The 57671-nt window shown below is 63.6% G+C and carries 43 protein-coding genes and 6 pseudogenes (1 of these 49 running past the window's edge); 23 read left to right on the top strand and 26 right to left on the bottom strand.

Translation table 11 applies throughout. The features are described from left to right. The 5 genes from FJ980_RS01320 to FJ980_RS01300 all read left to right on the top strand — a co-directional run. Nucleotides 1-774, top strand: partial view of a LysR family transcriptional regulator gene (locus FJ980_RS01320; protein ID WP_140541166.1) — the 3' portion only. Its footprint begins 132 nt before the window's first position; 774 of the gene's 906 nt are visible here — the last part of the coding sequence; the start codon falls outside the window, past its left edge; the stop codon is at nt 772-774. A gap of 89 nt (nt 775-863) precedes the next feature. Next, nucleotides 864-2942 (top strand): hydantoinase/oxoprolinase family protein, encoded by a 2079-nt coding sequence (locus FJ980_RS01315; protein WP_140541165.1) that lies wholly within the window; start codon nt 864-866, stop codon nt 2940-2942. Nucleotides 2943-2946: 4 nt separating this feature from the next. Continuing rightward, nucleotides 2947-4932, top strand: coding sequence for a hydantoinase B/oxoprolinase family protein (locus FJ980_RS01310; RefSeq protein ID WP_140541164.1), 1986 nt, complete (start codon nt 2947-2949; stop codon nt 4930-4932). Further along, complete coding sequence (locus FJ980_RS01305; RefSeq protein ID WP_140541163.1) at nt 4929-5231, top strand: (2Fe-2S)-binding protein; 303 nt, start codon at nt 4929-4931, stop codon at nt 5229-5231. The genes FJ980_RS01310 and FJ980_RS01305 overlap by 4 nt, the downstream gene beginning before the upstream one ends. Further along, entirely contained in the window at nt 5228-6595 is a 1368-nt protein-coding gene (locus FJ980_RS01300) for an FAD/NAD(P)-binding oxidoreductase (protein WP_140541162.1), read from the top strand. The genes FJ980_RS01305 and FJ980_RS01300 overlap by 4 nt, the downstream gene beginning before the upstream one ends. Nucleotides 6596-6621: 26 nt before the next feature. On the opposite strand, the gene FJ980_RS01295 is transcribed toward FJ980_RS01300, so the two are convergent. Beyond that, nucleotides 6622-7947, bottom strand: a complete 1326-nt coding sequence (locus tag FJ980_RS01295; protein ID WP_140541161.1) for an FAD-binding oxidoreductase — start codon at nt 7945-7947, stop codon at nt 6622-6624. Between the two features lie 224 nt (nt 7948-8171). Between FJ980_RS01295 and FJ980_RS01290 the strand changes: the two genes are divergently transcribed. Further along, a complete protein-coding gene (locus FJ980_RS01290; RefSeq protein WP_140541160.1) occupies nt 8172-8648 on the top strand; it encodes an Lrp/AsnC family transcriptional regulator in 477 nt (158 codons plus the stop codon). Between the two features lie 41 nt (nt 8649-8689). Here the strand turns inward: FJ980_RS01290 and FJ980_RS01285 are convergent, their stop codons facing one another. Next, nucleotides 8690-9631: a LysR substrate-binding domain-containing protein gene (locus FJ980_RS01285; protein WP_140541159.1), complete on the bottom strand. Its 942-nt coding sequence runs from the start codon at nt 9629-9631 to the stop codon at nt 8690-8692. Nucleotides 9632-9723: 92 nt separating this feature from the next. Here FJ980_RS01285 and FJ980_RS01280 point away from each other — a divergent pair, with 92 nt between their 5' ends. After that, a complete protein-coding gene (locus tag FJ980_RS01280; RefSeq protein WP_140541158.1) occupies nt 9724-11778 on the top strand; it encodes an NADH:flavin oxidoreductase in 2055 nt (684 codons plus the stop codon). A 73-nt stretch (nt 11779-11851) separates the two neighbouring features. Here the strand turns inward: FJ980_RS01280 and FJ980_RS01275 are convergent, their stop codons facing one another. The 8 genes from FJ980_RS01275 to FJ980_RS34565 all read right to left on the bottom strand — a co-directional run bounded on the left by FJ980_RS01275 (nt 11852) and on the right by FJ980_RS34565 (nt 20574). Continuing rightward, a complete protein-coding gene (locus tag FJ980_RS01275; RefSeq protein ID WP_140541157.1) occupies nt 11852-13507 on the bottom strand; it encodes an ABC transporter ATP-binding protein in 1656 nt (551 codons plus the stop codon). Beyond that, nucleotides 13504-14355, bottom strand: coding sequence for an ABC transporter permease (locus FJ980_RS01270; RefSeq protein WP_140541156.1), 852 nt, complete (start codon nt 14353-14355; stop codon nt 13504-13506). Before FJ980_RS01270 ends, FJ980_RS01275 begins: the two co-directional genes overlap by 4 nt. Then, a complete protein-coding gene (locus FJ980_RS01265) occupies nt 14352-15302 on the bottom strand; it encodes an ABC transporter permease (protein WP_140541155.1) in 951 nt (316 codons plus the stop codon). The genes FJ980_RS01270 and FJ980_RS01265 overlap by 4 nt, the downstream gene beginning before the upstream one ends. An 85-nt stretch (nt 15303-15387) precedes the next feature. Further along, entirely contained in the window at nt 15388-16998 is a 1611-nt protein-coding gene (locus tag FJ980_RS01260; RefSeq protein ID WP_140541154.1) for an ABC transporter substrate-binding protein, read from the bottom strand. A 64-nt stretch (nt 16999-17062) separates the two neighbouring features. After that, the gene (locus FJ980_RS01255) at nt 17063-17785 is read right to left on the bottom strand and encodes an HAD-IA family hydrolase (protein ID WP_181181068.1); all 723 of its coding nucleotides are present in this window, start codon (nt 17783-17785) and stop codon (nt 17063-17065) included. 238 nt (nt 17786-18023) lie between these two features. Continuing rightward, nucleotides 18024-19397, bottom strand: coding sequence for an aspartate aminotransferase family protein (locus FJ980_RS01250; RefSeq protein WP_140541152.1), 1374 nt, complete (start codon nt 19395-19397; stop codon nt 18024-18026). A gap of 14 nt (nt 19398-19411) precedes the next feature. After that, nucleotides 19412-20251 carry a GNAT family N-acetyltransferase gene (locus FJ980_RS01245; protein WP_140541151.1) on the bottom strand — a complete coding sequence of 280 codons (840 nt, stop codon included), beginning with the start codon at nt 20249-20251 and terminating at the stop codon, nt 19412-19414. 182 nt (nt 20252-20433) lie between these two features. Then, nucleotides 20434-20574: a hypothetical protein gene (locus FJ980_RS34565; RefSeq protein WP_181175778.1), complete on the bottom strand. Its 141-nt coding sequence runs from the start codon at nt 20572-20574 to the stop codon at nt 20434-20436. Here FJ980_RS34565 and FJ980_RS01240 point away from each other — a divergent pair. Then, nucleotides 20573-21241 (top strand): haloacid dehalogenase type II, encoded by a 669-nt coding sequence (locus FJ980_RS01240; RefSeq protein WP_140541150.1) that lies wholly within the window; start codon nt 20573-20575, stop codon nt 21239-21241. The genes FJ980_RS34565 and FJ980_RS01240 overlap by 2 nt on opposite strands. Nucleotides 21242-21257: 16 nt before the next feature. Then, complete coding sequence (locus FJ980_RS01235; protein ID WP_140541149.1) at nt 21258-22532, top strand: FAD-binding oxidoreductase; 1275 nt, start codon at nt 21258-21260, stop codon at nt 22530-22532. A gap of 12 nt (nt 22533-22544) precedes the next feature. Here the strand turns inward: FJ980_RS01235 and FJ980_RS01230 are convergent, their stop codons facing one another. From FJ980_RS01230 to argE, 6 genes and pseudogenes are all read right to left on the bottom strand, one after another. Further along, on the bottom strand, nt 22545-24002 hold the full coding sequence (locus tag FJ980_RS01230) for an NAD-dependent succinate-semialdehyde dehydrogenase (protein ID WP_140541148.1): 1458 nt from the start codon (nt 24000-24002) through the stop codon (nt 22545-22547). A gap of 17 nt (nt 24003-24019) precedes the next feature. Further along, nucleotides 24020-25063, bottom strand: a complete 1044-nt coding sequence (locus tag FJ980_RS01225; protein WP_140541147.1) for a tartrate dehydrogenase — start codon at nt 25061-25063, stop codon at nt 24020-24022. Nucleotides 25064-25073: 10 nt separating this feature from the next. Further along, nucleotides 25074-26537 (bottom strand): aldehyde dehydrogenase family protein, encoded by a 1464-nt coding sequence (locus tag FJ980_RS01220; protein WP_140541146.1) that lies wholly within the window; start codon nt 26535-26537, stop codon nt 25074-25076. A gap of 150 nt (nt 26538-26687) precedes the next feature. Continuing rightward, nucleotides 26688-27040, bottom strand: a pseudogene (locus FJ980_RS01215) (cupin domain-containing protein). Nucleotides 27041-27064: 24 nt separating this feature from the next. Further along, nucleotides 27065-27988: a glyoxylate/hydroxypyruvate reductase A gene (locus FJ980_RS01210; RefSeq protein ID WP_140541145.1), complete on the bottom strand. Its 924-nt coding sequence runs from the start codon at nt 27986-27988 to the stop codon at nt 27065-27067. Nucleotides 27989-28001: 13 nt separating this feature from the next. Then, nucleotides 28002-29126 carry an acetylornithine deacetylase gene (gene argE, locus FJ980_RS01205; RefSeq protein ID WP_140541144.1) on the bottom strand — a complete coding sequence of 375 codons (1125 nt, stop codon included), beginning with the start codon at nt 29124-29126 and terminating at the stop codon, nt 28002-28004. A 194-nt stretch (nt 29127-29320) separates the two neighbouring features. Here argE and FJ980_RS01200 point away from each other — a divergent pair, with 194 nt between their 5' ends. After that, nucleotides 29321-30253 (top strand): GNAT family N-acetyltransferase, encoded by a 933-nt coding sequence (locus tag FJ980_RS01200; protein WP_140541143.1) that lies wholly within the window; start codon nt 29321-29323, stop codon nt 30251-30253. Nucleotides 30254-30533: 280 nt separating this feature from the next. On the opposite strand, the gene FJ980_RS35220 is transcribed toward FJ980_RS01200, so the two are convergent. Beyond that, a complete protein-coding gene (locus FJ980_RS35220; protein WP_140541229.1) occupies nt 30534-30764 on the bottom strand; it encodes a DUF6074 family protein in 231 nt (76 codons plus the stop codon). A gap of 453 nt (nt 30765-31217) precedes the next feature. Here FJ980_RS35220 and FJ980_RS34560 point away from each other — a divergent pair. The 3 genes and pseudogenes from FJ980_RS34560 to FJ980_RS01185 all read left to right on the top strand — a co-directional run. After that, nucleotides 31218-31490: pseudogene (locus FJ980_RS34560) on the top strand (glycosyltransferase); the annotation flags it as partial. A gap of 63 nt (nt 31491-31553) precedes the next feature. Then, a pseudogene (locus FJ980_RS34555) lies at nt 31554-31853 on the top strand (amylo-alpha-1,6-glucosidase); the annotation flags it as partial. Between the two features lie 197 nt (nt 31854-32050). After that, entirely contained in the window at nt 32051-32347 is a 297-nt protein-coding gene (locus FJ980_RS01185; RefSeq protein ID WP_140541141.1) for a DUF982 domain-containing protein, read from the top strand. A gap of 183 nt (nt 32348-32530) precedes the next feature. Here the strand turns inward: FJ980_RS01185 and FJ980_RS01180 are convergent, their stop codons facing one another. After that, the gene (locus FJ980_RS01180) at nt 32531-32722 is read right to left on the bottom strand and encodes a DUF6494 family protein (RefSeq protein ID WP_140541140.1); all 192 of its coding nucleotides are present in this window, start codon (nt 32720-32722) and stop codon (nt 32531-32533) included. Nucleotides 32723-33828: 1106 nt separating this feature from the next. Between FJ980_RS01180 and FJ980_RS01175 the strand changes: the two genes are divergently transcribed. From FJ980_RS01175 to FJ980_RS01140, 8 genes and pseudogenes are all read left to right on the top strand, one after another. Beyond that, a complete protein-coding gene (locus FJ980_RS01175; protein WP_140541139.1) occupies nt 33829-34875 on the top strand; it encodes a DUF3991 and toprim domain-containing protein in 1047 nt (348 codons plus the stop codon). Nucleotides 34876-34919: 44 nt separating this feature from the next. Continuing rightward, nucleotides 34920-35519: a DUF1419 domain-containing protein gene (locus tag FJ980_RS01170; RefSeq protein WP_140541138.1), complete on the top strand. Its 600-nt coding sequence runs from the start codon at nt 34920-34922 to the stop codon at nt 35517-35519. An 11-nt stretch (nt 35520-35530) separates the two neighbouring features. Beyond that, nucleotides 35531-35929, top strand: a complete 399-nt coding sequence (locus FJ980_RS01165; RefSeq protein ID WP_140541137.1) for a DUF3085 domain-containing protein — start codon at nt 35531-35533, stop codon at nt 35927-35929. Between the two features lie 84 nt (nt 35930-36013). After that, nucleotides 36014-41122 (top strand): annotated as a pseudogene (locus FJ980_RS01160) (N-6 DNA methylase). A 316-nt stretch (nt 41123-41438) separates the two neighbouring features. Continuing rightward, nucleotides 41439-43109, top strand: a complete 1671-nt coding sequence (locus FJ980_RS01155) for a ParB N-terminal domain-containing protein (RefSeq protein WP_140541136.1) — start codon at nt 41439-41441, stop codon at nt 43107-43109. A 507-nt stretch (nt 43110-43616) separates the two neighbouring features. Further along, nucleotides 43617-44204: a hypothetical protein gene (locus FJ980_RS01150; protein WP_140541135.1), complete on the top strand. Its 588-nt coding sequence runs from the start codon at nt 43617-43619 to the stop codon at nt 44202-44204. Nucleotides 44205-44786: 582 nt separating this feature from the next. Further along, nucleotides 44787-44972 carry a hypothetical protein gene (locus FJ980_RS01145; protein ID WP_095769172.1) on the top strand — a complete coding sequence of 62 codons (186 nt, stop codon included), beginning with the start codon at nt 44787-44789 and terminating at the stop codon, nt 44970-44972. 270 nt (nt 44973-45242) lie between these two features. Next, nucleotides 45243-46172: a zincin-like metallopeptidase domain-containing protein gene (locus FJ980_RS01140; protein ID WP_140541134.1), complete on the top strand. Its 930-nt coding sequence runs from the start codon at nt 45243-45245 to the stop codon at nt 46170-46172. 259 nt (nt 46173-46431) lie between these two features. Here the strand turns inward: FJ980_RS01140 and dinB are convergent. Continuing rightward, nucleotides 46432-47310, bottom strand: a pseudogene (gene dinB / locus FJ980_RS01135) (DNA polymerase IV); the annotation flags it as partial. A 105-nt stretch (nt 47311-47415) separates the two neighbouring features. Then, nucleotides 47416-47817 (bottom strand): annotated as a pseudogene (locus tag FJ980_RS35215) (SOS response-associated peptidase). Between the two features lie 347 nt (nt 47818-48164). Between FJ980_RS35215 and FJ980_RS01125 the strand changes: the two are divergent. Then, a complete protein-coding gene (locus tag FJ980_RS01125; protein WP_140541133.1) occupies nt 48165-49727 on the top strand; it encodes a winged helix-turn-helix domain-containing tetratricopeptide repeat protein in 1563 nt (520 codons plus the stop codon). A 95-nt stretch (nt 49728-49822) separates the two neighbouring features. Here FJ980_RS01125 and FJ980_RS01120 read toward each other — a convergent pair whose 3' ends face one another. The 6 genes from FJ980_RS01120 to FJ980_RS01095 form a co-directional block, all read right to left on the bottom strand. Beyond that, entirely contained in the window at nt 49823-51340 is a 1518-nt protein-coding gene (locus FJ980_RS01120; RefSeq protein ID WP_140541132.1) for a winged helix-turn-helix domain-containing protein, read from the bottom strand. A 376-nt stretch (nt 51341-51716) separates the two neighbouring features. Beyond that, entirely contained in the window at nt 51717-52355 is a 639-nt protein-coding gene (locus FJ980_RS01115) for a gamma-glutamylcyclotransferase (RefSeq protein ID WP_140541131.1), read from the bottom strand. A gap of 102 nt (nt 52356-52457) precedes the next feature. Beyond that, nucleotides 52458-53147, bottom strand: coding sequence for a TIGR00730 family Rossman fold protein (locus tag FJ980_RS01110; protein ID WP_181175750.1), 690 nt, complete (start codon nt 53145-53147; stop codon nt 52458-52460). Nucleotides 53148-53188: 41 nt separating this feature from the next. Next, a complete protein-coding gene (locus FJ980_RS01105) occupies nt 53189-54037 on the bottom strand; it encodes a hypothetical protein (protein WP_246676264.1) in 849 nt (282 codons plus the stop codon). A gap of 44 nt (nt 54038-54081) precedes the next feature. Further along, nucleotides 54082-54366 carry a hypothetical protein gene (locus tag FJ980_RS01100; protein ID WP_140541130.1) on the bottom strand — a complete coding sequence of 95 codons (285 nt, stop codon included), beginning with the start codon at nt 54364-54366 and terminating at the stop codon, nt 54082-54084. Between the two features lie 78 nt (nt 54367-54444). Then, nucleotides 54445-55074, bottom strand: coding sequence for a LysE family transporter (locus tag FJ980_RS01095; RefSeq protein WP_140541129.1), 630 nt, complete (start codon nt 55072-55074; stop codon nt 54445-54447). Nucleotides 55075-57471: 2397 nt separating this feature from the next. Between FJ980_RS01095 and FJ980_RS01090 the strand changes: the two genes are divergently transcribed. Continuing rightward, nucleotides 57472-57671: DUF736 family protein (locus FJ980_RS01090; RefSeq protein WP_140541128.1), on the top strand; the 200-nt coding region annotated here is incomplete at its 3' end.

The following is a 57671-nucleotide window of genomic DNA, read 5'->3' as shown; positions in this document are numbered from 1 at the left end:
TTCACCCTGTTCGAACGGGTCAAAGGCCGGCTGCGGCCGACGCCTGAGGCGCTCGAGATCTTCGCCGATGCCGAGCGGCTGTCGGCGGGCCTGGAAGGTTTGCGCCGCAAGACTACCGACCTGCGTCTCGGGCGGACCGGGCTGGTGCGGGTCGCGGCTTCGCCACCGCCGGCCATGGCGATATTGCCGCGCGCCTTCACCGCATTCCGGACGCAGCATCCGGACATTTTGCTGCGTTCCAACAGCGCGCCGATCGCCGCGATCGTCGACATGCTGCGCGCCGGCGATGCCAGCCTCGGCGTAGCCATGGACGACCGGCTGCCTCCCGATATCGAGGCGGAGGTGATCGGTAGCGTCGGCTTCGCCTGCCTGCTGCCTGCCGGGCATTCACTGCAGAAGAAAACGGAGCTGACGCTCGCCGACCTAGCCGGGGAGGAGCTGATATCCTATCGCGGCAATACCCGCCCCGCTGACGAACTGGCCCACGCTGCCCGCGCGCAAGGCGTGGTGCTTTCACCATCGCTAGAGATCGACGTCTCTATTTCCACGATCGGTTTCGTCCAGGCCGGCCTGGGTATCGGCCTGGTCGACGCGCTGCTGCCCTGGCACCAGTTCGCCGGCCTTGCTGTCAGGCCATTGGCGGCCGGACCGGAATTTCCGATCGCGCTGCTCACGTCGCGTGCCCGGGCCCTGTCGCGCGCCGACGAGATGATGCGCGACGAAATCCGTATGGCTTGTTCCGCCGTTCTCGGTGAGCATCGCGCCAAGGCATAAGCAGGACTTATATCCTTCCCCCTCATCCATCTTGGACGTTGATCGTCCGCTCGTGCGAGTTTTGGTCGGCAGACAGGAAGGGACGCATCATGGACGGTGCCATCGCGGCGGACGAGGCGCAGAACGAAGCCGACTGGAAGGTCGGCGTCGATATCGGCGGAACATTCATTGACTTCTGCGCGCTGGAGGCCCGTTCCGGCCGTGTCGCCTCGCTGAAGGTGCTGACGACGCCGGACGATCCGGGCGCCGAGCTGATGGCGGGCCTCGCCCTCCTGGCGGAACGTGAAGGCTTCGATCCCACCCATATGACGCGCTTCGTGCACGGCACGACCGTCGGCATCAATACCATCATCCAGCGCAAGGGCGCCGCGCTCGCGTTGTTCACCAATGCCGGCTTCGAGGACGTGGTCGAGCTCGCGCGGCTGCGAATGCCGGACATGTATTCGCTGTTCTGCGCGCGGCCGGACCCGCTGATCTCGCGCGATATGGTGTTCGGCATTCCGGCCCGCATGCGTGCCGATGGCAGTGAAACTCAGGCACCCGACATCGCCGTCGTCGAACGGGCGGTTGCGGCTGCGAAAGCAGGCGGAGCGCAAGGGATTATCGTTTCCTTCCTCCATGCCTGGCGCAACGCCGCGCAGGAAGCCTCGGTCAAGGCCGCGATCGCCCGTCTGGCACCGGACCTCTTCGTCTTCACCTCTGCCGAAGTGTGGCCGGTCATCCGCGAGTATGAACGCAGCTCGACTGCCATTCTCAATGGCTATGTCCATCCGCGCGTCTCGGGCTATCTGACAGCGCTGGAAGAGCGGCTGAGGAGCTGCGGTGTGCCGGCGCGCCCGATGCTGACGAAATCGAATGGCGGGCTGATGAACGCCGCCGAAGGCAAGCGCGCATGCGTGAACATGCTTTTGTCGGGAACGGCTTCCGGCGTCATCGGCGCCTCGTGGCTGGCGCGTCAAGCCGGCGAAGACAAGATCCTTACCCTCGACATCGGTGGGACGTCGGCCGACTTCGCGCTGATCATAGACGGCGAGGCGCAGTTCGGCACCGGCGAACTGATCGGCGAATTCCCGCTCCACATTCCATCCGTGTCGGTGAGCTCGATCGGCGTGGGCGGCGGCTCGATCGCCAGTATCGATGCGCAAGGCGTGCTGCGAGTCGGGCCGGAATCGGCTGGCTCGGCACCGGGACCGGCATGCTACGGCCGCGGCGGCGAACGGGCGACGGTGACTGACGCCATGGTGGTGTGCGGATGGCTCGGCCACAGCGAGATGGCCTATGGCCAGCTCCGGATCGACACTGGATTGGCGCATCGCGCGGTCGGCGAGCTTGCCGCCCGGCTCGGCCGCACGATCGAGCAGACCGCGCAGGCAATCCTCGATATCGCGGTGTCGGAAATGTTCGTCGAGGTCGAGAAACTCGCCTCGCGCGCTGGTGTCGACCTGCGCGATTTCACGCTGATGCCATTCGGCGGCGGCGGCCCGATGCTCGGCTCTTTCCTCGCCCGCGAACTCGGCATGAAACGAGTGATGGCGCCGCGCCGCCCCGGCGTGGTCTCGGCACTCGGCGGGTTGGTGGCGGATCTGCGCGGCGATTTTATCCGCACCATCTTCAGCCCGCTGTCCTCAGCGTCGCTTCCCGCCATCCGCGAGGCCTTCGAAGCGCTTGCGGGTGAGGGGCGTCATTGGCTCGCAGAGCAGGGGCATGACGCGGCCGCGGAACTCAACCTCTTCTGCGACATGCGCTATGTCGGGCAGAGCTATGAGATCGAAGTCGTCCTTTCGCCGCAATGGCTGGCGGATGGCGATATGGCCGCCATCGTGCAGGCTTTTCACCTCACCCATCAGCAGCTCTACGATTTTCACGATCCAGACGGCGATATCGAGCTTGTGAACATCCGGCTGTCCGCCATAGGCGCAGGGCCAAAGCTTTCCTCCCTGCAAATCGACGAGGTTGATGCCCCAGCCAATCCGGCGCGCCGGCTCCCGGTCTATACGGGCCTCGGCGTCGAGACCGTCGACCTTCACGACCGGCAGACCCTCATGCCTGGCAGCACGTTCCATGGGCCTGCCGTGGTCGTTCAGGAAGACACCACGTTTGCGATCCCCGCGGGGACGCAAGCACGGGTCGACCGCCATCTCAACCTTCTGCTGACGTTCCCGGAGTGACGCCATGTTTGACCGGACAAACCTGCAGGTTCTAGCGAACCATGCCCGCGCGGCGGCCGAGAATATGGCCCACACGCTGCACCGCACCGCGCACTCCGCCTTCGTCAAGGAGACGCAGGATTTCACGGTGATGCTGATGGATAGTGGGGGCGCGACTTTCGCCGTGCCGATGGAACTCGGCGCCACCTGGTATCCGGGGCTTTCGTATCATCGGGCTATCGCGATGGTCGACGACTACCGGCCGGGCGATGTTGCGTTCACCAACGATCCCTATTCCGGCCACGTCGCCACGCATGCGCCCGACACGCATCTGTGGAAGCCCGTCTTCGTCGGCGGCGAGATCGTCGCCTGGACCGGCGGGCACATCCACAACACCGACATGGGCGGGGCGGTGCCGGCCTCGCTCAGCCGGGGGCTGACCGAAATCCATCAGGAAGGCATCCGCTTCCCGCCGATGAAGCTGGTGAGGGAGGGCGTCTTCGACGAGACCATCCTGCGGATCATGAGCACCAATGTGCGCAAGCCCGACCTCAACATCGGCGACATCAAGGCACTGGTCGGCGCGCTCAACACCGGCGAGCGCAAGATCCAGGCGATGGTGCGGAAGTTCGGCAAGGCCGGCTTCGTCGAAGGCGTTTCCGCGCTTCTCGACCATGCGGAGGCGCAAGCGCGCGACGTGCTGCGCGCCATGCCCGACGGCATATGGCAATTCGCCGACTATGCCGACGAGGATTCGGTCGAGGCCAACCCTTGCCGGCTGAAGCTGACGCTGACGATCAGGGGCGACGAGGCGGTGCTCGACTTCACCGGCTCCGATCCGCAGCTCGGCTCCTCGCTCAACGTGCCCTCGGGCGGCGACCCGCGCCACACCATGCTGCTGGTAGGCGTCTACTATGTGCTCTACACGTTGAACCCGAAGATCCTGCTCAACACGGGCCTCACCCGGCCGTTTACCTGCATCACGCCCCTCGGTTCGGTGCTCAATCCGGTCCACCCGGCCGCCGTGGGCATGCGTTCGCTCACATGCGCCCGGCTGCGCTCGGTGATCTTCGGCGCTTTCTCGCAGGCCGTGCCGGAGCGGATGTCCGCTGCGCCGGCCGGCAACAACTGCATCGTCAACGTCATGACGACGGACGAGCGCACGAGCCGCACCGTCATCGCGGCGGTGAACCCGGTGGTGGGTGGCGGCGGGGCGATGCCGCATCGCGATGGGACAAATGGATCGGGGGCGGATGCCGCTTATCTCAAGAACACGCCGATCGAGATCACCGAGACCGAGACGCCGGTCGAATTCGTCAGATATGGCCTCGCCAAGGACAGCGGCGGCGCCGGGCGGTGGCGGGGCGGGCTGGCGACAGAGATGGCCTTCCGCGTCTTCGCGCCCGACTCCCGGATCACGGCACGCAATCGCGACCGCAGCTTCTTCCGACCCTGGGGCGTGCTGGGCGGCAAGGCGGCCGGTCTCTCGGACATGGTCGTCAATCCAGGGACAGAGCACGAGCGGCGGCTGGGCAACATCGACACGGCGGTTCTGCAGCCAGGTGACGTGCTGGAAATCCGCTCGGCGGGGGGCGGCGGGCGCGGCGATCCGCATCAGCGCGAGCCCTGGCGGGTGGCGCTGGACGTTCGGCGCGGCTACATCTCGCAGGCTGCGGCCGAGCGTGACTATGGCGTCGTCTTTCGCGGCACCGCGGTCGACGAGCAAGCGACGGAGCAGCTGCGCGCGCAAAGGGCGCCCGCCATCGGCCATTTCCATTTCGGCCCCGAGCGCGACGGCTACGAAGCGCAGTGGACGCCCGCCGCCTACGACCGGCTCCATGCTCTGCTTGAAGCCTTGCCGATCCACTGGCGATTCTTCGCCAAGACCGAGATCTTCCGCCGCATGAAGGGATGCGCCGGGCCGAAGGGCGTTCAGGCGGCCTTTGATGCGGTCTGCGAGCGTTTCCCCGAACTGCCGCGTCCTCGCGCAGTGCGGGAGGCTGCGGAATGATCACGGGCGGCCGCATCGTCCGGCTGGCGGAGCGGGACCGGGCAGAGGTGCATTTCCTTCTCGACGGTGAGAGGCGCAGCGCGCTCGCGGGCGACACCGTGCTGACCGCCATGCTGGCGTCAGGACACGCCTTGCGGAACTCCGAGTTCGGATCGGAGCCGCGCGCCGGCTTCTGCCTGATGGGAGCCTGCCAGGATTGCTGGGTCTGGCAAGAGGAGGGACCGCGCCTGCGCGCGTGCACGACCCTGATCTCCGAGGGCATGCGGCTGCGCACTCAGCCACCGGAGAACTGGCCGTGAGCGATGTTGCCTCGCCCCGCATCGTGATCGTGGGTGCCGGCCCTGCCGGTATCAGGGCTGCGGCGACGCTAGTCGATGCTGGCTTCCATCCGCTTGTGATTGACGAGGGGCAGCGCGCAGGCGGCCAGATCTATCGCCGCCCGGCTACCGGGTTCACCCGTACGCCGGAAGAGCTCTATGGATCGGAGGCGGCCAAGGCCCGCGCGCTGCATTCGCTCTTCGACCGACTGGCCGAAGAGCGGCGGCTCACCCATTGCGCCGGCACCTCGGTCATCGCCGCGCATGAGGGGCGGCTGCATGTGCTGGGGGAGGGCGGCGTGCAGATGATCGTCTATGACCGCCTGATCCTTGCCACCGGCGCGTCCGACCGCGTCGCCCCCGTTCCAGGCTGGCAGAACGCCGGCGTCTACAGCCTGGGTGCTGCGCAGATCGCGCTCAAGGCGCAGGGCGTGGCGCTCGGGCGACGGATCGTCCTTATGGGATCGGGGCCTTTGCTGACCCTGGTTGGTGCCCAACTCGTCAAGGCTGGCGCGGATGTGGTGGCGGTGCTCGACACCTCCCCCTGGCGCCAGCAACTGCGAGGCCTGTGGGATCTTGCCGCTCGGCCAGCCGTCGCGTTGCGCGGTTTGGTTATGCGGGCGCGGCTTGGTGGTCGCTACCATGCGGGCGTGACGCTGGAACGGATCGAGGCCGACGGGTCGGGCGTGGTGGCGTTTCGCTGGCGCGACGCCGGCGGAAGGGAGCGCGTCACCTCATGCGACATGATCGGCATGGGCTGGCATCTGCGGGCGGAGACGCATCTAGCCGATATCGCCGGATGCGCCTTCACCTATGACGAGCAGTGGCAGCAATGGCTGCCGAAGATCGACGAGATGGGGCGGGCCGGCAACGGCCTCTACCTTGCAGGCGATGGGGCTCGCCTGCTTGGGGCGGACGGCGCGGAAATCGCCGGCAGGCTCGCGGCGGCAGCCTGCCTTGCCGATCTGGGACATCCGATGCCTTCCGTCGGCGCCGACCTGCTCAAGCTTAAGCGGCTCAAGCGCTTTGCGCGCGGTCTGGCCATCGCCTTTCCGTGGCCGGGGGCGATGGCCCGGGCACTCCCCGACGATGCGATCGTCTGCCGCTGCGAGAACGTGACCGCGGGAAGCATACGTGAGAGCGTGGAGCATGGCGGCGGCGAGGCCAACCGAGTGAAATCGCTGTCGCGCGTCGGCATGGGCCGCTGCCAGGGACGCTATTGCCTGCCGGCCGCCGTCGAAGTCATCACGGCGCAGGCCGGATGCGCGCCAAAGGATGTCGGCCGGTTTCGCGGACAGGCGCCTGTGCGGCCCGCGCCTGTCGGCGCTTTTCTCCAGGAGGGCTGATGCGAGCGCGAAAGTCGTGGCGAGCCTTAGAAATCGGCGACCTTACCCCAGGACGAAGCATCGAAGCGCCGCGGATCGTAGGATTTCGGGTCGACAATCGGCTCCGAGCCGGTGACGAGATCGGCCACCAGGTGTCCGGCGCCGGATCCTATGCCGAAGCCGTGTCCCGAAAATCCGGCAGCCAGGAAGAAGCCTGGAACGGCATCAATCTCGCCGATCGCGGGCACGCCGTCCGGCGTGCTGTCGATATAGCCGGCCCAGGCCGCGCTGATCCTTGTCTGGCGCAGCGCCGGCAACAGCTCGAGCGCGCGGGCGTGGGTCAGGCGGATGGTCGCCTTGTCCGGGACCGGATCGAGAATGCGCATGCGCTCCATCGGCGTGGGTTGGTCGAGCCGCCAAAGCTTGAGCGTTTCGTGCCCACAACGCACACCCTGCAGGCCGCCCGGCGCAAGGCTGCGCCACCGCTTCAGGAACATCGGCACGAAGTGCGACGAGAAGCGCAGCTGCTGGGGCGTGACATCGACGCGTCCCCGACCGCTGATGGCGAGTGTGTAGCCGCCATTGTCACGACGCGTGACGGAAATCTTTGCCGTGTGCAGCGCGTCCGGCAGGCCCTCCGCGCCGGGCGAGACGGACAAGATCGAGGAGCGGATAGCTGCCTGCGGAAAGCGGAAGCCGAACTGCCGGCAGAAGGAGGACGCCCAGGCGCCGCCGGCCAGGACAGCCACCTTCGTGCGGATCGTTCCGTTTTCCGTGACAACGGCGCTCAGGCGTCCACCCTCGGTCTCGATACCGCGCGCGGCGCAATTTTGCAGCACCGTGCCGCCCAGCTTCAGGATGGCTCGGGCGACCGAGGGCGCGGCGCGCGACGGATCGGCGGTGCCGTCGCTCGGCGAGAAGACGCCGCCCTTCCATGGTCGGCCTGTTGCGCGGCCCCGCTCACTGGCCTCGGCGCCGTCGAGCATAAGCGTGGTGACGCCGGCCGTTCTGGCGAAGTCGCGCCAGCGCGCCCACCTGGCCAGTTCCGCCTCATCATTGCTGAGGTAGAGTAGGCCGCAGCGGCGAAAGCCGGTGTCCTCCCCGCTGTCCGCCACGAAACGCTCCCACAGATCGAGGCTGCGTGTCGCCATCGGCAGTTCACGGGCGTCGCGGTTCTGCTGGCGGCACCAGCCCCAGTTGCGGCAAGACTGCTCGGCGCCGATGCGCCCCTTTTCTACGAGCACGACCTTCATGCCGCGCCGCGCCAGGTAATAGGCCGCAAAGACGCCGACGATGCCGCCGCCGATGACCACCGCGTCCGCGGATTGCGGCAGTTCGCTCGAAGTCTGAATTTGCTGCAGCGGTGCGCGCATGATTATCTCCGCCTGGGGGCTTCAATCTACCGCGCTGCGCAGGCAGGCGCTGCTGCAGTTGAGAGCGAGGCAGAATTTTATTCCGGCAGTCCGGTTGAATTCGGAAGCCGATGCGCTTCAAAGCGGTGTCCGATCCGATGGACAGGCCGTTGGGCTGTGCTAGTGTCGCTGGGTATTGGCAGCACGGCATTTTGTGCTGTGGCATGCGTTCCGTGGAGACGGCCATGAAGCTGGATCGGATCGACATCAAGATTCTGCACGAACTGCAGAAGAACGGGCGCATCACCAATGTCGAACTGGCCGAGCTGGTGCATCTGTCGCCGAGCCCATGCCTGATGCGGGTGAAAAAGCTCCAGTCGGAAGGCTACATCGAGGGCTATTCCGCCCAGGTCAATATCGGCAAGCTCGGCCAGACGCTGACGGTGTTCACTGAGATCACATTGAAGAACCATCGCCAGGTCGACTTCGCCCGCTTTCTCGCCGTGGTGGAGAAGATCGACCAGGTCATAGAATGCCACCTTGTCTCGGGCGGCTACGATTACCTGATGAAATTCATGACCGCCGGCATCAGCGAGTATCAGACGATCATGGAACGGCTGACCGACATGGATATCGGCATCGACAAGTATTTCAGCTTCGTGGTCCTGAAGTCGCCGATCGTCAAGGCACACATGCCGCTGCCCAGCCTGTTCCCGATGTAGTCGGCTATGGCCGCGCCCTGACTGCAGTTGTCGCAGGTCCCTTACAGTGTGTCCGGCCCCAACAGAGGATGCAGCCTCTCCAGTTCGGCCTGCATCTCGGCAATCATCCAGGCAGCGATGTCGGACACGATCGGTCGCAGCGGTCGTGAGGGTGGCGCAACCAGCTGATGGGTCCGGCCCGTGTTGATCTGCCTGTCGGATGCCCGAACGAGCGTCCCCTGAAGCAACGCCGTTGAAACATTGCTGAGCCAGCCGAGCGCCACGCCTTGGCCGTTCATGGCCCCCTGAAGGACGACCGCATAGTCCGAGAACTCCAGCCACTTTGCCCGGCTTGTCTTGCGGTCCGCCACGCTGCCCCAGGCATCCTGCCACTGCTGCTTAGCATCGGTCAGATGAAGCAGGACATGACCTTCCCCGTTTCCTGCATGCACTAACTGGCCGTGGGTCGACAGATAGGACGGGCTGCACACCGGCACGATGATTTCCGGACAGAATGGCCAGTGGTGATAATGCGTATCGTCGTCGGCCAGGAATCGCGTGGCAAGGTCGACGTTCTCGGCCGGGCCTCGCAGGACGCCCGCGATCAGTTCGAACCTCAGGTCGACGTTGGGGAACCTCGTGTCGAACGCCCCCAACCTCGGAACGAACCAATGGGTTGCGAGAGAGCTCGAAAGAGAAAGGGTGACGACCGGCCTCGCGTCGCTGTTCTTCCTGATCGTGCCGATCACGCCCTCGATTCCTTCAAATGCCTCGCTTACGGCCGCATAGAGGGCGCGCGCCTCCGCGGTCGGGGCCAAACCCGCTGGACCTCGTGCGAAAAGACCGACGCCAAGATGGGCCTCCAGCTGGGCGATGCTGCGGCTGATCGACGGCTGCGTGACGTTGAACTCGCGCGCGGCCGCCGTGAAGCTGCCCGTCCGGACGGCAGCTTCGAAGACAAGCAGTCCGCGCGCAGACGGAACGAGTTTTGCAAAACCGGCCATGCGTGCAGCGTATAGCTGCCCAAAGTATTTTCAAGCTTACCGCCGCGCTGCAAATGGCGAACTATAACCCTCGCGAATGGGCGGGAGCGGACATGAGCGTAGCGGCACCTCGAGCAGGCACGGCATCCAGCGATCCCTTGCTTCAGCCCTTTCGGCTGAAGGGCCTGATGCTGCGCAACCGCATCGTCAGCACCAGCCATGCCTCGATGCTCGACGAAGGCGGCCTGCCGCTCGAACGCTATCAGCGTTACCATGAGGAGAAAGCGCGGGGCGGCCTTGCGATGACGATGGTGGGCGGCTCGGCGATGACGTCGCCCGATTCGAGCTGGGGCGGCGGTCAGCTGGATTTTTCGAGCGATCGCATCGTACCCCATCTTCAGTCGCTGTCGCACCGCATTCATCGCCACGGCGCGGCCGTGATGTGCCAGGTCTCGCATCTGGGCCGGCGCGCCAGTGCCTATGCCGGAAACTGGCTGCCGCCGGTGGCGCCGTCGCGCGTTCGCGAGATGCGAAACCGCAATTTTCCGAAAGAGATGGATGGCGCCGACATCGACAGGATCGTCAAGGATTACGCGAGTGCCGCCAGGCGCTGCGTCGAGGGCGGTCTGGATGGCGTCGAAACCGTCACCGGGGGCCATCTGATCGGCCAGTTCCTGTCCCGCCGAACCAACAGGCGTACCGATGCCTTCGGCGGCTCCCTGGAGAACCGGGCGCGCTTCGGCCTGATGGTCCACGAGGCGATCCGCCATGCGGTGGGTAACGACTTCGCCGTCGGCATCCGTTTCGTTATCGACGAGGCGGCGGACGACGGATCAAATTTCGAGGAGTGTCTTGCCTTCGCCAAGCTGTTCGAGCGGGAAGGCCATATCGATTTCTTCAACTGCATCGTCGGCCGCATGGACACCGAGCTCTCCCTGGCCGAGCACAACATGCCTGGCATGTTCACCAGGAGCGCGCCGTTTCTGCCGCTGGTGGGAGAGTTCAAGCGGCAAACCAGACTGCCCGTCATCCATGCTGCCGCCATCAGGGACGTCGCCACCGCCAGGCATGCGATCCGCGAAAAGCTTGTCGACCTGGTCGGCATGACGCGGGCGCACATCGCGGACCCAAATATCGTCAACAAGGTGATGCGGGGAGAGGAAGAGCGCATTCGCCCGTGCGTCGGCGCATCCTACTGCCTTTATAAGAAGGTGCAGTGCATCCACAATCCGGCCAGCGGTCACGAAACGATCGTCAGCCATATCATTGACCGGGCCGGAACTCCAAAACGTGTGGTCGTGGTCGGCGGCGGCCCTGGCGGGATGGAGGCGGCAAGGATTGCAGCCGAGCGCGGGCACAAGGTGACCCTGCTCGAGGCCGGAGCGCGGCTTGGCGGGCAGGTGCTCATTGCAGCCTCTGCCTATGACCGCAAGGATCTCATCGGCATCGTCGACTGGCGTGTGGACGAGCTCGCCCGCCTCGGCGTCGAAGTCCGTCTCAACACCTATGCGGATGCCGAGCTTGTCCTTGCCGAAAAGCCGGACGCCGTCATCGTTGCCACCGGAGGCATTCCTGACATGCAATGGCTGGATGGCGCTGAACACTGCGACAGCGTCTGGGACGTTCTGACCGGAGTCGTGCCAGCCAAGGAGGATGTGCTGATCTACGACGAGACCGGACGTCAGGCCGCCATCTCCTGTGCCCTCCACTTGGCACGTCTGGGGCGCGTGGTCAGTCTGGCCATAGCGGATGACACCCTGGCCATCGAGACGCCTTATCCGGACAGGGTGAGTTTCCGCAAACTTGCCTCGGAACTGGGCATCCGGGTCGTCGGCGACCTGCGCCTGGTCAAGGCGGCGCGCCACGGCGATGGGATCGCCGCCATGTTCCGGCACGAACTCACCGGTGCGGAAACCGAAATGACCGCGGCGCAACTCATTGTCGAGCGCGGCACGGTGCCCATGGAAGACATCTATCAGGAATTGCGCGTCCGCTCCGCCAACGACGGCGTCACCGACATCGCGCTCATGACCGGGGCAAGCACAGAGGAAGGCGACAGTGGCCAAGCCGTCGGAGCGTTCGTCTTGCATCGCATTGGCGACGCGGTTGCCAGCCGGGATATCTACTCGTCGATCTATGAGGCCTACCGGATCTGTTCGCAATTGTAGGATCGGGAGAGGCGCTCATGGAGCGCATTGACCGAGATCATCTCGGCATTGACCAGTGAGGCTCAGCCCTTAGCTAGCGGTGGCCGTATTGGCTGACCAGCTCGGGGTCGCGGACGAGCCCGTCGAGCCACGTCGGATCGAGCTTCGGCACGGAGGAGAACAGAAGCTTGGAATAGGGGTGGGCGGGCGCTTTCAGCCCGTCGGGTGAGATCTGCTCCACCCGCTCGCCATTGTACATGACCATGATCTCGTCGCAGATCGCCTCGACGACCGAGAGGTCGTGGCTGATGAAGATATAGGAAAGCCCAAGCTCGCGCTGCAGCTCGTTGAGCAGTTCGATCACCGCGGCTGCCACCACCGTGTCGAGCGCTGAGGTGATTTCATCGCAGATGATGAGCTTGGGATCGGCTGCCAGCGCGCGTGCAAAGTTCACCCGCTGCTTCTGGCCGCCCGAGAGCTCCGACGGACGACGATAGCGCAGCGCTCTCGGCAGCCGCACCATGTCGAGCAGTTCATCGACGCGCTTCGTGCGCGCCTGCCTGTTCATCGCGTGGTAGAAGGCCAGCGGGCGGGAGATGATGTCTTCGATCGGCTTGGCCGGATTGAGCGCGGTATCGGCATACTGGAACACGATCTGCATCTCGCGCAGCTGGTCCTGGCTGCGTTTGCTTGCGGCGCGCTCCAGTTGCTTGCCGTCGAAGATGATGTCGCCGGCCGCTGCCGGATGGATGCCGGCGATGACGCGCGCGAGCGTCGATTTTCCGCAACCGGATTCGCCGATGACGCCGAGGTTGCGGCCTTTCTCGACGACCAGGCTGACGGCATTGACAGCCCGGATAAGTGGCAGTCCATCGTCTCGCACTGCACCATAGCCGGCCGTCACATTGTCGATGCGCAGCAACGGCTTCGCGCCGGCATCTGCGTCCGCGTGCGCTTGCCGCCGCTTCGGCTCGAAGGCCGCGAGCAATTCGCGTGTGTAGGGGTGGCGGGCCGCAGAAAGGATTTCGGTGGTGCTGCCGGCCTCCTGCACTTCGCCGCCCTTGAGCACTACGATGTGATCGGCGATCTGGGCGACGACGGCGAGGTCGTGGGAAACATACACACCTGCTATCCCGCCAGCCCGCATCACCGACTTGAACGCCTTCAGCACGTCTATCTGCGTCGTCACATCGAGGGCCGTCGTCGGCTCGTCGAAGATTACCAGCTTGGGATCGCCGATAAGCGCCATGGCCGCCGATAGCCGCTGCAACTGGCCGCCGGAAACCTGGTGCGGATAACGGGCGCCGATCCCTTCCGGATCCGGCAACGACAAGGCCCTGAACAGCTCGACAGCGCGCTTTCGCGCCTTCTCGGGGGGCATCAGCCTGTGGATGCGCGTGACCTCGATCACCTGCTCCATGATGGTCGCCGAGGGATTGAACGAGGCGGCGGCACTTTGTGGAACATAGGCAATGTCGGTGCCCCGCAGCTTGGCTCGCTGCTTTTCGGAAAGTGCGGCCATGTTCTTGCCGTTCACATTGATCTCGCCGCCGGTTATCCGGCAGCCGGGGCGTGCGTGCCCCATGAGTGAGAGCGCCACCGTCGTCTTGCCGGAGCCGCTCTCGCCGATCAGCGCGACGATCTCGCCGTCGGCGATGTCGAGGCTGACGCCCTTGATGATTTCGACGATCCGTCCGGAATCGGTCTTCGCCTCGATCCTCAGGTTCCTCACCTCGACGAGATTGGTCATGCGTCCCTGTCCCTGATCTTCTGCGGCAGGTTGTCGATCAGCAGGTTGACGCTGATGGTGAGGCTGGCAATCGCCAGCGAAGGTACGATGACTGCCGGCGCCGCGAACGGCAGTCCGCCGATATTCTCACGCACCAGCGCGCCCCAGTCGGCCAGAGGCGGTTGCAGCCCGAGCCCGAGAAAGGACAGGCCGGAAAGCAGGAGCACGATGAAGACGAAGCGCAGGCCGAAATCGGCGAGCACCGGGCGGATAATGTTGGGAAGGACCTCCGAGCCGATGAGGTAGGCGGTGCTTTCGCCGCGCACGCGGGCGACGGTCATGAAGTCCATGGTGTTGATGTTGACGGCAAGCGCGCGGGCAAAACGGTAGGCGCCAGGGATATAGATCACCGCGAGCGTCAGGATCAGCACCGGGATCGACGAGCCGACCGCGGCAACGACGACGAGCCCGAACAGCTTGCTGGGGATGGAGTTCATGGCGTCGAGGAAGCGGCTGAGGCAGGTGTCGAACCACCCGCCGGTGACGGCCGCGACCATGCCGAGCACGACACCTGAAAAGCAGGCGATGAAGACGGCGGCAAGCGATATGCCGACGGTGTAGCGCGCGCCCATCAGCACCCGCGAGAGCATGTCGCGGCCGAGATAGTCCGAGCCCAGCCACAGGGCTTGGCGCATCGGGCCGAAATAGTCGTCATCGACGATGTCGCCGATCGAATGCGGGTTGATGTAGGGCGCGAAGATGGCGATCAGCGTCCACGCCAGGATAACCAGCGAAGCCACGACGCCGACAACATTGTAGCTGTGGCCGAGCAGGGATCGTCGGGAGGCTGCAGCGCGTGCCATCGTCATCTCAGCCTCGGGTTGGACATGATGGCCACGATGTCCGCGGCCGTGATGAGCAGCAGATAGCCGAGGCAGAAGATCATCGCGCAGCTCTGGATCAGCGGCAGGTCGCGTGTCGCGACGGCATCGACCATCAGCTTGGCGATGCCAGGATAGTTGAAGATTGTCTCAACGATGATGACGCCGCCGACCAGATAGGACAGCGACAGCGCAACCGCGTTGACGATCGGGCCGAGCGCATTGGGAAGCGCGTGCTTCAGCACCATGCGGCCGCGCGAGGCGCCCTTGAGCAGCGCCATCTCGGCGTAGGGCGTGGAGAGCGTTTCAATCACCGCGGCCCGCGTCATGCGTACCATCTGGGCGGAGATGACGAAGGTGAGCGTGATCACCGGCATCGCATAGATGCGCACCAGGTCGGTCAGCGAATGCGCCTCGTTGACCGAGGACAACGCCGGCAGCCATTTTAGATAGACCGCGAAGAGCAGGACCGCCAGCGTCGCGACCATGAACTCCGGCACCGAGATCACCCCGATCGAAAGCACGGTGACAGCGCGGTCATAGAGCGAGCCGCGCAGCATCGCGGCGGTAATGCCGAGCGTCAGCGCCAGCGGCACCGACAACAGCGTTGTGATGGCGGCTAGCTTCATGGTGTTGACCAGACGGCCGCCGATCAGCGCTGCCACCGGCATGTTGTTGGCATAGGACGTGCCGAGGTCGCCATGGAGCAGGCCGAGAAGCCAGCGCAGGAAGCGCAGGATCGCCGGATCGTTGAGGTGCATGGCCTCGCGCAGGCCGGCGACCGCTTCGGGCGTCGCCGCCTGGCCGAGCAGGATCGACGCGGTGTCGCCAGGCAGCATGCTGGTGGCGAAAAACACGGCGAAGAGCACGATCAGAAGCGTGACGAGCGCGATCCCCAGCCGCTTCACCACGAGGTTCAAAACCCCAGACGTCATGGAGGCTCCTGCGGTTGCGTTCGGCCGAAATATTGCTCGACGCGGTGCCGGGGGGCCGGCTGACCGGGCCCCCGGCAGGCGCCTCTCAGGCTTCGAGCCAGAGATACTCGGCCATTGCGTAGCCCATCATGCCACCAAGCGGGTTTGCTTCCAAACCCTTCACCTTGCTGGAGAGGGCATCGACATTCGAGATATAGGCCGGGATGATGGTGCCCGCCTCCTCGGACACCATGGTCTGCATCTGGTCGTAGATCTCCTTGCGCTTGGCCTGATCGAGGGAGCCGCGCGCCTCGACAAGCATCTTGTCGAACTTCTCGGACTTGTACTGGCTTTCGTTCCACGGCGCGTTGGATGCGTATAGCAGCGAGAACAGGATGTCCGGGGTCGGACGCGGATTGATATTGCCGAAATGGACCGGCGCCTTGAGCCAGTAATTGTCCCAGTACCCGTCGGAGGGGACGCGCTGGACATCGAGCTTCATGCCGATATCCGCCCCGGCCGCCTGGATGATCACGGCCATGTCGATCGAGGAGGTGGCAGCGTCGGAGGCAATCACCGGGATGGACTGGCCGAGCACGCCTGCCTTCTGGAAGTGGAACTTCGCCTTGTCCGGATCGAAAGTCTTCGGCTTGAGGTCGGCGTTGTGGAAGATGTTGGCCGGCGAGACCGGCTGGTCGTTGCCGATCTCTCCAAGGCCGCGCAATGCCGATTTGACGATCTGCTCGCGGTTGACGAGATATTTCATGCCAGCCACGAAGTCGGCCTTGTTGCCGGGTTCCATATCGAGCCGAATGTTGAGGTCGGTGTAGTTGCCCGAGGTCGTCTTCGACAATTCGAAACCCTGCTGGCCGCTGATGAGCTTCATCGCGCGCGGATTGATCGAGGCGGCGAAGCCGATATCGCCCGACAGAAGCGCGTTGACGCGCGCGCTGTCGTCGCTGATGGCGATGAACTCGAAGGAATCGAGATAGGGCTTGCCCGACTTCCAGTAGTTCTTGTTCTTGGTGACCACCGAGCGCACGCCCGGCTCGAAGGTCTCCAGCACGAAAGCGCCCGTGCCGTTGCCTTTGGAAAAGTCGGTGGTGCCGTCCCTTACGATCATGAAGTGATGGAGCGCCAGGATGGTCGGCAGGTCGGCGTTCGGGTCGGCGAGCGTGATTTCGACGGTCGACTTGTCGACAGACTTGAAGCCCGTCATCTGCGCGGCGATCTTGGCGACCTTGGAGCCGACTGCCTTGTCGAGGTGACGCTTTAGCGAGAAGACGACGTCGTCGGCGGTGAGGTCCTTGCCGTCATGGAACGTGACGCCCTTGCGCAGCTTCACCGTCCAGGTCTTGGCGTCCTTGCTGTCGATGCTTTCGGCCAGCTCCATCTGCGTCTTGCCATCCCTGTCGAGGAAGGTCAGGCGGTTATAGAGCGAGCAGCAGCGGACATAGTCGGTGGAGAGCGACGCCTTGGCCGGATCGAGCGTATCGGCCGTCGAGGACGACCAGCCGGCAGCCTTGAGGTGGCCGCCTGAGACTGGCGTGGCGGCGACGGCATTGGTGGCTCGGCCGAGCACAGCGCTTCCCGCGGCAAAGGCGGCGCCGCCTGCCAGCAGCATTTTGATGAGTTCGCGGCGGCTCGCGCCTCGCCGGATGGCGTTTTCGACCATCGCATCGTCTGCTCCGGTCCAGTTGGTGATCTTGTCGCTCATGTCATTCCCCTTTCTGTTGTTTGGCCGGGATGCGCGTCTTGATGCGGCTTTCCGGGTCTTGAGCTCAGGTTCGTTCCTTCAGGCTTTCCCGCACGGCCGCCGCAAAGTCGGCCATTGAGGTGAAGTGGTAGTCGGGCACGGTGAAGTGCTTGGGCTCTATCGTGCCGCCATAGCCCTTCTGGGCGTGGCGGCGCTCGATCCAGCAGTTGGTCATGCCGAGCGTCCGGGATATGCCGATGTCGTGATACTGGCTTTGCGCAACGTGCAGGATGTCCTCCTTGCTGTCGCCGCGGGAGGCCACGAAGTCGAAGACCTTTTGAAAGAAGGCAGGGTCCGGCTTCTCGGTGCCGGTATCGTCGGCGGTGAAGGTAGCGAAGAAGGGCGATCCAAGCTGCTTCTCGAAATGGTCGAGAGCCCAGCGCCGGGCATTGGTCGTGGCAATCAGCTTGTGGGACTTCGCAAGGCCGGCCAGTGCCGCCCTGCTGTCGGAGAAGCCTTGCCAGCCGCTCGCCGAATCCCGCAGCCGGGCGCCGTATTTCTCCTCGGCCGGCAGGCCGAGCCGCGGTGCGATGACCATGTAGACACGCGCGAGATCGTCGGGGAAAAGCTTCGCATCGGGCATGTAGCGGGCCTGCCGGTAGAGGGCGAGCGCTTCTTCGCCGTCGACGGAAGCACCGGCCTCCGCGGCGATCTCGGCCAAGCAGGTCGTGATGCCGGCTTCGAAGTCGATCAGCGTACCGACCACATCGAAGGTCACGTATTTGAATTCGTTAAAGCCCCTGGCCAAGACTGGCTCTCCTCTGCGCGCGGCCGAATTACTCATGCTGAACAGAACAATAATCCGTGCTGTCGGGGGCGTCGGCCTTGTTCGAAAGCCCGGAAATTCGGGCTTTCTGGCCCTTTCTTAAAAAGCAGTCTGGCACTTCCCCCGCGCTGGATTCGCCGAAAAGGCGCGAGGTAGCGGCACAAAATTGCGAAATCGTCTGCCCCAGCGATATTTCGAGACACGACATAATCATCTCTCATCATGCCAGCGCCTGGCGCACGTCCGGGTCCTCGAGCGTCTGGTCGAGCGTCTGGCGCGTGCGCTCGACGATCGCGTCGATCTCGTCGTCGGTGCAGCAGAGCGGAGGGGCATAGCCGAGAACACCGTGCGCGAAGGCGCGGATGATGATGCCATTGTCCCAGGCCCTGTCGAAGACGCGTCGCGCCGGCATGGCCGAGGCTGGAAGCGGCGTTTTCTTCTTTTTGTCGACCACCAGCTCGATCGCAGCAAGCATGCCGCGACCGCGGACGTCGCCGACCAGCGGATGGTCGCTCAACCCTGACAGGCCCGCCATCAGGCGGGCGCCGGCCTTGACGCCGTTCTCAAGAATTCCGTTTTCATAGAGCTTCAACACTTCGAGTGCGACGGCTGCGCTGACCGGATGGGCGGAATAGGTGTAGCCATGGCCGACCGCAGACGCACCCGCGCCATCGGCGATGGTGTTGTAGACATGATCGGCCATGAACACGGCGCCCATCGGGATATAGCCCGAAGTCAAGCCTTTCGCCGTCGTCATGAAGTCGGGAACGATATCCTCGTCCGTGCAGGCAAACAGGGGGCCTGTGCGCCCGAAGCCGGTAATCACCTCGTCGGCTATGAACAGGATGCCGTATTCCCGGCAGAGCTCGCGGATCGCCTTGATCCAGCCTTTCGGCGGCACGATGACGCCGCCGGAGCCCTGGATCGGCTCGGCATAAAAGGCGGCGACGCGCTGCGGGCCGAGATCCTCGATCTTGGCCTTCAGCGCCGCAAGCGATGCGGCGGTGATGGCGTTCGGGTCATTCCCAACCGGATTGCGATAAGGATAGGGCGAGGGGATCTTGTGCTGCCATTCGAAGGGAATGCCGAAGCCGGCATGAAAGGCGGGCAGGGCGGTCAGGCCAGCGCCGACCACCGACGATCCGTGATAACCTTGCTCGATGGAAATGAACTGGTCGCGCTGCGGCTCGCCCTTGGCATTCCAGTAATAGCGGACGAAACGGATCGTGCTGTCGACCGCATCCGAGCCGCCAAGCGTGAAATAGACGTGGTTGAGGTCGCCGGGCGCGCGTTCGGCCAATTCCGAGGCGAGCCGGATGGCGGGCTCCGAGCCGAGATCGAAATAGGCAGTGGCGTAGGGCAGCTCGCGCATCTGCCGGGCCGCCGCCTCGACGATGCTGTCGTGACCATAGCCGGCATTCACGCACCACAGGCCGGCGAAACCGTCGAGAAGCTGCCGGCCGGACGCGTCGGTCACTGTAGCGCCCTTCGCCGATTTCAGCACGCGCACGCCGAGCGCCTCGTGCCCGCGATAGGAGGTGACCGGATGGATGAGATGGGCGCGGTCGAGTTCTAGCAGGGAATTGGCGAGCATTTTTGTCCTCCGGACTATCCGAGCGCCTGGTTGGCGAGGGCGTAAACTCTTGGCCTGGCCTGTTCCGGCCCATTCCTGGCGGGGCGGTCCATGGCAACGCCTCCGCCGACATGAGCGAGGCCGATTTCGGCCAGCCATCCCGCGAGGCCGGTGCGGCTGTCGGTATCCACGCGCAGGAACGCGCCGGGGCGCGACGCGGCGAAGAAGCTAATCAGCACTTTGGCGTCCGCGGCGTTGTCCGCAATGACGGGGCCGATCACCTCGCCGCGTCCGAATGGGCGGATTGCGGCATAGGCCGCGATGATGCCTTTGCGGCGGATGACTGCGAATTCACCCCGCTCGGCCAGCGCATCGATCAAAGCTTTACGGTCGGCGCCGTAGGCGTCACGGTCCAGGGCCTTGATTTCCAGCAGATCGTGGGTGCTCGCGGCTTCCACACCCTCGGGAGCCTCAAGCGCTGCCACCTGGCCGTGGTGCTGAAGAATCGTGCCCGAGGGCATAAAGCCCAGCTTCTCATAAAGGGGCATGCCGTCGGTTGTCGCGACAAGTCGCAGTGGCCGGTCGCCGGCAAGGGCAAAGGCCTGTTCCATGAGCCGGCGCCCGAGTCCTTTGCCCCGCGCCTTCCTGTCGACGATCACCATGTTGATCATGGCGCAATCGGCGCCGTAGGGCGTTACCAGGATTGTGCCGGTGACCCGGCCCTGGTCGTCGAGCGCGACCGCGCCGCTGGAGAGTTGCAGCGCCATCTGCCAGTCCTGCGGGCGATGCGGCCAGTTCTCCTGGCGAGAAAGCGCGACTGCGCCCTCGATATGATCCGGCCCAAAGTCCTGGAGTTCGATCTCGCCTTGCTGCATGAGGCACCTTTCCATCTGGCCCCAAGTCTCGGCCATCGGCGGGCTGCAGATCGTCTGAAGGTTTCGACTTCGGCAGTATCATTCGCCTTTGCGCAGGGGGTGCGCCGCATCTTGTGCTGGCGCGGGCCGCAGCGGATGCGCCGCAGGCCGCCGACCAACCCCTCGGGATCGGCTGCAGGGTGCTACAGCGTGCCAAACAGGCCAGCGGATACGGAACTTTCTGCTTTCGGAACGTGCATTTCGGTCAGGTGGCTCGCTCCCGGCCAGCCTATGATGAAAAACATCCGAACGCGGATGTGCTTCCACTGGAGATCGACGAACATGGCTTCCTTCAGGCCCAAATACATCACCTTCGACTGCTACGGCACGTTGACCAATTTCCAGATGGCGGAGGCGGCGCGCGACCTCTATGGCAGCCGGCTTGACGAGCCGCGCATGCAGGAGTTCATCAAGGACTTCGCGGCTTACCGGCTCGATGAGATTCTGGGCGACTGGAAGCCCTATGCCGAGGTCATCCACAACGCGCTGGAGCGCGCCTGCAAACGCAATGGCGTCGGCTTCAGCCCCGATGACGCCAAAATGGTCTATGAGCGCGTGCCGACCTGGGGGCCGCACGCCGACGTTCCGGCCGGACTTGCCAAGGTCGCCAAGGAAATTCCGCTGGTCATCCTCTCCAACGCCATGAACGCGCAGATCATGTCGAACGTCGAAAAGCTCGGCGCACCGTTCCATGCCGTCTACACGGCCGAGCAGGCACAGGCTTACAAGCCTCGCTTCAAGGCCTTCGAATATATGCTCGACAGGCTTGGCTGCGGTCCGCAAGACATCCTTCACTGTTCGTCTTCCTTCCGCTACGACCTGATGTCGGCCCATGACCTCGGCATCAAGAACAAGGTTTGGGTCAACCGCGGCCACGAGCCGGCCAATCCCTACTACGGCTATGTGGAGATATCCGATATTTCCGGGCTGCCGGGTGTGGTCGGGCTCTGAAACAGGCGGATTACCGATGAAGTTCGTCTCCTACTGGCACGACACCGCCCCCGTCTTTTCCGGCGGGGCGCAAGGCCCGGTCGAGGGGCACTACGACGCCGCCATCGTCGGCGGCGGCTTCACCGGTCTCGCCGCCGCGCGCCAGCTGGCGAAGGCCGGCGCCAAGGTCGTGGTGCTGGAAGCGGAGCGGGTTGGCTGGGGCGCCTCCGGGCGCAATGGCGGGCATCTGAACAACGGCCTCGCGCACAGCTATCTTTCGGCCAAGGCGGAGCTTGGCAAGGAACGCGCGATCGCGCTCTACCGCGCGCTGGACGATTCCATCGACACCATCGCGGCGCTGATCGCCGAGGAAGGCATCGACTGCAACTTCCGTCGCGCCGGCAAGCTGAAGCTCGCCTCCAAGCCGAAGCATTTCGAAGCGATCGCCCGCAACTTCGAAGCCGTCCATGCGGAAGTGGACTCGGATACGGCGCTGCTGTCGTCGACCGACCTTAAATCCGAGATCGGCTCGCCCTTTCATGGCGCAATGCTCTCGAAGAAAAGCGCCATGATGCATATGGGCCGCTATGTGGCTGGGCTGGCGACAGCGGCGGTCCGCCATGGCGCCATTATCCATGAGAATGCAACCGTGACGGATCACAGGCAGTCCGGCGCACTGCATCAGCTGACCACTTCGCGCGGCCGCATCAGCGCAGACAATTTGCTCGTGGCGACCGGCGCCTACACCACGCCGAATTTCGACTATTTCCGCCGCAGACTCATCTCCGTTGGTAGCTTCATCATCGCCACGCGGCCGCTGAGCGATGCCGAGATCGCCGCGACGATGCCGGGCAACCGGACATGCGTGACCTCGATGAATATCGGCAACTACTTCCGGCTTTCGCCGGACAAGCGCCTGATCTTTGGCGGCCGTGCCCGCTTCTCGGCAACATCGGACCAGCGCTCCGATGCCAGCAGCGGCCAGATATTGCGGGCAAGTCTCGCTGCGATCTTCCCGCAGCTCGCCAAGGTCGAGATAGACTATTGCTGGGGCGGGCTGGTCGACATGACCAAGGACCGCTTCCCGCGGGCCGGCTACCATGATGGGGTCTGGTACGCGATGGGCTATTCAGGGCACGGCGCGCAGCTTTCCACGCAGCTCGGCATGATCATCGCGGACGCCATGCTCGGCCGCGAGGATCGCAATCCGCTGAAGGGCCTCCAATGGCCGTCCATCCCCGGCTATTCCGGCAAGCCCTGGTTCCTGCCGATGGTCGGCCTCTACTACAAGGCGCTCGACCGGATCCAGTGATCGGGGCTGGGGTTAGCCCAGCCCGCCCATATGGAAGCTCTTCATCTCAAGATATTCCTCGATGCCGGCCTGGGCGCCCTCGCGCCCGAGGCCGGACTGCTTGACGCCGCCGAAGGGAGCGACCTCCATCGAGACGGAGCCGGTGTTGAGCCCCACCATGCCGAATTCCAGCGCCTCGCCGACGCGCCAGGCGCGCTTCAGGTTCTCGGTGTAGAAGTAGGAGGCCAGTCCGTATGGCGTGCCGTTGGCGAGCGCGATCGCCTCCTCTTCGGTCTCGAAACGGAAGAGCGGCGCTACCGGACCAAAGGTTTCCTCGCCGGCGAGCTGCATCTCAGCCGTTGCGCCGGTCAGCACCAGCGGCGCAACATATTGCGGGCCCTGCGGTAACGCCGGCTTCTCGGTTGCGATCGCAGCACCCTTGGCGAGCGCGTCCTCGACATGCCGCTCGATCTTCTCGACCGCCGCCATGTTGATCATCGGTCCGATCGCGACGCCGGGCTGCGTGCCTGGCCCAACTATCATGGCGTTCACGCGGGCGCTGAGCTTGGCGGCGAAGGCGTCATAGACCGAGGTCTGGACGAGGATGCGGTTGGCGCACACGCAGGTCTGGCCGCCGTTGCGAAATTTCGAGGCGAGCGCGCCTTCGACTGCCAAATCGAGATCTGCGTCGTCGAAGACGATGAACGGCGCGTTGCCGCCGAGCTCGAGGCTGAGCCTTTTCACGCTGTCGGCCGCGCCGCGCATCAGCAGTGAGCCGACCCTGGTCGAACCGGTGAAGGAAATCTTGCGCACGGTCTCGTTCGCCATGATCTCGTTGCCGATCTCGGCCGGCATGCCGGTGACGATGTTGATGACGCCGGTGGGGATGCCCGCTCGTTCGGCAAGCACGCCGAGCGCCAGTGCCGAATAGGGCGTGAACTCGGACGGCTTGATGACCACGGTGCAGCCGGCGGCCAACGCCGGCGCGACCTTGCGGGTGATCATCGCGTTGGGAAAATTCCACGGCGTGATGATGCCGCAAACGCCAACCGGTTCCTTCAGAACGATGATGCGGCGGTCGGATGAGGGCGCGGGAATGGTGTGGCCGTTGATGCGGCGCGCCTCCTCGGCGAACCATTTGACGAAGGAGGCGCCGTAGCGGATCTCGCCTTTGGCCTCGTCCAGCGGCTTGCCTTGTTCCGTCGTCAGGATCAGCGCGAGATCGTCCAGATGCGTGAGCATCAGGCCATGCCAGGCCTCCAGCAGGGCGGCACGTTCGGCATGGGTCTTCTTTTTCCAATCCTGATAGGCGGAAGCCGCGGCCTGTATGGCCGTTCGGGTCTCCGGACCAGCCATGTCTGGCACCGTGCCGACCGATAGCTGTGTTGCAGGATTAATCACATCGACCGTCCTGCCGGAACCTGCCGCGACCCATCTCCCGCCGATGAGGCCGGCCTCGCGGAAGAGACTGTTGTCATTCAGGTTTTTCATCAAAACGACCTCGCAAATCAGGTGAGCGCCGCGACGACGGCGGCCGTAATGGCGTCTGTCTTGTCTTTGCCGGCGGTGGTTCCGATGCCGCGCGCAGTCGTCGCTTCGACCGCTTTCATGATGCGGAAGGCCCCATCCTTCTCGCCAAGATGATCGAGCATCATGGCGCCGGACCAGATGGTGGCGATCGGATTGGCGATGCCAAGATGGGCGATGTCGGGCGCGGAGCCGTGCACTGGCTCGAACATCGACGGCGCCGAGCGGTCGGGGTTGATGTTGGCGGAAGCTGCGTAGCCGAGCCCGCCCTGGATCGCCGCGCCGATGTCCGTCAGGATGTCGCCGAAGAGATTGGAAGCGACGACCACGTCGAGACTCTCCGGCGCCATGATCATGCGCGCGGCGAGCGCGTCGACATGATAGCTGGTGACGGCGACATCCTGATATTCCGCAGCCAGCTTGCGCGTGATCTCGTCCCAGAACACCATTGAGTATTTCTGCGCATTGGACTTGGTGACGGAGGCGAGTTTGCCTCGCCGGGCTCGCGCCTGCTCGAAGCCGAAGCGCAGGATGCGCTCGACGCCGGCTCGGGTGAAGATCGAGGTCTCCACCGCGACTTCGTCCAGCGTGCCCTGGTGCACGCGTCCGCCGGCGCCGGAATATTCGCCTTCGGTGTTCTCGCGGATGCAAAGGATGTCGAAACTTTCCGCCCGCAGCGGTCCCTTGACGCCCGGCAACAGGCGGTGCGGCCGGATATTGGCATATTGCACGAAGGCCTTGCGGATCGGCAGCAGAAGGCCGTGCAGCGACACGGAATCCGGCACTTCGGCCGGCCAGCCCACGGCGCCGAGAAGGATGGCATCGAAGCCGCGCAGGGTCTCGATGCCGTCCTCGGGCATCATGCGGCCGTTTTCCTTGAAGAAGCGGCAGGACCAGGGGAACTCCGTGCCTGCAAGGCAAAAGCCTCCCTGTTTGGCTACCGTTTCCAACACTGTCCAGGCAGCGGCGGTGACGTCGCGGCCGATGCCGTCACCGGGGATCAGGGCGATAGAGTAGGTTTTCATCGACATCTCTTCACAGGCTGATCAGGACGCTCTTGGTCCTGCGGTTGGCGAGATAGGCTTCGCGGCCAAGGTCCTTGCCGATGCCGGAGCGCTTGTAGCCGCCAGTGGGCAGGATGTGGTCGCGCGAGCGGCTGTAGCGGTTGACCCAGACGGTGCCCGCCTCGAGCCTGCGCGCGAAACGGATCGTGCGCGACAGGTCGGCGGTGAACAGGCCGGAGGCCAGCCCGTAGGTCGGATGGCTGGATAGCGCCAGCGCCTCCTCCTCGCTGTCGAAGGTCTGGACGGTCAGGACCGGGCCGAAGATCTCCTCGACGATCGCCGGATTGTCCTGACTGACATTGGCAATCAGCGTCGGCTCGTAAAAATAGCCGGGAGCTTCCATGGCCCCGCCACCGATCAGGCATTCGCCGCCTGCGGCGACAGCGGCCCGCACGATGCCGTCAACGCGCGCCCGCTGCCGTTCCGAGATGATTGGCGAATACTGCGTCGCCTCGTCCCAGGTTGCGCCGGGCCGCACTGCCTTCATCCGCTCCAGGATGGCGGCCGTTAACTGGTCGATCACGCTCTTCTCGACGATCAGACGCGTGCCGGCCACGCAGGCCTGGCCTGCATTGAAGGTGACGCTGCCGGCGATTGCCGTCGCCGCCTTGTCGAGATCGGCATCGGCAAAGACGAGCTGCGGGCTCTTGCCGCCGAGCTCCAGCGTCATCGGCTTGACGCCGGTGCGGGCGACGTTCTCCATGATGGCTGAACCGGCGCGGGTGGAACCGGTGAAGCTGACCTTGGCGATCTCGGGATGACCGGTAAGCGCCGTGCCGGTCGTCGGGCCGTCGCCGAGCACCACGTTAATCAGCCCCGCCGGCAGGCCGGCTCTGACCGCAAGCTCTGCCATGTAGATAGCCGAGAAGGGCGTCATTTCCGACGGCTTCAGCACGACTGCATTGCCCGCGGCCAGCGCCGGCCCGAGTTTCCATCCGGCCATCGAGATCGGAAAATTCCACGGCGTGATCGCACCGACCACGCCATAGGGCTCGCTCATGATCATGCCGAGACTGGCGTCGTCGGTCGGCACCAGCTCGCTGCCTTCCTTGTCGGCGAACTCGGCAAAGAAGCGGATCTGCTCGGCGGTGACGGCGATGTCGCCGGCGACGAGCTGGCCCACGGGCCGGGTCGAGCTCAGGGCCTCGATCCGGGCGAGCGTTTGGCCCTCCGCCTCCATCAGATCGGCCCAGGCGTGGAGCGCCTTGGTGCGCTCGCGCGGCCGGACGCCGCCCCAGTTGCTGGCTTTCAGCGCCGCTTTGGCGCTTTCCACCGCCCGATCGACCAAATCCAGACCGGCCACGGGGCAGGCGGCGTAGGATTTGCCATCGGACGGACGGCGCATCTCCATCACGCCCTCGGCCGAAACCAGCTCCCCATCGATGAAGTGGCCGACGGCAAGGGCGATTGTATCGGGATTGAAGCTCAGGCTCATGGGCAAACCATTTGGCAGCATCGGCCTGAGCTTAGCCCGTGCCGGCACGCAGCATGCGCTGTTCGGTGATCCGCCGCCGACGAATGTTGCGTGCTTGGAACAAGAGACGGCAAAATCTTCCGCGGAGGTCGCTGCCTGCGCGGACGCTCCCTAGCCCACCGTGACGTAGATCTTGCGCACGGTCTCGATGGTCCTCCAAACACCGGTGAAGCCCGGCTTCATCACGAAGCTATCGCCGGCCCGATAGGTCACCGTATCGCCGGCGTCGGGCGTGATCTCGACCACGCCGGCGAGGATGTGGCAGAACTCGAAGGTGTCGCCTTGATCGAGCGCGTCTCGCCCGGTGTCGCCTCCCACACGCCGGTGTGGACAAGGTCGTCCTTGGCGACATCCTGGGCCCAGGTCTTGAAGGCTGGGTCGCCGGCAATCAGGCGGTCGGGCAGCGCCTTGGATTCGCGCGGCGGGAAAACCGGGTTGGTATCGACGGTCTTGAGCAGAGACAAGGTATGATCCTTCCAGTTGACGTTTCAATAGCCGCGCGAGCGGTCGACGAGCCCGATCGGATCGAGACCGGCGCGATGGCGCCTTATGTTGTCGATCACGGCGCGCGCGGCGGTCGCGGGCTGGGTGACGCTGGCGACATGCGGGGTCAGGATGATCTTCGGATGCGACCAGAACGGATGGCCAGCGGGAAGCGGCTCGGGATCCGTTACGTCGATCATCGCCGACGACAGATGACCGCTGTCCAGCGTGGCGACAAGCCCTTCATGGTCGAGCTGCGGTCCGCGCCCGGTGTGGACGAGAGCCGCGCCCGCGGGCAACTTCGCGAAGAGATCGGCATTGAGGAAACCTCGCGTCTCGTCGGTCAGCGGCAGGAGGCAGACCAGTATATCGCTGGCCGCCAGCATCTGCTTAAGCCCGAGGTCGCCATGATAACAGGTCACGTCCTGGATCAGCCGCTGCGAGCGACTCCAGCCGGCAAGTGGAAAGCCAAAGGGCTTCAGCCGGTCGAGGACGGCTTGGCCGAGCTGTCCGAGACCGAGCACACCGATCCGACGCGAGCCTGCTTGAAGCTGAGGGACGTCGCGCCATTCTCCGGCTCGCTGCTGCGCCAGATAGATTGGCAGGTTGCGGTGAAGCGCAAGCACGGCGAGTGCCGCATACTCTTGCATCATGCGCACGATGCCTTCTTCGATCATGCGAACGATCTTGACCTTCGCCGGGACCGCATCGAAGCGGAACTGATCAACGCCGGCGCCGAGGGAAAACAGGATTTCGAGGTTGCGGTAACGGCCGAGGTCCTGAGGAACGGTCCAGGTGATCAGATAGCGAACCGCGTCGGGATCGACCGACGCCGGGTCCATCGCGAAGGGCAGTTCGGGTAATTCGCTCGCGAATGCCTCGGCAAATACCGCGCCGCGCCGCGCATCGGAGTTGAACAGGAAGGTCATTCCGGCTGCTCCTTCACGCCGCGCATCGTGCACCCAGCGCCTCGATCATCTGCTGGCAGGCAGCGAGCTCGCTCTCGAGGATATATTCATCCGGCTTGTGGGCGCGGCCGATATCACCCGGGCCGCAGATGATCGCGTCTAGCCCCGCGGCCTGGTAGAGCCCGGCCTCTGTGCCGTAGCTGACGGCGGCGAGCGGCGTCTGGCCGGTCAGCTCTTGCAACAGCGCCGCCAGCGGCGCGTCCTGCGGAAGCGACAGCGCCGGATAGGCGCTTACCGGCGTCCACTCGACGCGAAAACCGTCGATCGCCCGAGTCTCAGCGCTGGCCCTGACCGGCGTGAGCAGGCTGGTCGGGTCGACGCCGGGAATAGCGCGCGCCTCCAGGTCCAGCGTGCAGGTGTCGGGGATGATGTTGACCGACTGTCCGCCGGCGATCACGCCGGCCTGCAACGAAGAATAGGGCGGCTCAAAGGCCGCATCGAACGGGCCGTGCATCAGCCCTCCGGCTTCGCTCACGGCTGTGCTCAGGACATCGGCCATCGCATGGATGGCATTGAGGCCTAGATCGGGGCGAGAGGAATGGCCTGAGCGCCCCCTTATGGTCACGCGGGCGGCCGCCTTGCCCTTGTGGCCGCGCACGGCGCGCATGCCGCTCGGCTCCCCGACGATGACGCCGAGCGGCTTGGCGCAAAACTCGCAAAGGCAGGCGATCAGGTGCGGCACGCCGCGACATCCGATCTCCTCATCATAGGAGAAAGCGATATGGATCGGCGTGGCGAGGCGCAGTTTCGCGAGCGCTGGGACCGCCGCGAGCACCGCCGCAAGAAACCCTTTCATGTCAGTGGTGCCGCGTCCGTAGAGCCGCTCGGTCTCGCGGCGCAAGGCGAAAGGGTTGGAACTCCATTGCGGCTCGCAAGCGGGGACGACATCCATGTGGCCGGAAAGAATATAGCCCGGTACATCGGCGGGACCGATCGTGGCGAATAGATTTGAGCGGTCGCCCTCAGGCCCGGGAATCAGCCTGACCTTTGCTCCGTATTCTCTAAGATAGGTCTCGATCCAACTGGCGATGTCATTGTTTGGCTTGCCGGCGACGGAGGGAAAGGCGACGAGACGGTCGAGGATGTCGCAGACGTCCATTCCTGCCCTCAAATCAGTTCGGTTCGCCGGACTCGGCGCCGGTCATAACTGCAGAATTGCCGCAGACGATGGGCGCTTTCCTTCGCGATTGCGTGCCGAAAGCGGAAATGTTTCAGTCGAATCTTGCGTTGGCGCGCGGCATTCGAGCAAATCGTATTGATCTGGTCGTTTAAACGTGGACAGGGCAGGGGTGTATGTCACCCGTTACGCAATCTTTCAGAGGCAAGGAATTGAAGCCGTCCGAAAGCTTGAAAATCGATGCCTTCTCGGTGCGGATCGCCGAGATCGAAGGTGTTGAACTGGACCGATTGCATGCGCTCTCGCTGTCTGTAGGCTGGCCGCATCGTGCGGAAGACTGGCACTTCCTGCGCGAAGTGGGGCAAGGCTTGGTGGCTCTCGATGAGATCGGCCGGGTTCTCGGCTCCGCGATGTGGTTCGGGCATGGCGATAGCTTCGCGACCGTCGGCATGGTCATCACCTCGCCACGGCTTCAGACGCTTGGGGCCGCGCAGTGGCTGATGAAGCGGGTTTTCGATAACCTTCCCGGGCACGACCTTCGCCTCAATGCAACCCGCGCCGCCCGGCGGCTCTATCTCTCGCTCGACTTCCAGCCTGAGAAGACCGTCTATCAATGCCAGGGCATCGCCCGCGTCCCAACGGCAGGCAGCCCCACGGAGGCGGGCAGCGACGTCCGGACTTTGGACGCAGGCGATATTCCGGCAGCGGTCGCCCTCGACGCGGCGGGGTTTGGAGTGAGGCGGACAGCGCTTATCGAAAGGCTCTTCGCACACTCGAACGGATATGGTCTTTTCAAGAATGACAAGCTGAGCGCATTCGCGCTCTGCCGGCCATTCGGGCGAGGCCATGTCATAGGACCGGTCGTGGCCGAAAGCGATGCTGATGCGGTTGCGATTGTCCGGCCGCATGTAACCGATCATTCTGGGTCTTTCCTCAGGGTTGACACTCACATGCACAATGGCGAGTTCGCTGCCTTCCTGTCGCACGCCGGAATGCCGGTTTTCGACACGGTGCTGACCATGTCGCTGGGCAAACGCCTCGCCGATTTTTACGAAGGCCGCTCGGCTGGGCCGAAGACCTATGCTCTGGCAAGCCAAACCCTGGGGTAGTTGGTGCTCGTCGATACATCCCATCTTTGAAACCGAGAGGCGTCGCGTCATTTCCGGGGTTTCGCCGAAGTTCGTGAACGATCTGATGAAGCTGCGCGCCGAGAGGGGTTCGCTTGACCCGCTCCGGCAATCATTGGCGGCGGCAAGCTGGCCGCTCACGCCGACTTCGTGCGCCAGTGGACGGCCAATAACGGCAATCTGATGCTCGACGAGCTGTGCGGTGCGATCGCGTAAGTCAGGCCTGTTGTCGGGTCGCCGGCCCGGCGAGGCTGCAACTAGACTAGGCGGGCGCGCTGCAGAGCAAGGCCTCCCGAACAGCCTCGAAGAAGCGACGGACCTCAGCGCGCGCATCGTTGGCGTCCTGGCCGCGTTCGGTCGCGACCGAAAGCAGATGCGTAGCAGTTTCCCGCCAGAGCGTAGCCGCCTCGTCACTCGGAAGGCGAGCAATTGCGTTCGCCACGATTCGAATGGCGGGAAGTTCTCGACTAATTGGGAAAGCATACACCGACATGGACCGGATGACCCGCAAACGTTCCATGCCGAACCTATCGATCGAAAGGAAACAGAAGCTTAAGAAGCGGGGCTTAAGCCCTTCGCCAAGACCTTGTCGCCAGATGACAAAAGATCTCCCGTAGGGCCATTCTCGAGTTCGCGGGAAGTTGCGCGGCTCCTGGGATTTGGCCCGGAACAATCACGCGCCTGAAAGCAGGGCGCTTAGAGCTTCGAACTGAAGCCGCACTGCATCACCATCGCCTCGATTGCCGCCATGCTAGCTATCGGGCTTGCCCGTCCGGCAGTTTATGGCCATGTGGCGCGCCCTTTCCCAATTTGTGTAATGCCACGGCGAAGTAATTGATACTGGGAACAAATTAGCAGTTCGAAAGTTCGCGACAACGCGGGAGAAGGACTAACCGCTCCCGAGCCGGTTGGTCGAAGGCCTGCTTTCGTTCCAGGATTCCCGCATATGAAGATTGACCAGATCGCCCCCCTGACTGAGTCCGTGCCACCCAAGTTCTATGGCGGGACCGAGCGCATCGTTTCATATTTAACGGAAGAGCTGGTTCGAAGGGGCCATGACGTGACGCTGTTCGCCAGCGGCGATTCACGTACTTCGGCCGAACTGGTGGCATGTTGCGACGTTGCGCTTCGCTTCAATCCCAAAGCAAGGAATCCGATTCCTTACCACGTGATGATGCTTGAACAGGTCCGCAGACGGGCGGACGAATTCGACGTGCTGCTCCTCGCGTTCCTCGGCCGCATCTCACCCGAAAAGGGGCCGGAAGCCGCGATGGAAATCGATACGCGGGCGATCGGGGATGCGCCGATCGCCTATCCCGTCGCCTGTCTGCCGCAGGCATGGTCGGCCGGTTCCGCGTTTATGATGCTGCAGGCCTGCCTGGGGATCCGCATCGATGGTTGGAAGCGCGAGATCAATGTCGAACGCCCACGGTTGCCGATAGGCATCGACAACATCGTCATCCGGCACTTAACCGTGGGCGAGGCGAAGGTCGACCTCAATTTCCGGCGCGTCGGCGACCGGATCGTCTGCTATCTCGGCGAACGGCACGAGGGCCTGGTGCCGCTGGTCGTTCGCTCGTAGCAACCGGGATAGCAGGGCCTGCCATAGATGCTCACCGGCATTCAGGTGCTGCTGGTGAGGTCTCTCGGACTCCTCTTGAACCGAAAAGAGCTCCTTCCAATCTTTTCTCTTGGTCTCCAGCGGGCGTGCAGGTGTTCGAATATCACCGGTGCATCTGCGGAAACGACCAAAGGGGTCAGTTGTTGAAGGAGGTCACTATGGACGGTGATGCTTTCAAGCAGCCGGTTTTCGTAGGGGAGAATGGCTACATCCAAAAGATCGACTGCGTGATGGATGCCATTGAGTTTTTGGAAGAATGGCCTGTGGAGAGACGTGGGCTGCTTCACGCGGCGGCCTGCGAAGCGTGCTACTCGGCTTATGACGGTCGCAAACCAGTCGAGGCCGCGCGCAAGGCCTTTACGACTTGGGCCCGCAAGGTTGGCGTGATCGAGGACGTGCCCACAGCGCCGTCGTGGATGACTGGGCCAAAGATCAGCAACGCCAACCTCTTGTGAGGCGTGCGAAAGGGCTCCTCGTCAGGCGCGGCTTGCGATGAATACGTGCCGGAGCGAAACGCCGCGTCAGACGCGTATATGGGACCTCGGCCGCCCCTCTTCCTATCCCATAGAACCGGGGTTGACTGATGGAGGCCGCGCCGCTGCAAACGCTGTCTGTTCGGCCGGACGACTTCGCCGCTCTCATGGAAGTTCGATCTCGCCGTCCACCACGTGGGTGAGGCCAGTGCCTTCCGCCGTCAGAGTCATGCGGACCTTCAACTTCTTGCCGCCGATTTGCCCTTCGCGCACCGTCTCCTCGATCTTGCGCTGGGAGGTGACGCCGACTTCCTTCAGGAACTTGCGGATCGACATGTTGAAGGCATCTTCGCTCACGGCGGAACTCCTCTCTTGTCCGATAGGATTTTAAGGGAAGGCAAAGCATCAAGGAAGCAGGACCGTGCCGTGTCCCCATAGGACTGGATTCCGAGCCCGAAGGAGCGTCGGGCTCGGCGATTGGAAGGTATGGAACCGTGATTGGCCTCTGCTGTCGCTAGTTGCGAAGGCAGAACGGTTTCTAGAACAATGGGGCTCAAGGACGTTGGGGTCTGTCCAATGGGCGAGAGCCGATGACCAGGTTCTGTTTTCCACATCGATAACCATGCCTTCACTCCTGATCCCGATCGGGTGGATCTCCCGGATTTGGGTGCGGCCACTGCAAGCGGTGCGTCCTGCTGGCGAGACGATAAACGACAAAAAGCAGTCGTTCTGGCAGGATCCAAGCCAAATACGCCAGCCTCAACCACTCACCCCTTGCAGCGAAGTCGGAAGTGTCAGTCCCCGCTAGCATGCTATGGACACCTGGCGGCCTGCCGGCGCCCTCAGCATCCAGAAATTGGCTTATTGACGCACGCATCCGCGGCATTTCTCGCGTGATTTCATTTGGTATCAATCACATCGAGCCCAGTGTTGCAGAACCGGACTGGTCGTCTCATATGGCGCCCTTCGCCGGGGGCTGTCGGTCCCGCATCCCGCCTTACGGCGGCGCTATGCTGATGCTCCTTCGGCCGCCCTGTTGAACCGGTCTCAGGGCCACGAACCTGCTCCGGCACCGAACTGACCTGTTTGCGCTTACGGACATTTCGGTGCCTCCACTTTGTACGCCCTTTTCACATTGGTCGGGCGAGCAGTGGGCTCTCCCGATGGAGAGGCCGAGAAGGGCGGAGTTTTGAGCGACGGATTGATGAGGGAAAGAGAGGAGCAAAGGCCCGGTGCGTGCAGACGTCGCGGAAGCAGAGTGTCACCGAGAGCGGCGGCGGCGCACCGTGCCGCTTGCGCGCCAAGGCCGGCAAGGGAAGCTGCGCCGCGGCGCAACCCGCCACAATCACTGCCTTGCATGCCGCGCCCTTGCCCGCCTTGCTCTTCGCGGCCTCCTGTTCCTGCCCAATTGCTTGGGCGAGAACCGAATAGAAGGGAGGCGCTGCACAGGTGCGCGGGCAAAAATGGAAAAAGCAGAAATTGAAGGGCTGAAGGACAAGGTACCCTGCGCTGCGGTGCTGGAGCGCGCGGGATTCGCCCTCGACGTCAAGCAGAGCACGCGCAAGGCGATGAAATACCGCCGTGAGGCGTCGATCATCATCGTCATCCATGACGGCAAAGGCTGGTTCGACCCGCTTGGCGACGACAAGGGCGATGTCTTTCGCCTGGTCGAACATCTTGAGAAGGTGCCGTTCGTCGAAGCCATGAACGACGTCGCCAGCCTCGTCGGGTTCGTGCCGTCCGAGCCGGTCTGGCAGCGGGTGTCCCGCCAGCGGGAGCCTGACCTGTCGATACCGGAGCGCTGGCACGCACGGCGCAGGCCATGGCGCGGATCGGCGACCTGGCGCTATCTCACCGAGGGCCGGCATCTTCCCGATCGCATCGTCCGTGCCTCAATCAGCGCCGGCGTTGTGCGCGAAGGCCCGCACGGCTCGATGTGGGCTGCCCATGTCGACATCAACGGCACCGTTGCCGGCTGGGAAGAACGCGGACCCGACTGGCGCGGCTTTGCCACCGGCGGCGCCAAGGTGCTGTTCCGCCTCGGAAGTCCCGATGCGTTGCGCCTTTGCGTGACCGAAGCCGCGATCGACGCCATGAGCCTTGCCGCGCTTGAGGGTTTCAGCGCCGACACGCTCTATCTCAGCACCGGTGGCGGCTGGTCGCCGGCAACCGATGCGGCGCTCCGCGCGCTTGCCGCCAAGCCGGGTATTGAGCTCGTCGCGGCTACCGACAACAACAAACAGGGCGACATCTATGCCGACCGCCTGCTCGGGCTGGGGGAGGAAGCTGGGTGCGGCAGTGATCGCCTTCGACCTATAGCGGATGATTGGAACGCCGATCTGAGAATGAAAGCGGAAGCAGGAGAGGAGGAAGGAGGAAGCTGCCGCATGCCCGCCGGTCGCCTCAAGGGTGAAGCTTCGCCCGGCTCGCGCCGGCCCTTGACCCGCCCGGGCGGAGAGGCGGCCGCGGGGGGAGGGTCCGGAAGAGCCGAAGAAGATGGTGATCCATAGGGGATGAACCGCACTCCGGCTCCGCACAAGGCCAGGAGCCTCCCATGACCCAATCCTTCATCCGCAAGATCTACTTCGGCGTCGCCGATCGCCGGCAGATGTTCCGCCTCTTCGACCGCCACGCCCAGCGGCCCGATCGCTGGGAGAATGACGACAGCGGCCTGTTTGCCGGCGAGTGGTTCGAAATCGCGCGAGCCGAGCACGATTACATGCTCGACCTGCTGCCGCCGCTCTGGATGCGCGGCGAGATGTTCGCCCTGCGCGAGTTCCTCACCGAGAGCCTGACCAGCGTCTTCTACACACTGCGCATCAACGGCAAGACGCGCTACTTCCATGCCTATTGCGACCTCGCGCGGCCCCGCTCGCCGGTCGAGATGCGCGACGCCATCGTCGAACGCGAATCCTGGCCAGTGAAGGCGATGACGCGTGCGGAGCGCCTTGAGCATGTCTGGAGCGCGACCCATGACGAGTACCGCAGCTACGCCGGGGAGCGCCTCGGAGCCGAGCATCGCGGCAAACGCACCATCCTCGTCTATGGCCTGGGGAGGCCCGAGCAGAAATTGCTCGATGACCTGACCGACGACGAGATCGCGGCCAAGCTGCCGGCGCATCTCAGGCACCTTCCCGTCCGCGCAGCGGCGTGAGGGAGGCGGCGATGTTTACCTTCCCGATCGCAGCGGTGCGCAAGGCCATAGAGCGCGGCATCGAGGATGCCGCGGCCAATGGCGGCTTCCGCGATCCTTACTACGGCACCCGCTCCGGCGAGGGCGAGAGGGCGGGCGTGTGGCTGGTCGGCGACGAGGGCGTCTATATCATGTCCAACGGCAGGCTCGCCGAAGGGGCACGCGCGCTCGTCATCTATTCCGAGCAATGCCACCCCAGGGGCGATGTTGACTGGTGGGACTACAAACGCCGCCAGTTCGGCGCCGATGACGGCATCGAGTTCATCGAGGCCGAGCGTCTGCTTCCGCTGTTCGACCGCAACCTGCGGGCTACTCACCTCAACGTCGAACTCACCGAGACCGAAATCGCGCTCTCGCTGATCACCCGCTGACTTCCCAAGCCGCGACATCGATCGCCTGGCCGACCCGCTCGGCCGGGGGGTTTGCGCGCGCCTTCAAGACGAGGATTTCTCCAGATGTCCAACGACGATCCATTCACGCTCGATCTGTTCAACACCACCACGCTCTCGTCCAATCTCGGCTTCGGCATCACCGCCTTCGGCAACGACTTCGGCGCCGACAAGGCCGAAGCCGAAGAGACTACGACGTCCGCCGTGCCGGAGTCGCAGCCGGCCTTCCAAACCGTCCACTCGCTGTGCCGCGCGGCCGAGGCCGGCCTGGATGGCAACAACTTCTTCCTCGAGACCGATCGCGGTCTTGCCCGGAGCTGGAAGCAGCGAGCCCGCGATAATCTCGATGCGATACGGCTCGCCGCCGAAATCGAGAGCGCCGATCGGCCGGCGACGCGCGAGGAACAGGCGCGGCTGATCCGCTTCACCGGCTTTGGTGCGTCCGAGCTCGCCAATGCGCTGTTTCGCCGCCCCGGCGACGATGCTTTCCGCGCCGGCTGGGACGCGATCGGCGCCGAGCTCGAGGAGATGGTGTCGAGCACCGACTACGCCTCCCTCGCGCGCTGCACGCAATATGCGCACTTCACGCCAGAGTTCATCGTTCGCGCGATGTGGGCAGGCCTGGTGCGTCTCGGCTGGCGTGGGGGCAGGGTGCTCGAGCCGGGTATCGGCACGGGATTGTTTGCGGCGCTGATGCCGGCAAAACTGCGCGACCAGATGCACGTCACCGGCGTCGAGCTCGATCCGGTGACCGCACGGATTGCCAGGCTACTCCAGCCTCGGGCACGCATTGTAAACGCCGACTTCGCCCGCACCGACTTGCCGGCTGACTTCGATCTCGCCATCGGCAACCCACCCTTCTCGGACCGTATCGTCCGCTCGGACCGCTCCTATCGGTCGATGGGGCTGCGCCTGCACGATTACTTCATCGCCCGCTCGATCGACCTGTTGAAGCCCGGCGGTCTCGCCGCGTTCGTCACCAGCTCGGGCACCATGGACAAGACGGATCGTTCGGTGCGCGAGCACATCGGCAAGACCGCCGATCTGGTCGCCGCCATCCGCCTTCCCGAGGGCAGTTTCCGGGCCGACGCCGGCACCGACGTGGTGGTGGACGTCCTCTTCTTCCGCAAGCGTGGGCACGGCGAGGCCGAAGGCGATCTGTCGTGGCTCGATACGGACGAGGTCCGTCCTGCCGACGGCGGCGATGGCGCGATCCGCATCAACCGCTGGCTTGCCCGGCAACCGGATTTCGTGCTCGGCACGCACGCGACCACGTCGGGACGGTTTGGCGAGACGTATACCTGCCTCCCGTGTCAGGGCGTCGACCTTGCAGAGGCGCTGTCGGATGCCATCTCGCTTCTTCCGGAAGCCGTCTATGACGGCGAGCCCGAGAGGATCGATCTCGAAGGCGGGCACACCGAGCACCTCGGTGAAGACCGCCCCGCAGGTCCCTCGATCCGAGAGGGCAGCTTCTTCGTCGCCTCGAACACCACGCTGATGCAGATGGTCGACGGCGCGCCAGTGACCCTCACCGTTCGCAAGGGCCGGTCGAGCGATGGGATGCTCGACAAGCACGCCCGCATCATCCGCAAGCTGATCCCGATCCGCGACGCGGTGCGCGAGGTCCTCAAAGCGCAGGAGCTGGATCGGCCGTGGAAGGCGGCGCAGGTCAAGCTGCGCATCGCCTGGTCAAACTTCGTCCGTGCCTTCGGTCCGATCAACACCACCGTCGTGTCGACCAGCGAGGACCCGGAGACCGGCGAGGTGCGCGAGACGCATCGCCGTCCGAACCTCGCGCCGTTCCTCGATGATCCTGATTGCTGGCTCATGGCCTCGATCGAGGACTACGACCTCGAGACGGACACCGCCCGGCCTGGTCCGATCTTCACCGAGCGGGTGATCGCACCGCCCGCGGCCCCGATCATCAATTCGCCAGCAGACGCTCTCGCGGTCGTGCTGAACGAGCGCGGCCTAGTCGATATCGATCAGATCGCCGAGCTGTCGCATGTCGATCCCGACCTGGTCATCGCCGATCTGGGCGACGCCATCTACCGCGATCCGGAGAGCGGCGCCTGGCGGACCGCCGACGACTATCTCTCCGGCCAGGTCCGCGGCAAGCTCAAGGCCGCTGAAGCCGCCGCGGCTCTCGATCCCGCCTTCGAGCGCAACGTCCGCGCCCTCCTAGCTGTCCAGCCCGCCGATCTCGGCCCATCCGACATCACCGCGCGTCTCGGCGCACCCTGGATTCCGGCCGCCGATGTCGTCGCCTTCGTCAAGGAGACGATGGGCGCCGAGATCCGCATTCACCACATGCCCGAGCTCGGTTCTTGGACGGTCGACGCCCGCCAGCTCGGTTACATGGCGTCCGGCACGTCCGAGTGGGGCACCGAGCGCCGGCATGCCGGCGAGCTCGTCACCGACGCGCTCAACAGCCGCATGCCGCAGATCTTTGACACCATCAAGGATGGCGACAGCGAGCGGCGCGTGCTCAATGTCGTCGACACCGAGGCGGCCAAGGAGAAACTCACCAAGATCAAAACGGCCTTCCAAAACTGGATCTGGTCCGATCCCGACCGCACCGACCGGCTGGCGCGGGTCTATAATGACCGGTTCAACAACATCGCCCCGCGAAGGTTCAACGGGGACCATCTGCAACTTGCAGGCGCCTCAGGCGCGGTTTCTCTTTAGGGACACCAGAAGCGCGGCATCTGGCGCATCATCTCGGCCGGTTCGACATATCTCGCGCACGCCGTAGGCGCCGGCAAGACCATGACCATGGCGGCCGCCGTCATGGAGCAGAAACGGCTCGGTCTCATCGCCAAGGCCATGATGGTCGTCCCAGGACATTGCTTGGCGCAGGCCGCGCGCGAGTTCCTGGCGCTCTATCCGATGGCCCGCATCCTCGTCGCCGACGAGACCAATTTCACAAAGGACAAGCGGCGCCGCTTCCTCAGCCGTGCGGCCATGGCGAATTGGGACGCCATCATCATCACTCATTCGGCCTTCCGCTTCATCGGCGTTGCGTCCTCGTTCGAACAGCAGATGATTCAGGACGAGCTCGCGCTCTATGAGGTCCTGCTCACCAAGGTCGAAAGCGGCGATCGCGTGTCGCGCAAGCGCCTCGAGCGGCTGAAGGAAGGCCTCAAGGAACGTCTGGAGGCCCTCGCAACCCGCAAGGACGACCTGCTCACCATCTCCGAGATCGGCGTCGACCAGATCATCGTCGACGAGGCGCAGGAGTTCAGGAAGCTCAGCTTCGCGACCAACATGTCGAGCTTGAAGGGGATCGATCCGAACGGCTCGCAGCGCGCCTGGGACCTCTATGTGAAATCCCGCTTCATCGAGACCAGGAACCCGGGCAGGGCGCTCGTCCTCGCCTCCGGTACACCGATCACCAATACGTTGGGCGAGATGTTCTCGGTGCAGCGCTACCTCGGCTACGCGGCTTTGTCCGAGCGTGGCCTCCACGAGTTCGATGCCTGGGCTTCGACCTTCGGCGACGTCACTACCGAACTCGAGCTGCAGCCCAACGGCAAATACAAACCGGTCACCCGCTTCGCCACCTTCGTCAATGTCCCTGAGCTGATCGCCATGTTCCGCACCTTTGCGGATGTGATCACGCCCGAGGATCTGCGCGACTACGTCAAGGTGCCGGCGCTCTCGACCGGCACGCGGCAGATCAGGACCTGCAAACCATCTGTCGCGTTCAAGCGCTACCAGGCTCTCCTCGACGCCCGGATCAAGGCAATCGAAGGGCGCGAAACGCCACCCGAGCCCGGCGACGATATCCTGCTCTCGGTCATCACCGATGGCCGCCATGCCGCGATCGACCTCCGCCTCGTCGATCCGGACAATGACTATGAGCCGGGCAATAAGCTCAACGACCTCATCGCCAATGCTTACCGCATCTGGCGCGACACCGCAGACGCAGCCTACGTCCGGCCGGACGGCACGCCGTTCGAACTGACTGGCGCCGCGCAGATGATCTTTTCCGATCTCGGCACGCTCAATGTTGAGCGGACGCGGGGCTTCTCGGCCTATCGTTGGATCCGCGACGAGCTGGTGCGCATGGGCGTGCCGGCGGCCGAAATCGCCTTCATGCAGGACTTCAAGAAGTCGGAGGCCAAGCAGCGGCTGTTCGGCGACGTCCGCGCGGGCAAAGTCCGCTTTCTCATCGGCTCGTCCGACACCATGGGCACCGGCGTCAATGCCCAGCTCCGGCTCAAGGCGCTGCATCATCTCGACGTGCCATGGCTCCCCTCGCAAATCGAGCAGCGCGAGGGACGCATCTTGCGGCAGGGCAACCAGCACCACATCGTCGACATCTTCGCCTATGCCACCGAAGGCTCGATGGACGCCCAGATGTGGCAGAACAACGAGCGCAAGGCTCGCTTCATCGCCGCTGCACTCTCGGGCGACACCTCGGTGCGCCGCCTCGACGACCTCGGCGAAGGGCAGGTCAACCAGTTCGCCATGGCCAAGGCGATTGCCTCGGGCGACCCGCGCCTGATGCAGAAGGCCGGGCTCGAGGCCGACATCGCCCGGCTCGAACGCCTGAGGGCGGCGCATCAGGATGATCAGTTCGCCATCCGCCGGCAGATCCGCGATGCCGAGCGCGACATCGAACACTCGACACGTCGCATTGGCGAGATCGGCCAGGACCTCGCGCGGCTGGTTCCGACGACGGGCGAGGCGTTCCGCATGAGCGTGGGCAACGCGACATATGTGGAGCGCAAGCTCGCCGGCCGCGCGCTGATGACCGAGATCCTGACCTTGATCCAGCTCCAGCATGCCGGTACCCGCACCATCGCCGCGATCGGTGGGTTCGAACTCCAATATTGCGGCGAGCGCTTTGGCCAGGACAGCTATGGCTACATCACCACGTTGCTGCGCGCCGGCGCGACGACGGAAGTCGAGTTACCTGTGACCACCACGCCGTTTCGCGCGATTGCAAAGCTCGAACATGTGCTTGGCAATCTCGAGGAAGAGCAGGAGCGCGCACGCCACCGGCTCGCGGAGGCCGAGCGGCGGCTCGCGTGCTATCGCTCACGCGCGGGCAGTACCTTCGCCTTCTCGGACGAACTGGCCGACAAGCGCCGCCAGCTCTCCGAAATGGAAAGATCGCTGTCGCAGGAGATCGATGGTGTACGCCCCGCTGAGGTGCAGGCGGCGTAACCCGCCCCCACGTTCTGAGCGGCCCTCGCCGGCTCGGTGGAGGGGCCTTCCCGAACGAAGTAGGGAAGCGAAAAAGCAAGGAGGACTGCTCGCAGATCGGGTGGTCCGCCGACGCTGACGCTCAATCGCGCCCGTCGCCATCCCGGCCCGTCATCCTGCGCAGGGCTGAAGAAGCCCCGCTTGGCCAGCCGGGCAGGGATGCTCCAGCGCAATTGCCCCGTCCCGCCCGCTCCGCGGGCCCGGGGGATGTCTTCGGAAAGAAGACGAGAAAGGACCGGCGACGGGGCCTGTCCATAACCCACCAAGGAGCATTCCAATGGAACTGAAGTTTGTCGATCCGCGCTCGCTCAAGGACAATCCTGACAAGGCGCGGCGCTCCAAGTCCAGCCCTCAGGCCGACGCCTTGCTGCTGGCAACGATCAAGGCCATCGGTGTTGTCGAGCCGCTGATCGTCTTCGCTGAGGCCGATGGCGGCAATGGCTTCGTCATCGATCAGGGTCATCGCCGGGCGAAGCAGGCGATCGCTGCAGGTCTCGAAGAGATCGCCGTTCTGGTCGTGCCTCGAGCCGAGGACGGCGGCGCGATGCGCTCGCTGGCCACCTCGATCACGCACGAGCAGCTTAACCCGGTCGATCTGTGGCGTGCCATCGAGCGTCTCGTTGCGCTGAACTGGACCGAAGAGGCCATTGCGATCGCCCTCGCGCAGTCGGCGCGCCAGATCAAGAAGCTGCGCCTGCTCGCCAATGTGCTGCCGGCGATGCTCGACGCCATGGCCAAGGGCGATATGCCGAACGAGCAGCAGCTCCGCACTATCGCGGCCGCTTCGCTTGAGGAGCAGAAGGAGGTCTGGAAGGCCAAAAAGCCCAACAAGGGCGATCCGCAGGTGTCGTGGTGGAGCATCGCCAACGGTCTCACCAAGCGCCGCATGTACGCGCGCGACGCAAGCTTTGGCGACGAGCTGCGCGAGGCCTACGGCATCGCCTGGGTGGAGGATCTGTTCGCACCGGCCGACCAGGACAGCCGGTACACCACCGACGTCGAGGCCTTCCTCGGCGCCCAGCAGGAATGGATGACTCAGAACCTGCCCAAGAAAGGCATCATCACCGAACCGAACACCTATGGCGAGGTGAAGCTGCCGCCAAAGGCGGAACGCGTTTATGGCACGCCGAAGAAGTCGGATCACGCCGCGATGTATCTCGACCGCGAGGGAAAGGTGAAGACCGTTCACTTCCGTCTGCCCGAGACCAACAAGAAGGCCAACGCGACGGAAGCCGCCGAGGCGATCGTCATGCCGAAGTCGCGTCCCGATGTGACCCGTAAGGGGATCGAGATGATCGGCGACCTGCGCACCGATGCTCTCCATGAGGCGCTGTCACGGGCGCCGATCGAGGACGACACGCTGTTGGCGTTGCTCGTTCTCGCCTTCGCTGGCCAGAACGTGCGCGTTGATTCCGGGGCCGGCGGCGACCATGGGTTCGGTTGCCGCATGCCTCGGCACGCCGCCACCCTCCTCGATGCCGAGGGCAAGTTCGCCTTCGACGCCGAGACTTTGCGTATCGCGGCCCGGGGCGTCCTCATCGAGGCGCTCTCTTGCCGCGAGGGCATGAGCAAGTCGGGCGTGGTGGCGCTCGTCGCAGGCGGCGCGATCGGGGCAGACAGCTTCCTCGCCAATATGGGCACCGAGGACTTCCTGTCCTGTCTGTCGCGTCCGGCGCTCGAGGGCTCCTGCGCCGGTACGCCGGTTCTGCCGCGGGCGCGCGTAAAGGACACGCGGGCCGCGCTCGTCGAGCACTTCAAGGAGGGGCACTTCGTCCACCCGGCTGCCCTGTTCGCTCCCGATGAGGCAAGCCTGACCGAGTGGCTGTCCAAGAGCACCGTCACCGAGGCCGAGGATGGCGTTGGGCCTGAGGTCGACGGTCTGAGTGGAGAGGACCAACGTTCCGAGAAAGGCGAGCTCGAGGAAGGCTACCGCGAGGCCGCCGAATAGACCTCGCCTCCTTTTGATCGCTCTGCCGCCGCCAGGTTCGCTTGGCGGCTGCAGGTGTACGGCCGGGGCAGCGAGCGCTGCCGATAACGGTACCTCCGGCGTAGCCCAAGGCCATCATGGGGTGACCGTGGTGTACATGCCGAGCCACCTCCGGTCGATGAATCTGCAGGTGGCCATGATCACCCGTCCTTCGGTTTCAATGTCGAAGTCGAGGCCCGTGCCGGTCCTCACTCGGGCTTTGTGCGGTCCTGAACCTGCGGCCGTCCGCTTCAAGGCCGCGTTCCGCGCCGCGAGGCGGCCGGATCGGTCCGGTCTCGGCATGGCAGGCCCGCGCCCCGCGCGAGGGCTGAAGAAAAGCCCTGCTTGGCCGCAACCCTTCCATGCTCGTCTCGGTCCGCCCGGACCCTGAAGCGCCCGTCATTCCGCCGGTTCTTTTTGGTCCGCGCCCGAGGGAGGGCCGGCACGGAGCCGGTCCTGGCCTCGAGAACCAGAAGAAAGGACATGCCAATGACCAGGAAAGCCGCCAATCCCCGCGCAACCGCCCGCGTCGCTCCGTTGCGCAAGGGCACTACCTTCCAAATGGTCCGACTCGTGTGCCCCGACGCCGCACAGTGCTCGCTCGTCTCGGAGAGTTTTGGCCTCCCGGTGCTCGACAGCGACGGCATTCGCGACTTGCACGAAAAGCTCCTCGTGGTCACGGCCGCGGCGCTCGACGAGGGGCTGGGCGAACGCGCCATGCAGATACACCTGCAACGCGTCGTCGGCGCCTTTGTCGGGTCCGCCTACGGGGCCGGTCAGTTCTACAGCCGGGCGGTCTCCGAGGCACGGGACGCGACGGCCAAGTCGGCCTGCGACGATCGGAACGAAGACGTCGGTGGACCGGTCGGCTTCGACAGCGCTGCCCAGCGCAAGCGTGAGTTCGCCGCCGATATGGCACTACAGGCCCATGCGCTGCGCATGGCCGCGGAGGGGGCGATCGCCGCCTACGAGCAGGTTGTAGGCGAGGTCTGGAAGCCCTTCGAGCGTCCAGTCGAGAACCCCGGCCAATCCGTCGACCGCAAGGCGGCCGAACTGCAGATGGCAGCTCTCGGATGAACGTCGAGGGCGGGGCTCCGGTCCCGCCCTCCTTCCATGAGCACGTCCGGCTCATCCGGCCGTCGCATCAACTGCGAAGGGCCTAGCCGATTTTCATGGGCCGAACAGGCCGCTTTCGATCATCGCCAAGTGAACGTCGCGAGTGCCGCTCCTGGTGCACGAGGAGAGGCGACCTGCTGCCATCCGGTGCGCTCGGGCATTACGGCTGCATCGTCTCCCAATTTTCCGCCCCCTGGCGACCAACTCGACAACGACAATCTCTCGCTCCAGCGGTTTCATGTGCGCGACTTTGCCCCGGGTTCGCATGTCGCTTCCGGCGCGCGACGCTGAGGGGAGGGCCGCCGATGCCTGCTCCTTTCGCCAGCCTCGGCCCGATCGGCACGCTGGGCTCTTTCACGGCCCAATCCCCGCTCTCTCGTGATGGCTTTCCTGGTGCGGCTGCGGATCTTCCCCGATCAACCCGCAAGGGGTCCGCTAGCACGCTGCGGCCGCTCGGCTGACGCCTTCGGGTGATCGCGCCCGCCTCCGCACACTGACGGAGCCATCGAGCGGGAATTGGCCCGCTCCAAGATGGAGCCTCAGATGTCCCACGATCTCATACTCGCCCAAAAGGCCGCCTGGTCCCTCGCCCGCACTCTCATGGTCCCCGTTATCCTCTTCCAGGTCGACAACGAATTTGGCGTCATGCCCGCCTCTGAGCTCGACAACGCCGATGTTGAAATCCTCTTCGAATACGATCCCTATAGCGGGGGCCGGTCGGTTCATTGAACCGGCCTTCTCTCGACTGCATTCAGGCGGCGCCCAGCGCCGCCTTCCTACTTTCTGACGGCCGCTCGCGCACCCCGTCGTTCCCGAGGTCCTGGCGGAGCCAGGCAGTCAGCGCAACGGCTTCGCCGTCCTCCGCTGTCGCTGCGGCCCACCCCATCGTGCAAGCACGATGGGACCCGGTCGGGTGCGCGGCCCGCCTTCCTGCTCCGCCCAAGCGGACCCCGTGACGGGGCCGCGATCGGCGTGGCCCGCAACTGGAGGTTCATGAAAATGACCAGGAAACAAAATGCAGAGCGCATGGACGTCTATGCGCGGATCACCGACCGCATCGTAGCCGAGCTGGAGAAGGGTATCCGTCCTTGGATGCAGCCGTGGCAACCGAGCAATGCCTCCGGCCGCGTCACCCGGCCGCTCAGACACAATGGTCTGCCCTATAACGGCATTAATGTGCTGCTGCTTTGGTCGGAGGCTGTCGCACGCGGCTTTTCCAGCCCGATGTGGATGACATTCAAGCAGGCGCTCGACCTTGGCGGCGGGGTTCGCAAGGGCGAGACCGGCCCTGCAGTGGTCTTCGCCAGCCGCTTCACCAGGACGGAGACGGACACCAGGGACGAGGAAATCGACCGCGAGATCCCGTTCCTCAGGGCGTATTCCGTCTTCAACATTGCGCAAATCGATGGCCTGCCGAACCAGTTTTATCGACGGCAAGCGGAGCCGGTGCGCGATCCGATCGCCCGGATCGGGCATGCCGACCAGTTCTTCGCCAATACTGGGGCGCTAATCCAGCACGGCGGGGATCGCGCCTACTTCGCCCCGGTGACGGACCACATCCAGATGCCGCCTTTCCAGACGTTCCGGGACGCCCCGTCATACGTTGCCACACTCAGTCACGAGGTCATCCATTGGACTTCGGCGCCGCATCGCGTGAACCGCGACCTTAGCCGCTACGCCAAGGATCGCAGCGAGCGAGCGCGCGAGGAACTGATTGCCGAGCTCGGAAGCTGCTTCCTCTGCGCCGATCTTGGTATCGCGCCCGAACTCGAGCCCCGGCCGGACCATGCGAGCTACCTCGGCTCGTGGTTGAAAATCCTCGCCGACGACGAGCGCGCGATCTTCTCGGCCACAGCTCATGCGCAGCGCGCCGTCGGTTTCGTGCATGGGCTTCAGCCGCAGGCCGCAGAAGAATGCGAGGCCGCCTGATATTTCGCGCATCAGGCTTCGGAGGGGAGGCCAAGTGCTCCCCCCTCTGTTTTGCTCGGCCGTGCCGGCCGACGACTATGCCGGAGAAGCCTCCCAGGTAGTGGCGAAATATCCCCACGCGGGCTGATCCGAAGAGCCGGGCAGATTTCCTTTTCGCGGCCATCCTCAAGTTCGAACCGAAGTTGCCGTTGTTCCGGCGGCAACACATCGCCTAGCGACGAAAGCGTGACGCCTAGCAGCCGGATTCTGTTGTCACCGACACGGCGCGACTGCGCGTGATCTGCTGGAAATCGGCAAATTTGACCTTCAGCGTGATCGTCCGGCCCCGGATGTCATTGCCTTGACAGTATCCCCAAACCTTGACTGTCAGCGGCTTAAGTTCGGCGATCGCTGCAGCGAGCTCCAAGATGTCGGCTGCGAACGTATCCTCGGCGCCGATGGATTTGCGCGGCCGATCCAGCTCGACCGCGCGTTTCGTCGATGGCGCGCGCGATCTGATAGTACCAGAGCCCTGACTTGCCGAAATGCTGCTGCAAGAAGACAAGCGAGCGGTCCTTGAGATCGGCGCCGGTCTTAATGCCCAGCGCCTCCATTTTGGCGGCCGTCGCGGGACCCACACCATGAAATTTCTTGACTGGCAACATCTCCACGAAGGCAGGCCCATCACGGGACGTGACGACGAACTGGCCGTTTGGCTTGTTCTGATCGGACGCCATCTTGCCGAGGGATTTCTTGTATGAGATGCTGGCGGAAGCGGTGACACCGGTCATTAGCAGGATCTTTGCCGTGATCATCTCGGCGATCGTCGTGGCAGACGAAATATTGAGCCTGTTCTGCGTCACGTCGAGATAGGGCTCGTCGAGCGAGAGCGGTTGGATGAGATCGGTGTGTTCGGCGAACACCTCGCGGATCTGGGCCGAGGCGGACTGGTAGACGTCGAAGCGGGGCGGCACGAAGACCAGCTCGGGGCATTTGCGCTTTGCCGTGACGGAAGGCATCGCGGAGCGAACACCGAAGCCCGGGCCCTCGTAGCCTGCGGCAGCCACCACGCAGCCCGCAGCGGCCCCGCCAACGGCAAGCGCTGCCGCGCAGGTCCGGATTTGTCACGCTGTTCGACCGACGCGTAGAACGCATGCATGTCGACATGGATGATCTTACGCGGGTCGGCGCTGCGGTCTGGGGCTATATGACTGCAATGCACTCGGCCAGGATATGTGCTTCGTGCTACCCGGATCTAGGACTCTCAGATCGCAAATTCAGCCTGCGCGCGACCCTGACTGCGGCGGGAAGTCCGAAAACTGCCCCCCGGAAGGGGACGAAGGACTTCGTGTTCGGGACGGGGTCATATCCAGCCAAGCCGAGCGCTGGTCTGCACCGCCATCTGGCGACGACGTCGTCATTGGCCCCGATCGTGGGGATTGCGTGGGCTTCCGGTCAATCGCCCCGTCGCCGGCCGCCAGATGCCGGCGAAATAGAACCAGTTCCCGTTGGCGAGGCGAAAGCTGTAGTTCTTCCCCTGGCTGCGGTGCCGGAATTCGGACGCCGGCACTAGGCAGCGATGGCTCGGGAATGATCGATCCTCTGCCCGCACCACAGTGAAAGGGCGGCAATCTCGATGCCACAGCGGACGGGACAATCGGGCCAGGACAGGAGCGTAGACATCATGACTCGTCCTACAAGCATAAATGGAGGTTGAGCGACGCTGCAGCCATGCCTCGGTCAGGTAGAGTCAAAGAGATCCTTCTCGAAGGGCACTGACTATCTTTCGTTGGCACTCAGAAAGCTGGTCCTACAGAGGTTGGGGGCTGCGATGCGCATGCCGGAGGGCCCAAATGACTTTGGACGCCATCCACGAGCATGTTCGGGAATGACTTGCTACTCTCAACGTGGAGTGCCACACTACAGTGCGCCACATTACTATGTCTTGAGAACACCGCTAAAATGAGCCTGAAGGAACCATTGAAGTAATTCTGAAATGGTGAGAGCAATAAGATGGCAGCTGGGCCGATCTACCGCTTCGCTGGGTTCAGCCTAGATACCGATGCTGGCCTGTTACGCAATGGTTCGGCGGAAATCGCGCTACGACCGAAATCGTTTGATTTGCTGAGTTGCCTGATCCGCAACGCCGGCCGGGTTGTGCCAAAGGCTGAACTGATGGACGCCGTCTGGCCAGATGTTACCGTGACCGAGGATTCGCTGACCCAAACAATCAGCGACATACGGCGTGCGCTTGGCGATGAGGCGCAGATTCTGGTGCACACCATTCCACGCAGAGGTTATCGCTTCGTAATAGAACGATTGGAGGTCGCACCGGATGCCAGTTCCGGAGCTGTCCATCGCGAGAATCAGACAGACGACGAGGCGAAACCTTCAATTGCTGTCTTGCCGTTCAGCAACCTCAGCGGCGATCCCGAACAGGAGTATTTCGCCGACGGAATTTCCGAAGACATCATAACGGAATTATCACGCGTCAAATGGTTCTTCGTCATCGCCCGCAACTCAAGCTTTACCTACAAGGGGAAAGCTGTTGATGCGAAACAGGTGGGCCGTGAACTTGGGGTCCGTTATCTGCTCGAAGGGTCGGTCCGCAAGGCGGGAGATCGCGTTCGCATCACAGGGCAGTTGGTCGATGCCGAGACTGGGCGTCACGTCTGGGCGGACAAGTTCGACGGCAGGTTGGAGGACATATTCGAACTGCAGGACCGCATTACGGAAGCCATCGTCGGTGCGGTCGAGCCGACCTTGAAACTTGCCGAGCTGCAGCGAATGCGCGGTCGGGCTACTGACAGCCTGGCGGCTTACGATCTGTGCTTGCGTGCGCTGCCAAACATCAATTCCGTCATCACCACCCGCAAATTCAATGACGACGCGCTTGGTCTTCTTTATCGTGCGGTCGCGCTGGACCCCGGCTATTCGTTGGCTAAGGCGCTAGCCGCATATGCTTATGTGCTGAGAAAATCGCAGCACTGGTCGACGGTTGTCGAAGATGCCGAGGGCGTGCGCTTGGCCACCGAAGCTCTGGAGGCACATGCAGACCATCCGACGACGCTGGCCTGTGCCGGCCACGCCTTAGCCTATCTCGGCAAACGCTATGACGCAGCGGTAAGAGCGTTGGATCGTGCAAGCTCGCTTGGTGGAAGCTCATGGCGTGTGCTCACGTCGAGTGGCTGGGTCAGCAATTATATCTGTGATGCGAAATCCGCACTGCAATCGTTCGAGCGCGCAATGAGGCTCAATCCGATCGACCCTGAAATAGGGTTCAGCCTTTCCGGAATCGCCACGGCCCACATGATCGCGGGGCGATATGGCGATGCCCTATCCGTCGGATCCGAGGCGATCGATGCAGCCCCCACCTGGGCGACCTGCTATAGGATTGTTGTTTTCGCGCTTGTCGAACTCGGCCACATTGATGGCGCACGAGAGATTGCACAGAAACTGCTTCGCGTGTCCCCAGGCTTCTCGGTAAGTCTCTATCGCAGCACGGGAACTTTCAGGAAAGTGGAATTCTTCGAACGGTATCTGACCGCTCTGTTGCGCGCGGGTATTCCAGACTGACGTAGGATTGGATTCCTTTGTGGCGTCACTCACCTGCGGCTCATCTGATCATCACTTCGCATACACCTTTGGGGAGGCATCGAATTGGATTCTCGTTAGCTCTCCCAGCCAGCAAGTTCGAGAGCAGATCGTATTCGTTGCTGAAGCTCCGAGCGCACCAGGCGAAAGTCTGCAACGATCGCTTCTACGGTCAAACTCGGCTCGAGTTCGCTTCCTGTTTTGGCGCATGACCGCGCCTTCTCGATATCCCCGTCGAGAGCATGACATGCCGCGAGCCGACCCCAATACCACACACTCTTCAGGGGTAAGCAGGAGAACGACATAGCGGCTTCCCTGTAGCGACCCGCAATAAGCAGGGCCTCCCCCCTGTCGAAATAATACCAATGCGGGTGCATCGGATTAAGTTGGATCGCTTGGTCCAGAAGTGCCAAGCCGGCCTCGGCATTTCCACAAAGCGCGTGGAAAAAGCCGGTCTGAGCCAACGTATCGGCATCGTAGGGGTTGAGTTCCAGCGCCCGAACGAAATGCTGCGCCGCAGCCTCGAAGTCGTTCCGATAAAGGAGGATCAAAGCCAAAATCCGGTGGCATCGTGCCTCGTCGGGGCTGAGGCCGATGGCGTGCAGGGCTCGGTTGTGAGTCTGATCAAGCACAGACTGTGGGGCGCTGAGATACCCACCTATGATCGTATCCGCCAAAGCGAGATAGGCGTGGGCAAGCCCCGAATCCGGATCGAGTTCCAACGCCTTCAGCAAATGGTCGCGCGCCTGCTGGTTCACCCCCTCGCCATAACTGCGCAGCAGCGCAATGCCACGCAGAATATGGACGTAAGCCTCGACATTGGCGGCAGCTACAGGAGATACACGCCGCATGGCCGCGCTCTCGATATTGGCGACCAGCGCCGCCGCGATCCGCCGCGCAACGGTTTTTTGAAACGCGAAGATTTCGCTCATTTTGAATGAAAATGCTTGCGTCCAGACCTGCCGGCCGGACGCTGTTTCCGACAGAACAACACGCGCATGATATCCGTCGTCGAAACTCTCAACGGTGCCTCCGGCAACAAAGTCCACCCCGAGGCGCGCTGCGGTCGCCCAGACGTCCTGGTCGGAGTATTGGGCAAGCGCGAAGGCCGAATGACGCGCAAGTACCGCAATGGTTTTGAAGTAGGAAAGCGCGTTGATGATCTCCTCGACCGCGCCATCAAAGAGCGACTTTGCTGCCAAATCCGCAACGCTAACCCGAAACGGCAGTATAGCGACCATTGGCTCAGGTGCTCGTATGGCTTCAACTGCTGCCGATGCAGGCGATATCGACAAGGCGCCGTCGGCGGGCTGGAATATGTAGCCGCGCCGAGGAACGTTGCGGATCAGCGACTGCGTCTCATCGCCTAGGCATTTGCGCACATCACGAACGCACTGGGTGAGCGAGTCTTCGGTGACCGTGGAGCGGGGCCAGACCGCTTCGAAAAGCTCGTCCTTGCTCAGCACGCGCCCTGGGTTGCGCACCAAAAAGGCGAGCAAATCAAACGTCTTTGGTCTGATGGGCACGATCTCGCCGTCGCGCCGTAAAGTGCCGCGTTCGAGATCGAGAACTGCGCTGCCGATCTGTTGTGCCAAGCACCTGCACCATCGCTGCGCCTGATCGCGCTGCGATCATCGGAGCCTCATAGGACGGTAAAGGTCAAGCCCGTCGGACGCCGGTGCGATAGAGGCTGGCCTGAAAAGTCCGGCAAGGCGCCGCCACAGCCCCCGATGTGCTTCGCCGGAGAGCGCCATTTGGTCGCGAGGTGTTAAAGCGTCAAGGTAGTGCAGAATCTGCACCGCTTCACCGCCACAAAATTCAACGCTGCCTGTCGACAAAATCCGATGCACCTCCTCCCTCGCAATGATCGACGGAGGGAATGGTCCTTCAACCTTCACATGCATGGTCGACCTCCAGGGTTGGTGGCGGCAGGGGCGTGGGCAGCGAGGCCAGGTAGGCGGCGACTTTGCCCTACAACCGCCACAGCGTTGCGTCGCGAATATTGCGAATTTCGAGCTGAAGGACCGTCCTGCGCAGATAGTCGGCGCAGCTGCCAATATGGCCTGCGGCAAGCGACAGGATTTCCACGGTGGTCTCCTCTGGTAGCGCCGCCGCGTATCCTGGGCCAGCCCGGTTAGCGACGAAGGCGATGGCCGGCAATTGTCCGCCCGCGCTTCGGACGGACACCCAGCGAGGAACGTTGGTCGGCGGATTGGCCGCCATTTCCCGGCGCAGCAGCCGGTTGATCGCTAGGTCGATGTTGTGATCAGGCAAACGGTAGACGACACCCCGGCAACTGCCGCCACGATCGAGTGCCAGCATCAGGCCAGGCCGTTCGCGCGAGCCACGCCACCGGGTTAGCCACAGGGAAAATCGCCGATGCCAACCGTACACGGTTGCCGGACGTTCCTCGACGAATTCGAAGCACGGATTCCACAGAAGCGATCCGTAGGCGAATACCCAGACGTTGCGGCGTCGATCGGCAAGCAGCCGTTTGCCGATCGCAAGATAGTCGTGATCCTCCATGTATCGCAGCCCAGGCGCGGGGCCGGGGTCATCGATCGTGCAGTCGATCTTGACAAGGAGGTCTTCAGTAAGGGCGATGTTCATCGCGGCCCTCGTCCAATATTCTCTGTCGGAAGCATCGCAGCGCTTGGCCGTCGTGTCCTGAACGGATGCTGATTTAGTTCTGAAATTGAAGTGAAGTGAGGGTCAGACCGGATGCCCAATCGAGCTGGCAGCAAATTGTGGCATTGGTGAAGGCGTTGCGTTTGCATGCGCATGATCGTCGGCAACGCACGCCGCTCGCGGCGCCTGCGCATAGGAGACCCCGCGCTGCAGCATGGGCAGGATCGCCGCCGGCCGTTCGGCGATGAGGCAGGCGGACAATACCTCGCCGCACAGGAAGCCCGTCTCCTCGAGATGGGCCAGCAAGGCCAGCCAAGGCGACCAGAAGCCGAGAAAATTGGCCATAAGGATTGGCTTTTGGTGCCGGTTGAGCTTCCGCCAAGTCATCACCTCGGCCAGTTCCTCGATCGTGCCGATGCCGCCCGGCAGGGCAACGAAGGCGTCGGCGTAGTCGAACATCAGCCGCTTGCGTATGTGCATGTCGGGGACTGCGATGACCTGGGCGATGCCGCCCGGCATGCGCATCCGTTCCAGCAGGAATTGCGGTGCAACGGCAATGACCTCGCCCCCTGAATTGGCCGCAGCGGCGGCAACCGCGCCCATCAATCCCTCGCTGCCGCCTCCATACACGAGGCGAATGCCCGCAGCTCCTATCTCACTGCCCAGAGCCGCCGCAGCTATATTCAGGCGGGGGTCACTCCCGGGGTTTGCGCCGCCGAACACTGCGACGGTTTTGATATTAATCTGCAGCGGATAAAGTAGTTGTTCGCTCATACTGTTGTCTTCGTTAGCACTCCCGAACACGGGCGATCTCCTCAAGCTTCATTCAAGCTAGCTGTGCCAGGGCCGGCAAACAGCATAAGGTCGGCCCTGGCCCACAGGGCATAACAGGCCAGCAGCGTCAGCGGCGCGGCGAGCGCGAGCGTCTGGCCGCCGGACCACACCCCGGGCAGGGCGTTGGCGATGGAAAGCATGGCCGCCAGCATGGCCGGCAGCCGGCTGGCGAGCACGGCGCTGCGGAACGGATCTGGCCAAGCGGCGGGCCAGGTTGAGCCCAATCCGAGGGACAAGGGGACGCCTGGCCGGTGCGCCGCGCTGGCGAACTTGCCAAACGCATGCATTAGGCCCGCAGTTGCCGCCAGGAGTGGCTGGCCGGATAAGAAGAGCGCCGCGCCAAGTCCAATTGCACCGACCGCGGATAAAAGGTCGCCGAGCCGGTTCAGCCTTTGGTCGGATGCGCCGGGGTCTACCCAGGCGCGGTGATAACTCTCGCCACTGCAGAAGAATACCAACGTCGCCAGCGTCAGCGCGAGCGCGCTGCCGGAGCCGGCGAAATAGTCGTAGAGCGCCCCTGTCGCCGTGCCGTGCACCGCGCTGCCTGAGGTGAGCTGCACCGCGATGCCCATGGCAAGCCCCAGCGCATTGCCGAGATTGTAATAGCCACCGGGACCGGCCATGCGTGCCCGCGCCGCCTTTGCCAGACGCGGCAGTGTCCGCGCGGTCCAGTCAATACCCGCCCCTTCCCGCGGCGCCCGTGGCCCGTCCGCGTTCGAAACCTGTTGGGCGGCGCGCATCCGCTGCTCGGTGCGGCGCAGCACCTTGGCGACTGGGTTCGTTTGGCCGAGGCCTGTCTGCTTCTTGGCGAAATGCGATAGGATGTTCACTACGGGTTCCCCCTGTCGCGTCGGTATGCCCGGGCGGTTCGCGTTCATTGGGTCGGCATCATTTCTTGATAGTGCGTCTGCTGCAGTTCGCCGGCGTTCCGAGAGGCTTGGCCGATGTCGGGCATACATTCGACTTCTGCGCTTTTGCGGCGGACGCGATGGACTTCCGCCCCTTTGCCCGCCACCGCTGCGGCTTTGTCCGAGGCGTTACTCTTCGCCTCGACGACTTCGAGGAACTGATGAACCTCGGCGATGCTGAGGAACGTGCCGTTCCGGGCGTCATAGCCGATGCTGACGAGCGCGCCCTTGAATTCCGTCGTGCGTTTCATCTCGATCTCCTGCAAGGGGGATGGAATGAGCCAAGTGCTGCTTGGTTTAGGACCTGGCGACGCGGCGCCGAAAGCCGCTCATCGGCCGGCGAGCCCGACTGCCATTGTCAAGGTGATGCCGGTGAGGATGAGGCCGGAGATTAGGTCGAAGATGCGCACATTCGTCCGGCCACGAAGAAGCGAGGCGATCATGCCGCCGCCAAGCGCATAGCCGTAGCAGCACAGCGCGGCCATCAGCATCAGCGCCGTGACGAATTCGACCCTCGCGCCGCCGGCCGCGAATGACTGGCCAAGTGCGGCCGGCACCAGCAGCAGCTCGACATAGGTTAGCGGGTTCATGCACACCACGCCCATGACGCGGGCGAAGCATGAGCGGCCGATCGCATCCCTGCTGGAGCGATCCTCGATGCAGCCGGCAACGGATGCGGCACGAAAGGATTGCAGCGCAAACCATGCCACGGCCGCCAAACCGAGCCAGGAAAGGACTGTCTTGAACGCTGGCTCGGCGCCCGCGATCGACCCGGCGAGCAAATAGGAGGTCGCGATCAGGACGACATAGGTTACCCAGACTAAGCTAGCCACGAACATTATCCGACCGCGCAGCAGGCCTTCGCGTATCAACATCAGATTGTTCGGTCCGACCGAGACCATGGAGGCCATACCGAGCGCAAGGCCTGTCTGGAATCCATTGACGGCGACACAGCTCATGGTGTTTCCTCCAGTGGTGCAACACAAGTTTCAGCCTGTTCGCGCACCCGTTGAGCACCGGGAAACAGGAGCACATTGTTGAGATGCAGATTCGACATATCTCTGTTCCTCTGCGCTGAGCCTGTCCGGGCCGGGGTGAGCTCCAGTCGTTTAAGCAGCCTGCCGCTGTTCGATCCGCGTGTCCTGAAGGCACGCTGAAAATGTTCTGAAAGCTTATCGGGCCGATCGGCCGCCACATTTCGATGGTGGAGGCTCTTAATGGGAAGGCGTCGCGTCTCGGCGGCCAGAGGCTGCGGGCGCCTCAATCTCGCGCCGAGCTACCTATTCGGCGGCTCGCCGCCGTGCGGCGCACCGTGCCCGACTGCTTTCATCGCGATCGCCGAGCGTCTACCGAGTGGGCGCGCAGCTCACGATGCTGGTCACAGTCGTCATGCAAGCGGCGCCATCGAGGCGCTGCCGTCCCTCGGTAGCGCTCCGGGGAGGACCGCTGCTCCTGCTATCCACCGCTCGGAGATTCGGGAGTTGAATCGCGTTCCGCCGATAGTTTCAGGACTCTTTCATCCGGACCTCAGGACATTGGTCGCAGCTTCAACGCAAAATTCTCCCGACGCCAGGTCAAACGGCGCAGCGATCTCATGGAGAGGAACGCATGGTTCAGGTTTGCAATCACCGCCACGATGACCGACGTTGGGCTGGTCGCGGGCACGATCTGCTCAATTTGTTATCGGACTTTAAAGCTCGTTCGAGGCGCGGCCCTGCGCCAGTATCCTCCTGGTGTCGTTCGTTAATGCGAACAGGACCCCGTAATATGCCAGGCGTGCAACGTTCGCGTCATCTCCTACAAGTGACTTGGAATATTTCAGGCCGTCCTAAGTGGCCGGTTGGAATGCGTAATCTGGTCAGTGCCCTGACCTTGTTCATGGCCTTCCCTGCGACCGCCGGACCTGGGGTTGCGGAGGCCGCGTCAAGATGTTGGACATTGCCTGCAGGATTCAACCGCGACTTCAGCGTGCATTTTGACGTAACTTTTGACGATGGAAACGTCTCGGCTATCAAGATTTTGGAGTTCAATCCTAGAGATGCAGAAGAGGCCGTTCGATCTGCATTCGAAGCAATCCGACGCTGCTCGCCGTATCGGGGTTTTATAGGGACTGAGCAAGTGACCATGACGGCCCAGGCTCGCAGAGCTGCGGCTTCCCAAGAGTAGGTATCAAGGTACCCTCCGACCATGTTATTGCAAACAAAGTTCGTCTGCCTTCCTCCTGTTTGAAGTCAGGCGTCCCGAGCGGACAATGCCGGCTAGCCAAAAAAGCCTCCACATCGTCGAGGCGTGGATGATCTTTGCCGTTTGCGGATGCGACGCGGAGAAACAGGCGGTCTCGCCTTCAATCGGAGATCGCGCATTGCGCAATCCAGAGGGATCACCGTTGCTGCCATGACAAGATCAACTACCCTGTACTTCGTCATATGCCCTCGTTCTACGTGTTTCATCCTGGCCACAGAAGGGACCACCGTGTGGGGGCAAATGATCGGCAGGTGACCGAAAATGGGCGGCGTCTGGACAGACGAAAATCGAGGACGCACTTGGTCGCGTCGGTGTAACTCGAAACTCGCCTCGTCTCAGTCGCTGAGGGGGTCACGGTGGTATGCCGGAAGTGCTGAGAAGCTTATTCGTTCATTATGCGGCTTTCGAACGGATTGAGGCATCCCTGTTCGCATCTTGCTAACTTTTTTCTTCAGTCGGCCCTGTGGAATCGTCGTCGATCGCTTTGTCCCCGCGACCGTAGCGGTAAATACGTTGCTCTTCTGCACTGGGCTCCGCCGATGTCGGCTTTTCTATCTTAATCATCTGAAAGAGGACGTTCCGTTTTGGCCCTATATGAGACGTCCACTATATGCGGCCCCTCAATTGCAAAAGCCGGTATTTGGAGCGCGTGTCTGGGCCAGCTTCGATAGCAGCCAGCAACGGCATTACCCAGTCATGCACGCGAAGGCGAGTCCTATCTCATCCGCGATCGCCAGATGGATCCAGCCTCTGATGCTGCACATGTCGGGCCGCGGTAACATCTGCACGGCGAAAGGGTCCACATCTTCTCCTTAGGCGCAGATGATCCAATCGTCCCCGTCTCTCCATTTCACAGCGGGCACCAACGACCTCTCGAACGGGCTGATCTGGCCGAAGGACGGCTGAAGCCTCGATCGCCTATGCCGCAATGGCGCGACGCGCGTTTCTTCCCCTGGGCGAAGCCCATTCCTCGCGCAACCAAGAAACGCGCGCCTGCGCCATCCTGCGCTTTGCTGCGGTCGCAAGCGATGCAGCGGCGGTCGCCTTTGGCCTCACGATCGCCATCGAGGTCGCATGGTGCGGGCTCGGAAAGAAGAAAGCGGAGACTGAAAATGGCTACCATCGGCACCTTCAAGAAGACCAATGCGAACGAGTTCACCGGCGAGATCGTCACCCTCAGCGTCCAGGCCAAGGGCGTGCGCATCGTTCCCGACACCCGGGCCAGCGGCGAGAACGCTCCAAGCCACCGCGTGGTGGTCGGCAAGGCCGAGATCGGCGCCGCCTGGTCCAAGCGCTCCAACGAGGGCCGCGA

Origin of the sequence: Mesorhizobium sp. B1-1-5 (assembly GCF_006443065.1) — a bacterium.
Lineage (GTDB): Bacteria > Pseudomonadota > Alphaproteobacteria > Rhizobiales > Rhizobiaceae > Mesorhizobium.
Note: the sequence above shows the minus strand (reverse complement) of the source record. Positions and strands in the feature narration are given on the sequence as shown.

Excerpts from the sequence above, each read along its gene's own strand:
- argE (WP_140541144.1), bottom strand. The coding sequence starts at position 29,126 with ATGGACGTCTGCGACATCCTCGACCGTCTCGTCGCCTTTCCCTCCGTC.
- FJ980_RS01210 (WP_140541145.1), bottom strand. The coding sequence starts at position 27,988 with ATGACCTTCCTGTTCAACTCCGATGCGCGGCGCGGCGCGGTATTTGCC.
- FJ980_RS34565 (WP_181175778.1), bottom strand. The coding sequence starts at position 20,574 with ATGTTCGTCGATCTCCAGTGGAAGCACATCCGCGTTCGGATGTTTTTC.
- FJ980_RS01250 (WP_140541152.1), bottom strand. The coding sequence starts at position 19,397 with ATGCTCGCCAATTCCCTGCTAGAACTCGACCGCGCCCATCTCATCCAT.
- FJ980_RS01220 (WP_140541146.1), bottom strand. The coding sequence starts at position 26,537 with ATGAGCCTGAGCTTCAATCCCGATACAATCGCCCTTGCCGTCGGCCAC.
- FJ980_RS35220 (WP_140541229.1), bottom strand. The coding sequence starts at position 30,764 with ATGTCGGTGTATGCTTTCCCAATTAGTCGAGAACTTCCCGCCATTCGA.
- FJ980_RS01225 (WP_140541147.1), bottom strand. The coding sequence starts at position 25,063 with ATGAAAACCTACTCTATCGCCCTGATCCCCGGTGACGGCATCGGCCGC.
- FJ980_RS01115 (WP_140541131.1), bottom strand. The coding sequence starts at position 52,355 with ATGAACATCGCCCTTACTGAAGACCTCCTTGTCAAGATCGACTGCACG.
- FJ980_RS01315 (WP_140541165.1), top strand. The coding sequence starts at position 864 with ATGGACGGTGCCATCGCGGCGGACGAGGCGCAGAACGAAGCCGACTGG.
- FJ980_RS01175 (WP_140541139.1), top strand. The coding sequence starts at position 33,829 with ATGGAAAAAGCAGAAATTGAAGGGCTGAAGGACAAGGTACCCTGCGCT.
- FJ980_RS01235 (WP_140541149.1), top strand. The coding sequence starts at position 21,258 with ATGAAGTTCGTCTCCTACTGGCACGACACCGCCCCCGTCTTTTCCGGC.
- FJ980_RS01170 (WP_140541138.1), top strand. The coding sequence starts at position 34,920 with ATGACCCAATCCTTCATCCGCAAGATCTACTTCGGCGTCGCCGATCGC.
- FJ980_RS01140 (WP_140541134.1), top strand. The coding sequence starts at position 45,243 with ATGACCAGGAAACAAAATGCAGAGCGCATGGACGTCTATGCGCGGATC.
- FJ980_RS01200 (WP_140541143.1), top strand. The coding sequence starts at position 29,321 with ATGTCACCCGTTACGCAATCTTTCAGAGGCAAGGAATTGAAGCCGTCC.
- FJ980_RS01230 (WP_140541148.1), bottom strand. The coding sequence starts at position 24,002 with ATGAAAAACCTGAATGACAACAGTCTCTTCCGCGAGGCCGGCCTCATC.
- FJ980_RS01155 (WP_140541136.1), top strand. The coding sequence starts at position 41,439 with ATGGAACTGAAGTTTGTCGATCCGCGCTCGCTCAAGGACAATCCTGAC.
- FJ980_RS01125 (WP_140541133.1), top strand. The coding sequence starts at position 48,165 with ATGGCAGCTGGGCCGATCTACCGCTTCGCTGGGTTCAGCCTAGATACC.
- FJ980_RS01305 (WP_140541163.1), top strand. The coding sequence starts at position 4,929 with ATGATCACGGGCGGCCGCATCGTCCGGCTGGCGGAGCGGGACCGGGCA.
- FJ980_RS01145 (WP_095769172.1), top strand. The coding sequence starts at position 44,787 with ATGTCCCACGATCTCATACTCGCCCAAAAGGCCGCCTGGTCCCTCGCC.
- FJ980_RS01295 (WP_140541161.1), bottom strand. The coding sequence starts at position 7,947 with ATGCGCGCACCGCTGCAGCAAATTCAGACTTCGAGCGAACTGCCGCAA.
- FJ980_RS01240 (WP_140541150.1), top strand. The coding sequence starts at position 20,573 with ATGGCTTCCTTCAGGCCCAAATACATCACCTTCGACTGCTACGGCACG.
- FJ980_RS01245 (WP_140541151.1), bottom strand. The coding sequence starts at position 20,251 with ATGCAGCAAGGCGAGATCGAACTCCAGGACTTTGGGCCGGATCATATC.
- FJ980_RS01265 (WP_140541155.1), bottom strand. The coding sequence starts at position 15,302 with ATGACGTCTGGGGTTTTGAACCTCGTGGTGAAGCGGCTGGGGATCGCG.
- FJ980_RS01110 (WP_181175750.1), bottom strand. The coding sequence starts at position 53,147 with ATGAGCGAACAACTACTTTATCCGCTGCAGATTAATATCAAAACCGTC.
- FJ980_RS01275 (WP_140541157.1), bottom strand. The coding sequence starts at position 13,507 with ATGACCAATCTCGTCGAGGTGAGGAACCTGAGGATCGAGGCGAAGACC.
- FJ980_RS01310 (WP_140541164.1), top strand. The coding sequence starts at position 2,947 with ATGTTTGACCGGACAAACCTGCAGGTTCTAGCGAACCATGCCCGCGCG.
- FJ980_RS01285 (WP_140541159.1), bottom strand. The coding sequence starts at position 9,631 with ATGGCCGGTTTTGCAAAACTCGTTCCGTCTGCGCGCGGACTGCTTGTC.
- FJ980_RS01165 (WP_140541137.1), top strand. The coding sequence starts at position 35,531 with ATGTTTACCTTCCCGATCGCAGCGGTGCGCAAGGCCATAGAGCGCGGC.
- FJ980_RS01185 (WP_140541141.1), top strand. The coding sequence starts at position 32,051 with ATGGACGGTGATGCTTTCAAGCAGCCGGTTTTCGTAGGGGAGAATGGC.
- FJ980_RS01150 (WP_140541135.1), top strand. The coding sequence starts at position 43,617 with ATGACCAGGAAAGCCGCCAATCCCCGCGCAACCGCCCGCGTCGCTCCG.
- FJ980_RS01290 (WP_140541160.1), top strand. The coding sequence starts at position 8,172 with ATGAAGCTGGATCGGATCGACATCAAGATTCTGCACGAACTGCAGAAG.
- FJ980_RS01280 (WP_140541158.1), top strand. The coding sequence starts at position 9,724 with ATGAGCGTAGCGGCACCTCGAGCAGGCACGGCATCCAGCGATCCCTTG.
- FJ980_RS01260 (WP_140541154.1), bottom strand. The coding sequence starts at position 16,998 with ATGAGCGACAAGATCACCAACTGGACCGGAGCAGACGATGCGATGGTC.
- FJ980_RS01270 (WP_140541156.1), bottom strand. The coding sequence starts at position 14,355 with ATGACGATGGCACGCGCTGCAGCCTCCCGACGATCCCTGCTCGGCCAC.
- FJ980_RS01095 (WP_140541129.1), bottom strand. The coding sequence starts at position 55,074 with ATGAGCTGTGTCGCCGTCAATGGATTCCAGACAGGCCTTGCGCTCGGT.
- FJ980_RS01100 (WP_140541130.1), bottom strand. The coding sequence starts at position 54,366 with ATGAAACGCACGACGGAATTCAAGGGCGCGCTCGTCAGCATCGGCTAT.